At 67.9% G+C, this 57,671-nt stretch carries 51 protein-coding genes, 1 other RNA gene and 2 pseudogenes; 39 read left to right on the top strand and 15 right to left on the bottom strand.

All coding sequences use genetic code 11. From position 1 onward, the window contains the following. Positions 1 to 371 precede the first annotated feature (371 nt). Together BIV23_RS29135 and BIV23_RS29130 are read right to left on the bottom strand one after the other, a co-directional pair. Positions 372 to 2,168, bottom strand: coding sequence for an acyl-CoA dehydrogenase family protein (locus BIV23_RS29135; protein ID WP_245790688.1), 1,797 nt, complete (start codon positions 2,166 to 2,168; stop codon positions 372 to 374). A gap of 280 nt (positions 2,169 to 2,448) precedes the next feature. Further along, positions 2,449 to 3,108, bottom strand: a complete 660-nt coding sequence (locus tag BIV23_RS29130; RefSeq protein WP_071383962.1) for a recombinase family protein — start codon at positions 3,106 to 3,108, stop codon at positions 2,449 to 2,451. 235 nt (positions 3,109 to 3,343) lie between these two features. Here BIV23_RS29130 and BIV23_RS29125 point away from each other — a divergent pair, with 235 nt between their 5' ends. From BIV23_RS29125 to BIV23_RS29110, 4 genes are all read left to right on the top strand, one after another. Further along, a complete protein-coding gene (locus BIV23_RS29125) occupies positions 3,344 to 4,090 on the top strand; it encodes a hypothetical protein (RefSeq protein WP_143079133.1) in 747 nt (248 codons plus the stop codon). Then, on the top strand, positions 4,087 to 4,425 hold the full coding sequence (locus BIV23_RS29120; protein ID WP_071383960.1) for a winged helix-turn-helix domain-containing protein: 339 nt from the start codon (positions 4,087 to 4,089) through the stop codon (positions 4,423 to 4,425). Before BIV23_RS29125 ends, BIV23_RS29120 begins: the two co-directional genes overlap by 4 nt. 123 nt (positions 4,426 to 4,548) lie before the next feature. Then, on the top strand, positions 4,549 to 5,727 hold the full coding sequence (locus tag BIV23_RS29115) for an alpha/beta hydrolase family protein (RefSeq protein WP_245790687.1): 1,179 nt from the start codon (positions 4,549 to 4,551) through the stop codon (positions 5,725 to 5,727). A gap of 565 nt (positions 5,728 to 6,292) precedes the next feature. After that, positions 6,293 to 7,294 (top strand): phosphotransferase family protein, encoded by a 1,002-nt coding sequence (locus tag BIV23_RS29110; RefSeq protein ID WP_177240077.1) that lies wholly within the window; start codon positions 6,293 to 6,295, stop codon positions 7,292 to 7,294. Between the two features lie 54 nt (positions 7,295 to 7,348). Here the strand turns inward: BIV23_RS29110 and BIV23_RS29105 are convergent, their stop codons facing one another. Together BIV23_RS29105 and BIV23_RS29100 are read right to left on the bottom strand one after the other, a co-directional pair. Beyond that, the gene (locus tag BIV23_RS29105) at positions 7,349 to 8,182 is read right to left on the bottom strand and encodes an IS5/IS1182 family transposase (protein WP_071383958.1); all 834 of its coding nucleotides are present in this window, start codon (positions 8,180 to 8,182) and stop codon (positions 7,349 to 7,351) included. Positions 8,183 to 8,240: 58 nt separating this feature from the next. Continuing rightward, positions 8,241 to 8,408, bottom strand: coding sequence for a hypothetical protein (locus tag BIV23_RS29100; RefSeq protein ID WP_245790686.1), 168 nt, complete (start codon positions 8,406 to 8,408; stop codon positions 8,241 to 8,243). 75 nt (positions 8,409 to 8,483) lie between these two features. On the opposite strand from BIV23_RS29100, the gene BIV23_RS29095 reads away from it, so the two are divergent. The 6 genes and pseudogenes from BIV23_RS29095 (at position 8,484) to ffh (ending at position 15,104) form a co-directional block, all read left to right on the top strand. Continuing rightward, on the top strand, positions 8,484 to 8,969 hold the full coding sequence (locus tag BIV23_RS29095; RefSeq protein WP_143079132.1) for a hypothetical protein: 486 nt from the start codon (positions 8,484 to 8,486) through the stop codon (positions 8,967 to 8,969). An 80-nt stretch (positions 8,970 to 9,049) separates the two neighbouring features. Next, a pseudogene (locus BIV23_RS29090) lies at positions 9,050 to 10,402 on the top strand (IS1380 family transposase). 223 nt (positions 10,403 to 10,625) lie between these two features. After that, positions 10,626 to 11,168: a hypothetical protein gene (locus BIV23_RS48985; RefSeq protein WP_107471291.1), complete on the top strand. Its 543-nt coding sequence runs from the start codon at positions 10,626 to 10,628 to the stop codon at positions 11,166 to 11,168. 72 nt (positions 11,169 to 11,240) lie between these two features. Further along, positions 11,241 to 12,773: an ISKra4 family transposase gene (locus BIV23_RS29080; protein ID WP_071383954.1), complete on the top strand. Its 1,533-nt coding sequence runs from the start codon at positions 11,241 to 11,243 to the stop codon at positions 12,771 to 12,773. A 66-nt stretch (positions 12,774 to 12,839) separates the two neighbouring features. After that, entirely contained in the window at positions 12,840 to 13,271 is a 432-nt protein-coding gene (locus BIV23_RS29075) for a DUF6283 family protein (protein WP_071383953.1), read from the top strand. 276 nt (positions 13,272 to 13,547) lie between these two features. Then, positions 13,548 to 15,104, top strand: a complete 1,557-nt coding sequence (gene ffh, locus BIV23_RS29070; protein WP_071383952.1) for a signal recognition particle protein — start codon at positions 13,548 to 13,550, stop codon at positions 15,102 to 15,104. Between the two features lie 391 nt (positions 15,105 to 15,495). Here the strand turns inward: ffh and ffs are convergent. Beyond that, an RNA gene (gene ffs, locus BIV23_RS29065) (signal recognition particle sRNA small type) lies at positions 15,496 to 15,590 on the bottom strand. A 625-nt stretch (positions 15,591 to 16,215) separates the two neighbouring features. Here ffs and BIV23_RS29060 point away from each other — a divergent pair. From BIV23_RS29060 to BIV23_RS29025, 10 genes are all read left to right on the top strand, one after another. Next, on the top strand, positions 16,216 to 17,619 hold the full coding sequence (locus BIV23_RS29060; protein WP_071383951.1) for an IS1380 family transposase: 1,404 nt from the start codon (positions 16,216 to 16,218) through the stop codon (positions 17,617 to 17,619). 234 nt (positions 17,620 to 17,853) lie between these two features. Next, a complete protein-coding gene (locus tag BIV23_RS50570; RefSeq protein ID WP_177240076.1) occupies positions 17,854 to 18,024 on the top strand; it encodes a hypothetical protein in 171 nt (56 codons plus the stop codon). A gap of 753 nt (positions 18,025 to 18,777) precedes the next feature. Next, positions 18,778 to 18,927 carry a hypothetical protein gene (locus BIV23_RS50565; RefSeq protein WP_177240075.1) on the top strand — a complete coding sequence of 50 codons (150 nt, stop codon included), beginning with the start codon at positions 18,778 to 18,780 and terminating at the stop codon, positions 18,925 to 18,927. Between the two features lie 126 nt (positions 18,928 to 19,053). After that, complete coding sequence (locus BIV23_RS29055) at positions 19,054 to 21,111, top strand: cysteine peptidase family C39 domain-containing protein (protein ID WP_079173446.1); 2,058 nt, start codon at positions 19,054 to 19,056, stop codon at positions 21,109 to 21,111. A gap of 170 nt (positions 21,112 to 21,281) precedes the next feature. Continuing rightward, positions 21,282 to 22,778 (top strand): ATP-binding cassette domain-containing protein, encoded by a 1,497-nt coding sequence (locus BIV23_RS47000; RefSeq protein WP_177240073.1) that lies wholly within the window; start codon positions 21,282 to 21,284, stop codon positions 22,776 to 22,778. A 41-nt stretch (positions 22,779 to 22,819) separates the two neighbouring features. Next, positions 22,820 to 25,105, top strand: coding sequence for a TOMM precursor leader peptide-binding protein (locus BIV23_RS29045; RefSeq protein WP_071383948.1), 2,286 nt, complete (start codon positions 22,820 to 22,822; stop codon positions 25,103 to 25,105). Next, positions 25,105 to 26,649 (top strand): SagB family peptide dehydrogenase, encoded by a 1,545-nt coding sequence (locus BIV23_RS46995; RefSeq protein WP_079173444.1) that lies wholly within the window; start codon positions 25,105 to 25,107, stop codon positions 26,647 to 26,649. Before BIV23_RS29045 ends, BIV23_RS46995 begins: the two co-directional genes overlap by 1 nt. Beyond that, positions 26,646 to 29,159 (top strand): lantibiotic dehydratase family protein, encoded by a 2,514-nt coding sequence (locus BIV23_RS48980; protein ID WP_071383946.1) that lies wholly within the window; start codon positions 26,646 to 26,648, stop codon positions 29,157 to 29,159. Before BIV23_RS46995 ends, BIV23_RS48980 begins: the two co-directional genes overlap by 4 nt. Beyond that, positions 29,152 to 30,021 (top strand): thiopeptide-type bacteriocin biosynthesis protein, encoded by an 870-nt coding sequence (locus BIV23_RS29030; protein WP_177240072.1) that lies wholly within the window; start codon positions 29,152 to 29,154, stop codon positions 30,019 to 30,021. The genes BIV23_RS48980 and BIV23_RS29030 overlap by 8 nt, the downstream gene beginning before the upstream one ends. Then, complete coding sequence (locus BIV23_RS29025; protein WP_071383944.1) at positions 30,014 to 30,682, top strand: GNAT family N-acetyltransferase; 669 nt, start codon at positions 30,014 to 30,016, stop codon at positions 30,680 to 30,682. The genes BIV23_RS29030 and BIV23_RS29025 overlap by 8 nt, the downstream gene beginning before the upstream one ends. A gap of 440 nt (positions 30,683 to 31,122) precedes the next feature. On the opposite strand, the pseudogene BIV23_RS54065 reads toward BIV23_RS29025, so the two are convergent. Both BIV23_RS54065 and BIV23_RS49750 read right to left on the bottom strand, forming a co-directional pair. After that, positions 31,123 to 31,204, bottom strand: a pseudogene (locus tag BIV23_RS54065) (helix-turn-helix domain-containing protein); the annotation flags it as partial. Between the two features lie 224 nt (positions 31,205 to 31,428). Continuing rightward, positions 31,429 to 32,856 carry a hypothetical protein gene (locus tag BIV23_RS49750; RefSeq protein WP_143079131.1) on the bottom strand — a complete coding sequence of 476 codons (1,428 nt, stop codon included), beginning with the start codon at positions 32,854 to 32,856 and terminating at the stop codon, positions 31,429 to 31,431. Between the two features lie 304 nt (positions 32,857 to 33,160). On the opposite strand from BIV23_RS49750, the gene BIV23_RS29020 reads away from it, so the two are divergent. From BIV23_RS29020 to BIV23_RS29000, 5 genes are all read left to right on the top strand, one after another. Further along, positions 33,161 to 33,628 (top strand): helix-turn-helix domain-containing protein, encoded by a 468-nt coding sequence (locus BIV23_RS29020; protein ID WP_071383943.1) that lies wholly within the window; start codon positions 33,161 to 33,163, stop codon positions 33,626 to 33,628. 455 nt (positions 33,629 to 34,083) lie between these two features. Then, complete coding sequence (locus BIV23_RS29015; RefSeq protein WP_245790685.1) at positions 34,084 to 34,455, top strand: hypothetical protein; 372 nt, start codon at positions 34,084 to 34,086, stop codon at positions 34,453 to 34,455. Then, a complete protein-coding gene (locus BIV23_RS29010) occupies positions 34,452 to 35,633 on the top strand; it encodes an MAB_1171c family putative transporter (RefSeq protein WP_143079130.1) in 1,182 nt (393 codons plus the stop codon). Before BIV23_RS29015 ends, BIV23_RS29010 begins: the two co-directional genes overlap by 4 nt. Beyond that, a complete protein-coding gene (locus BIV23_RS29005) occupies positions 35,630 to 36,838 on the top strand; it encodes an amidohydrolase family protein (RefSeq protein ID WP_107471290.1) in 1,209 nt (402 codons plus the stop codon). Before BIV23_RS29010 ends, BIV23_RS29005 begins: the two co-directional genes overlap by 4 nt. A gap of 534 nt (positions 36,839 to 37,372) precedes the next feature. Beyond that, positions 37,373 to 37,729 (top strand): YciI family protein, encoded by a 357-nt coding sequence (locus tag BIV23_RS29000; RefSeq protein ID WP_071383972.1) that lies wholly within the window; start codon positions 37,373 to 37,375, stop codon positions 37,727 to 37,729. Between the two features lie 40 nt (positions 37,730 to 37,769). Here BIV23_RS29000 and BIV23_RS28995 read toward each other — a convergent pair whose 3' ends face one another. After that, positions 37,770 to 38,648 carry a sigma-70 family RNA polymerase sigma factor gene (locus tag BIV23_RS28995; protein ID WP_071383971.1) on the bottom strand — a complete coding sequence of 293 codons (879 nt, stop codon included), beginning with the start codon at positions 38,646 to 38,648 and terminating at the stop codon, positions 37,770 to 37,772. 442 nt (positions 38,649 to 39,090) lie between these two features. Between BIV23_RS28995 and BIV23_RS28990 the strand changes: the two genes are divergently transcribed. Both BIV23_RS28990 and BIV23_RS28985 read left to right on the top strand, forming a co-directional pair. Next, on the top strand, positions 39,091 to 39,294 hold the full coding sequence (locus BIV23_RS28990; RefSeq protein WP_143079129.1) for a hypothetical protein: 204 nt from the start codon (positions 39,091 to 39,093) through the stop codon (positions 39,292 to 39,294). A 386-nt stretch (positions 39,295 to 39,680) separates the two neighbouring features. After that, the gene (locus BIV23_RS28985; protein WP_245790684.1) at positions 39,681 to 41,564 is read left to right on the top strand and encodes a potassium transporter Kup; all 1,884 of its coding nucleotides are present in this window, start codon (positions 39,681 to 39,683) and stop codon (positions 41,562 to 41,564) included. Here BIV23_RS28985 and BIV23_RS46980 read toward each other — a convergent pair. Together BIV23_RS46980 and BIV23_RS52295 are read right to left on the bottom strand one after the other, a co-directional pair. Further along, positions 41,539 to 42,021, bottom strand: a complete 483-nt coding sequence (locus BIV23_RS46980; protein WP_245790683.1) for a peptide deformylase — start codon at positions 42,019 to 42,021, stop codon at positions 41,539 to 41,541. The two genes, BIV23_RS28985 and BIV23_RS46980, sit on opposite strands and share 26 nt — an antisense overlap. Before the next feature lie 339 nt (positions 42,022 to 42,360). Further along, on the bottom strand, positions 42,361 to 42,759 hold the full coding sequence (locus BIV23_RS52295; RefSeq protein WP_245790689.1) for a helix-turn-helix domain-containing protein: 399 nt from the start codon (positions 42,757 to 42,759) through the stop codon (positions 42,361 to 42,363). A gap of 332 nt (positions 42,760 to 43,091) precedes the next feature. Here BIV23_RS52295 and BIV23_RS28980 point away from each other — a divergent pair, with 332 nt between their 5' ends. Continuing rightward, a complete protein-coding gene (locus BIV23_RS28980; RefSeq protein WP_143079128.1) occupies positions 43,092 to 43,517 on the top strand; it encodes a hypothetical protein in 426 nt (141 codons plus the stop codon). A 6-nt stretch (positions 43,518 to 43,523) separates the two neighbouring features. Next, positions 43,524 to 43,859 (top strand): winged helix-turn-helix domain-containing protein, encoded by a 336-nt coding sequence (locus BIV23_RS28975; protein ID WP_071383937.1) that lies wholly within the window; start codon positions 43,524 to 43,526, stop codon positions 43,857 to 43,859. A 148-nt stretch (positions 43,860 to 44,007) separates the two neighbouring features. Here BIV23_RS28975 and BIV23_RS28970 read toward each other — a convergent pair whose 3' ends face one another. The 5 genes from BIV23_RS28970 to lxmK all read right to left on the bottom strand — a co-directional run bounded on the left by BIV23_RS28970 (position 44,008) and on the right by lxmK (position 46,989). Then, positions 44,008 to 44,196 carry an LxmA leader domain family RiPP gene (locus BIV23_RS28970; RefSeq protein ID WP_071383936.1) on the bottom strand — a complete coding sequence of 63 codons (189 nt, stop codon included), beginning with the start codon at positions 44,194 to 44,196 and terminating at the stop codon, positions 44,008 to 44,010. A 64-nt stretch (positions 44,197 to 44,260) separates the two neighbouring features. Further along, a complete protein-coding gene (locus tag BIV23_RS28965) occupies positions 44,261 to 44,443 on the bottom strand; it encodes an LxmA leader domain family RiPP (protein ID WP_071383935.1) in 183 nt (60 codons plus the stop codon). Between the two features lie 211 nt (positions 44,444 to 44,654). Beyond that, the gene (locus BIV23_RS28960; RefSeq protein ID WP_143079127.1) at positions 44,655 to 44,960 is read right to left on the bottom strand and encodes a helix-turn-helix domain-containing protein; all 306 of its coding nucleotides are present in this window, start codon (positions 44,958 to 44,960) and stop codon (positions 44,655 to 44,657) included. Continuing rightward, positions 44,957 to 45,934 carry a T3SS effector HopA1 family protein gene (locus BIV23_RS28955; protein WP_071383933.1) on the bottom strand — a complete coding sequence of 326 codons (978 nt, stop codon included), beginning with the start codon at positions 45,932 to 45,934 and terminating at the stop codon, positions 44,957 to 44,959. The genes BIV23_RS28960 and BIV23_RS28955 overlap by 4 nt, the downstream gene beginning before the upstream one ends. Further along, positions 45,931 to 46,989: a class V lanthionine synthetase subunit LxmK gene (gene lxmK, locus BIV23_RS28950; RefSeq protein WP_071383970.1), complete on the bottom strand. Its 1,059-nt coding sequence runs from the start codon at positions 46,987 to 46,989 to the stop codon at positions 45,931 to 45,933. The genes BIV23_RS28955 and lxmK overlap by 4 nt, the downstream gene beginning before the upstream one ends. A gap of 284 nt (positions 46,990 to 47,273) precedes the next feature. Between lxmK and BIV23_RS28945 the strand changes: the two genes are divergently transcribed. The 10 genes from BIV23_RS28945 to cysS form a co-directional block, all read left to right on the top strand. Beyond that, the gene (locus BIV23_RS28945; protein WP_071383932.1) at positions 47,274 to 48,548 is read left to right on the top strand and encodes a M16 family metallopeptidase; all 1,275 of its coding nucleotides are present in this window, start codon (positions 47,274 to 47,276) and stop codon (positions 48,546 to 48,548) included. Continuing rightward, entirely contained in the window at positions 48,545 to 49,846 is a 1,302-nt protein-coding gene (locus BIV23_RS28940) for a M16 family metallopeptidase (RefSeq protein ID WP_071383931.1), read from the top strand. Before BIV23_RS28945 ends, BIV23_RS28940 begins: the two co-directional genes overlap by 4 nt. Next, positions 49,839 to 50,708, top strand: a complete 870-nt coding sequence (locus tag BIV23_RS28935) for an ABC transporter ATP-binding protein (RefSeq protein WP_071383930.1) — start codon at positions 49,839 to 49,841, stop codon at positions 50,706 to 50,708. The genes BIV23_RS28940 and BIV23_RS28935 overlap by 8 nt, the downstream gene beginning before the upstream one ends. Then, positions 50,708 to 51,502, top strand: a complete 795-nt coding sequence (locus BIV23_RS28930) for an ABC transporter permease (protein WP_071383929.1) — start codon at positions 50,708 to 50,710, stop codon at positions 51,500 to 51,502. Before BIV23_RS28935 ends, BIV23_RS28930 begins: the two co-directional genes overlap by 1 nt. A gap of 8 nt (positions 51,503 to 51,510) precedes the next feature. Beyond that, positions 51,511 to 52,497, top strand: coding sequence for an LLM class flavin-dependent oxidoreductase (locus BIV23_RS28925; RefSeq protein WP_071383928.1), 987 nt, complete (start codon positions 51,511 to 51,513; stop codon positions 52,495 to 52,497). After that, a complete protein-coding gene (locus tag BIV23_RS28920) occupies positions 52,490 to 53,113 on the top strand; it encodes a flavoprotein (RefSeq protein WP_071383927.1) in 624 nt (207 codons plus the stop codon). The genes BIV23_RS28925 and BIV23_RS28920 overlap by 8 nt, the downstream gene beginning before the upstream one ends. Then, entirely contained in the window at positions 53,110 to 54,054 is a 945-nt protein-coding gene (locus BIV23_RS28915) for a hypothetical protein (RefSeq protein ID WP_071383926.1), read from the top strand. Before BIV23_RS28920 ends, BIV23_RS28915 begins: the two co-directional genes overlap by 4 nt. Positions 54,055 to 54,089: 35 nt before the next feature. Continuing rightward, positions 54,090 to 54,404 carry a BTB/POZ domain-containing protein gene (locus BIV23_RS52290; protein WP_071383925.1) on the top strand — a complete coding sequence of 105 codons (315 nt, stop codon included), beginning with the start codon at positions 54,090 to 54,092 and terminating at the stop codon, positions 54,402 to 54,404. After that, entirely contained in the window at positions 54,401 to 56,146 is a 1,746-nt protein-coding gene (locus BIV23_RS28905; protein ID WP_071383924.1) for an ABC transporter ATP-binding protein, read from the top strand. The genes BIV23_RS52290 and BIV23_RS28905 overlap by 4 nt, the downstream gene beginning before the upstream one ends. Before the next feature lie 268 nt (positions 56,147 to 56,414). Next, positions 56,415 to 57,671: cysteine--tRNA ligase (gene cysS / locus BIV23_RS28900; RefSeq protein ID WP_071383923.1), on the top strand; the 1,257-nt coding region annotated here is incomplete at its 3' end.

Below are 57,671 nucleotides of genomic sequence, written 5' to 3'. Positions count from 1 at the left end.
AGCAGAGTCGGCAAGACCCTGCTCAGCGTACCGGACGAGTACGAGCGCAGCCGTAGCCGTGTGGCCGGACGAAAAACTGGCCGCGATCCGTTCGAACGCCAGTCAGCTCTGGGGCACACGGGTCGTTGCCGTCGCTGCACCCCCGTCTCGACGAGGACCAGCGGGTCAGGATCCTGGCCACCAAGCCGTCCATCCGCCTCAGCCAACCTCGCCTCGGTAGAACGGGGCTTGTGGGCGCTCTGCTCCTGGGGCTTACCGCGCGACCCTGACCGCCTCGTGCCAACGCTCACATCGTCCATCACCGCAGCTGCCAGGCGCTCAGTGCTCCTGTCCCCGGCCACGGCGGCGGTGACCGCAATCGCAGGCCACGGTCACTGCTCCGTGCCGGCAGCCATGATCGGATGGCTGAGGAGCAGCCTCTCCGAAACGGCTTGCCCGTTGGCGAGAACCAGACCGTGAGGCGCGAGCTCGTCGATCACGTCCTCGATCGTGTCCGGCAGCGCCAGCACCTGGCCGCTCTCCAGGCGACCTGCGGCGAGGAGGTCCCCAGAGTGGTCGGCGATGTGACGCAGCGCGAACAACCGGTGGAGGGCGTACAGGAGGCGTCCGGTCTGGCGGCGGGTGGTCTGCCGAGCGGCCGTCAGCAGTCCCTCGGCTGCGAGATAGTGGGCGTGGGCGTCGACCAGTTGGAGCACGGGCAGCACGGTGCGGTCGAGGACGCCGCCCGGGCGGGGGCTACGGCTGCGTACCCGGGCGCGCTCGTGCCATATGCGCTCGGTGTCGGCGAGTAGGTCTTGCAGTGCCTCGGGGCTGTTGAGATCGCTCGGCCCGGGGCGAAGGGGCTTGGGGGTGTAATTACCCAGAAGCATCTCCATGCCAGCCTTTACCCAAATGACCTTATTATCGCCTTCGGCGGTTATGGCGCCCTCACCGGCCGCGAGCTGGCCCGCGATGCCGTTGGCGAGGAACAGGCCCTGGGCGCCGCAGCGCTCGCGGCACTCGGTCATCACCTGGCGACCGCGCCAGGTGATCCAGCCCTTGGTGATGGCTGCGAGCCGCTCGGCGTCGTCGCGGTCGGCCTCCGTGACGGCTTGTTCCCATTTCCGGACGGCGGTGCGGTGCAGGAACGTTGCGGCGTAGCTGGTGGCCAGGGCATCGATAAGGGGGGCATGGTGACTGCGGTGCTGCCACAGCGGGACAGTGCCGCGCCGAGTGCCGCTGGAGGTGTGCCGGCTGTGGGCGTAACGGACGGCGACAGTCAGAGCGTGGCGGGTGGCGCCCAAGTGGTAGGCCTGCATGCACAATTTGCCGACGGTCACCCGGCTCACTGAGGCGAGGAATCGCTTGCGAGCACTGCCGACAGTGCTGGTGTAAACGCCATCGGGCGTCAGGCGGCCATGATCGGCCTGGAGCATCGCCTCGTGCGGCAGACGGACGCCGGCGAAGGTGGTCATGGAGTGGTCGACGGGGGCGCTCGTTGTCTGCGGGAGGCGTTCGATGGTGATGCCCGGCAGGCACTGTCCGGTTTCGTCGTGGAGCGGAACGAGGAAGAGGTGCACACCCTGGTCCTGCGAGCCGGTGATCAGCCGGGCGGCGACCAGGGCTGTCTTGGGGCCGCCGACTGGGCTGGTGTTAGGCATGAACTTTGCGGCCTCTGGCCGTGGTGTGTGCAGGATGAACTCACGGCTGACCGGGTCGTAGGTTGCGGTGGTCTCCATCAGCGCAGCACTGTTGCCGTGGGCCAACTCCGTGCACAGGTAGACGCCGATGCGGTCCATGTCCAGGAAAGGGCGCAGGTCGTGCGCTCCCTTGGCATCCAGCAGGCTGCCTAGGACGAGGTTGTAATGGATGCTGAGGATCGTGCCGAGTCCTGGGTCGACCGGGCCGACCCACTCATGCAGGGCTGTGAGACGCGTTGCGTCTCGCGGGAGGATTTCGGGGCCGTCGCCATCGTTCACTGACTTGTTGACGTGCCGTAGGCGCTCGTACGAGAGCGCCATGCGTTCCTCGGGCGGTAGCTCGCGATGGTGGAATATGGGGTTGCTGAACAGATCACGCCAGGGCGCGTGGACCTGGTCGAACCGGCCCTCGAAGAGGACGCGTGTAAGGTCTGCCGTAATGTCCGTTGCAACTGATTCGTCCTGCCGAGAGCGCTTCTGAATGATCACGCTGCGGACGATAGAGCATGCGGAACAAGCGCTTCAGCATGATCATTCACACGATTGAGGGCGCCGGGAGTGAGGTACGTACCCAGCACTCTGGCTCCGGGCACATACGCTCTCGCCCGATCTGAGCATCGATCCTGGTGGTTGGCGAGGCTAGCGGGTGCCGCGGGGATGACGTGCACGACGATCAAGGAAGTGGCACGTCGCAACTGCCGCTCCTTCTTCGCCTTGAACGGGCCCCGATCTCCTATCTCTGACCCACGGTGCAAAGTAGCCGCGGGGGCTACTTGCCTCCCTCCAGCTGCCGTGGGACGCGGGAGTTCCGCAGCTCCTTGAGGTCGGGGATGTGGTTGTAGAGCGTGCCGACGGAGACGCCCAGGATCTTGGCGATGGTGGTGACGCTGTTCTCTGGGTTGGGCAGCATGTCGCGGGCCGCGCGGATGAGGTCCTCGTTGACGACCGTGGGGCGTCCGCCGACCTTGCCGCGGGCCCGGGCGGCGGCAAGGCCCTCGTGGGTGCCGGCGACGATTAGTTCGCGGATGAACTCGGCGAGCGCGGCGAAGACGTGGAAGATCAGGCGCCCGCCGGGGGTGGTGGTGTCGAGCGCCTCGTGGAGGGACTGGAAGCCGATACCGCGCTCCCGGAGCTCGGCGACCATGTTGACGAGGTCCTGGAGGCTGCGGCCGTAGCGGTCGAGCGAGGGGACGACGAGGGTGTCGCCGGGGGTGAGGAAGGCGTGGCACGCCTTCAGCTCGGGGCGCAGGTCGTTCTTGCCGGACTTCTTGTCGGCGAAGATGCGGCGGCAGCCTGCTGCGTTGAGTGCGTCGATCTGGCGGTCGAGCTTCTGCCCACCGGTCGAGACCCTCGCGTATCCGATCCGGATGTCGGTGAGGACGGCGGGCGAGGGGGTGAGGAGTTCGGACGGCTCCAGGGACGCGTTCATGCCCGGATCTTCTCAAGAAACGGTGTTCACCGGGTTGTTGAAGAGCAGGGTTTCTGAAGGAGTTTTTGAAGGCGTGTCACGCTCGTTCGATCTTGAACGCCGGACCTTCAGAAAACGATGGTTTGTTGAAGCCGGTGTTCGCTTGACGCGCGTCTGCGGGTGTCGGAACGAGGTGGCTTGGCGGCCTCGGGGATGGTCTCTTGTCATAACTGGTTTGTAATGCAAAGCTGACTGCGTGACAGACGCATCGGTCCCCTCGCCGGACACCCTCCAAGAAGTCCTCGCCAGCCTTGGCGACTTGACCCGCCGAGTCCGCTCCGCCCAACGCGGCACCTGGTTCCCCCTCCTGCTGCTCGGCGCGCTCACGCTGGGCGGAATCCTGGTCGGCCGCTTCACCTTCAAGGTCGAGGCCGTTTCCTGCCCGGCGGGCGACGCCGCGGCAAGCAGCGGCTGCACCCTGATCACGCAGGGCTCGCCGGTCTACTGGACGCTCGGTCTCGCTCTCGCCTACGCCGCGACGGCGTTCTTCTACATCCGCCGCTCCCGCAACCGCGGAGTCGGCACCCCGGTCCGGCCGTACATCCTCACCGGGATCGCCCTGGTCGGCCTGGTGGCCGCCACGACGTTCTGGAGTATCCGTCAGGGGATGGTTCAGCCCGGCGACACGGTCGATCTCTGGGGCCTGCATCTCGACCCCGCCTCCGGGGTGACGATGTTCCTCGAACGGCTCACCGGACCGGCCGCAGCGGTGGGGCTGCCGCTGCTCGTGCTGTCCTGGGTGGAACGCAGCCGCGCCCTGCTGCTGCTCACCGTGGTGTACCTGGCCATCGAGCTGGTGCCGCTCACCGACGGCTGGGCGGGGATTCCCGTCACCTCGCCCTGGTCCGCCCTGCCCCGCTTCGGCGTCCCCGGCTTGCTGCTCCTGCTCGGCGCCCTCGGTTTCGGCCTCGCCGAGCTGCCCGGCAAGCGCACCCGCTCATGAGCGAGCAGAGCGACCAGCACCCCGTCACCGGCCTGGACGACGTCGTCCACCAGCGCGTTCGCCTCGGCATTCTCACCGTCGCCCACCAGGCTCGCCGTGTCGAGTTCGGCTTCCTGCGCACGGCGCTCGGACTCACCGCCGGAAATCTCAGCCAGCACCTGGCCGTCCTGGAGAAGGCCGGGCTGATCCACATCGAGAAAGGCTACGAGGGTAAACGCGCCCGCACCTGGCTCTCCCTCACCCCCGCCGGCGACCGCGCCCTCCAGGACGAGGTCACCCAGCTCAAGCGACTCATCCACCAGATCGAACAAGGCAGCTCGGCTCCGAAGTCCTAGCGCGGACCCCTGGGACCCGTGTCCGCCGCGACCGGCTCGCACGGGAGCAGCAGCATGCCGCACACCATCCAAGAAACCTGGGGAGGACATGTGACCACGCCGTCGGTCACCAACAAAACGAACATGACGCGCCGCCGTATGCTCCAAGCCGCGCTGGCCGCTGGGGTCGTGGCCGGCGTGCCGCTCGGCGTCGCACGCCCCGCGTGGGCGGATCCGACCACCACCTCTGGCCCGGTACAGCTCAAACTGCCCACGCCCACCGGACCGCACCCGGTGGGCACGGCATCACTGCACCTCGTCGACACCTCACGCCCGGATCCCGTGGCCGGCCCCGGGCATCACCGCGAACTGATGGCTGGCGTCTGGTACCCCGCCCGTGACGTCCACCGCTATCCGCTCGCGCCCTGGGCGTCCCCCGCCGTGCTGCGGGCACTGCTCGCGAACGCAGGGCTCCCGGCCGATGCCGCGACGGCGCCGCTCACAGCCGGCCACGAGGGCGCCCCGGTGCTGCGAACGGGCCGACGCCTGCCCGTCATCGTGTTCTCGCACGGCGCGCACGATCACCGTGCGGACACCACCATCGTGGCGCAGGAACTCGCCGGCCACGGGTATGTGGTGTTCACGGTGGACCACACCTACGACGCGTTCAGCGAATTCCCCGACGGCCGGCTCACCGTCCCGGCACAGGGCCCGCCATTCCTGGGGGCACGGGACTTCGCCACGGACATCCGGTTCGTGCTCAACCGCATCGAGGACCTCGCCGCCGGGCGCAACCCCGACGCCGATCAGCGGTCGCTGCCGGAAGGTCTGCTCGACGCCCTCGACCCGCATCGCATTGGCATGTTCGGCTGGTCAAAGGGTGCGACAGCGACCGCCCTCGTCATGAGCCAGGACCAGCGCGTCCGAGCCGGGCTGAGCCTCGACGGCCCGATGCAACCGACGGTCACCACCGACCTCGATCGGCCGTTCATGCTGATGACCGCCGCGTACCCCCGGGCCACGCAGCCGAGCGTTGCCGAGTTCTGGTCGCACCTGCGGGGATGGCGGCTCAACGTTCAGGCCGAAGGTGCGGTCCACTACTCATACGGCGACTACCAGGTACTGATCCCGCAGCTGGCAAAGGCCGTCGGGATGAGCGACGAGGAGCTTCGCAGCTGGATCGGCACCCTCGATCCGGCCCGGGCGGTACGGATCCAGCAGGCGTACCCGCTCGCCTTCTTCGACCTGCACCTACGGCACCGCCGGGGGCACCTGCTCGACGGCCCCAGCGCGGCCTTCCCAGAGGTGAAGTTCCTTCCGTGAAGCGGAGCCGCTGTGGTCTCCAACAGCCTCGCGCAGGCCAGGCGGTGGCGGGACTCGTGGACGGTGGGCTGCCGGTTCATCAGGCGGCTTAGGCGCGCTCAGCACTGCTGAGGAACAGGCCAGTTCCTACGGAGGCGTTCATCGCTTCGCTGTCCGTCCCCGGTCGTCGACATCCGCCGGCGACCGGGGACGTGGCACTTGGGCGGGCGGCAGGTCGAGGCGCTTGTTCATGTCCAGGCGGAAGGTGCCGTACGGGTTGGGGCCTGACCCCAAGGCCGGGTAGTTAAGGAACTTGCAGGTCACGCAAGGGAGTCGGAAGGCTCTGGCATGACGGCAGCCGTGTAGATGCCTCGGCTGGGTTTTCTGAAGCTGCGCCATCTTGAAGTGGCTGGTGAGGGGTCTGGCGTGGCGCTATTCCGGGGTGCTCATGCTCGTCGGGGGCGGCAGTCTGGAGTGTAGATCGCCTGTCAGTAGGTGCTATTGCAGCTGGTCGTGTCGGAAAGCCGTTCCACCCCGCGGGGAAGATCGCGTAGTGTGCCCCGGTCGTTGAACCGGAAGGCGGGTGATGGACATGGCACCTCAGGTGGTGACACATGATCAGTTGACGAGGGCGGCGCGGGCCGCCGTGGGCGGCGGACGGTGGCTGGAGGCGGTCGAGCGGCTCGCCGGCGGCACCACGAAGGGCGTATACCGCCTGACGATGGACGACGCCACGACGGCGATCGCCTACGTGTGGGAGGAATCGGAACACTACTGGCCTGCGACCGAGAGCGACGGCGACCTGGCCGATCCGTTTTCACCCGGGGTCGGCCTAGACCTCTTCGCGGCCAGCCACGCCCGGTTGAGCACCCTCGGCCTACGGGTCCCCGGTATCTATCTCGTCGACCGTGACCGCACCCACTACCCGGCCGACCTCGCGATCGTGGAGGACTTCCGCGGCGGGAATCTGATGGACCTGTTCAACCGCGATCCGCGCGCCGCCGCGCCGACGATGTCACGCCTGGCCGATGCCCTGGCGGTGATGCGAGGCCATCGAGCGACGTCGTTCGGCAAGGTTGCCCACATCGATGCAGGGGGGACGTCCCGGGCGGCGTCGTGCCAGGAGGCCGCTCTCGACTTCGCGTTGCGCTGCCTCGCCGAGGCGGCGTCCCGCGACCGCAGGATCGCCGACGCCCAGGGCAGGCTGGAGGCGCGGCTGCGCGGACTCGCCGCGATGGTGCGACCGCGCGCCGAATACTCCCTCGTCCACGGCGAGCTGGGCCTGGACCATGTGCTGGTGGACAGCGGTGGCAACCCCGTCGTGATCGACATCGAGGAGATGCTGTACTTCGACGTCGAGTGGGAACACGTGTTCTTGCAGCTACGCCACTCCGATAGCCAGTACCGGCCGCTGGCGGTGGAGAGCCTCGACGCGGACCGGCTGGCGCTCTACAAGCTCACCCAGCACCTGTCACTGACGGCGGGCCCGCTCCGGCTGCTCGACGGGGACTTCCCGGATCGGGCATTCATGCAGGGAATCGCCGAGCACCACTTGAACGAGGCGCTGGCTCTGGTCTCGGCTGCCTGAAGCACAGCGCCGTGGGCCGAGCAAGTCGGCAGCCCTCACCAAGACAGCTCCTCCTCAGCGGTGAACTTCGAGGTTCGTCAGGACGAGCAGGGCGCGCAGCAGGCAGGTGGCGCGGGCGGGGTCGGTGCGGAGCTTGGTGAGGATCCTCCAGTTTTTCAGGTGAGCGAAGCCGTGCTCTACGGGCGCGCGTCCGGCGGCGAGGACCCGGTTGGCCTCCTTCTCCGCGGGGGTCAGCCTGCGGGCGCGGGTGGCCTTGAAGCCGGTGACGACCACGGGGTCGTCCGGGTCGTCGTCTAGGCCGAGGAAGCCGAGGTCGGCCAGGGCGCCGAGGCTGGCGGCCCGCAGGTGGGCCAGGATGTGGTCGCGGCGGGCGGCGGTGATGTCGTGGGTGCGGCCGGGCCGGGCGGCGGAGATCCAGACGAGGCGGCCCCGCTCGTCGGTCAGGGCCAGGACGTGTAGGCCGTGGCGATGATGCTTACCGGAATAGTTCGGGCGGTTGTTCCGGCCGGTGCGGCGCTGGGTGGGGATGAGGGTGCCGTCGAGCAGGACGACCTCCCCGCCCCGCTGTGCGATCGTCTTCAGGGTGCGGTCCAGCCGCGCGGCTCGGGCGGCCAGCAGCGCGAGCAGCTCGTCCCGCCAGCGTCGGACGGTGGTGGCGGAGACGTTGTTGCCGCCGGCCATGTCGGCCAGGCGCTGGTCGTGCCGCAGCAGGGCCAGGACGATCACCGCGATCCTCCCGGGCGGCAGCGCCCGCCACCGGGACCGTATTGCCTTCAAGTGACGTCGCAGCAGGTCGGCGAGGTGGTCGACGGTGTGCGTGGACAGCGGCAGGCGGCACTGGTAGACCAGGGACACGGTGTCCCCGGCGTGCTCTTTGGTTTTCGTCACACAATTCCAACGGCCGTCGGGGGCACCCAAGTTACGTCCCAGCCGCCGAGCGGCGCGGTCACGGGCGGACGGTGAACTTCCCGTCAGGCCGTTTGTGCAGCCAGCCGCGGTCGGCCAGCTTCGTCAGCTTCCCGCGCAGCGGCTCCAGCTTCCCTCGCACCCCGACCTCCAGGCCCAGCGCCTCGCCGATCTGCCGGGTTGCGACCGGGCCTGCGGCCTGTCGCACGGCGGCGAGGATGCGGAGGTACTCCGGTGGTGTCGGGGTACGGGGCCAGCCAACCTCGTACGCCGACACTGGATCATGAGCCGGTACTTCGGCCGCTTCAATCCTGCACGTCAGGACAATTGGGTGTTCGGTGACCGCGACAGCGGCGCCTACCTGGTCCGGTTCGCCTGGACGAAAATCATCCGGCATCAGCTGGTCAAGGGCGGGGCGTCCCCGGATGGCCCTGCTCTGGCCGACTACTGGGCCGACCGCCGTCGCAAGGGCGCTCCACTGCCGCTGGACGGGGCCACCATGCGTCTACTGAAGTCGCAGACGGGCCGCTGCCATCGGTGCGGGCAACTGCTCCTGCACGCAGACCGGTCCCCGCAGTCCCCAAGGGAGTGGGAGCAATGGCTCCGCACCACCCGGAAAGCGATCAAGACCCAACACATCGCTTACCAGGGGACGAAGACGCCGGACGGGGTTCAACTCCGCCTCACCCACGCCTCGTGCCGTCAACGCCCATCCATGGACGGCCACGAGGAAACCCTGCACACCGGAGAGCCTTTGAGGCTTGCTTGAGCCGTATGCGCGGATGACGTGCACGTACGGTTCTGAGGGGGCCGGGGTCCAGCAATGGACTCCGGCTACCCGACAAGCGTATCGGGTCGTATCCGTGTGTCCGCGTTGAGGGCGGCGGTCGTGCAGTGGTCAGCCAGGCCGGTGGCGTGCTGCTGGTCGAGACGGTCCGCAAGACCGGGCTGGACCAGGCGATATCGGCGGCTCTGACGCCGTGGCGGAAGCAACGGGCGGTGCATGATCCGGGGAAGATCCTGCTGGATGTGGTCCTCGCGGTCGCGCTCGGCGGGGACTGCCTGGCCGATGTCGGGATGCTGCGAGCGGAGCCGGGCGTGTTCGGGCCGGTGGCCTCCGATCCGACGGTTTCCCGCCTGGTCGACACTCTGGCCGGGGCCGGACCGAGGGCCCTGGGGGGCGGTCCGGGCCGCGCGAGCCCAAGTCCGCCAACATGTCTGGAAGTTGGCTGGTTCCTCGGCGCCGGATGCCGACGGGCAGGTGACCGTGGACCTGGACGGGGTGCTTGTGGTGGCGCATTCCGGGAAGCAGGACGCCGCTGCGACCTGGAAGAAGACCTTCGGGCACCATCCGCTGATGGGCTTCGTCGACCACGGCCGGGGCGGGAGCGGCGAGCCGGTCGCGGGCCTGCTGCGACCCGGCAACGCGGGCAGCAACACCGCCGCCGACCACATCACCACGGCCCAGCTACCCAAACACCATCGACGTGCCCGGCGGACACTCATCCGTCCCGACTCTGGCGGTGGCACCAATGGGTTCGTGGCCTGGCTTTCCGCCCGCGGCCGGTGGCTGTCGTACTCGGTCGGCATGACCATCACCGATGCCGTCCACCAGGCCGTCCTGAAGGTCCCCGCGTCCGCGTGGACACCGGCCGTCGAGCCGGACGGCGAGGTCCGCGACGGTGCCTGGGTGGCCGAACTCGACGCCGGCAGCGACTGTCTGAAGGGCTGGCCCAAGGGAATGCGGCTGATCGTCCGCAAAGAACGCCCGCACCCGGGCGCCCAGTTGCGCTTCACCGACGCCGACGGGCTGCGTTTGACCTGCTTCGCCACCAACACCACCGGCCAGAAGACCGCCCGGCTGGAGCTGCGGCACCGCCAGCGGGCCCGCGCCGAGGACCGCATCCGCGCCGCCCGCGCCACTGGCCTGCGCAACCTGCCTTTGCACGAGCGCAGAACCAGATCTGGCTGGAGATCGTCCAGATCGCCCTGGACCTGCTCGCCTGGATGCCGATGCTCGCCCTGACCGGCACCGCCCGGCTCTGGGAGCCCCGACGCCTGCGACTCCGCCTGCTCTCCGCCGCCGCCCAGCTGGTCACCACCGCCCGCCGCCGGCACCTCAGGTTCGCCCGCCACTGGCCCTGGACCGACGTGATCACAGAGGCCATCCAGCGACTCGCAGCCCTTCCCAACCCCGGCTGACCAGCACGTTCCCGTCCCTACGAGTAGCACCGCCCCGCCGGAGCCGTGGAACCCGGCGCCCACCCGATGCGACAGTCGGGCCGCCGTCACACCCGAAGAACACCGCCGAACGCAAATGGGTGCGGTTCCGATGAAGTGAAGGCCCAGCTGGGAGAACGAGGGGCGACCGGGGCTGTGTTGGGGCCTGCTGTTCTCTACCGTGGTGGTGGAGGTGGAGTCGCGGATGGGCTCGCTGTTCGAGGAGTTGGAGGCGCGGGAGGCGGCTGCCCTGCACCGGGTGGAGGAGTTGGAGGCCGAGGCCGTGGCCCTGGCCAGGAGGCTGGAGCTGGCCCGGGAGGGGCTGGTGCGACTGCGGATCGCGCGGGAGACGGTCGCCGAGGTGCTCGCGGAGATGCCCCCGGAGGCGAGCGCCGCGACCGCTGGTGCTGAGCGTCCGGCCGAGGCTGAGCCTGTGGCGTCAGCGTATGCGGGGGCCGAGCGGCAGGTTGTCGGGGTGCTGACGGTTCCGCGCTGGCAGCCCGGCATGAAGGCGGACGCCCTGCCGCGGGATTACCGCGACATCGTGGAGGTGGTCGCGGATGCGCCGGGACCGGTCCGCGCGAAGCAGGTGGTGCCCAGGATCGGGCTGCCGGCCGAGGCCGGGAAGATCGAGGGCACGCGGTCGAAGATGAAGCGGCTGGTCGAGCGGGGCTGGCTGGACGAGGACACCCCCGGGCTCTTCACGGTGGCCCGCCGGCGCCTTGCCGGATCGCCCAACTCCCGCTGACGGCAGGGCTCTTCCACACCTACATTCGAAGGTGCCACCCTTGTCGAATGCAGGACGGGAAGAGCCCCGGAGATGCCAACATACGAAACCCATGCCCCCGCTGACCCCTTTGCCCGCTCCCTGACCGCCTTCGAGGCGCTGACAGCCACGCTGTCGGGCAGCGTCGCGCGTGCGTGGACCCACGCCGAGCTCGAGGACCACCTCGAAGCGGTCGGCCGGGACCTGCTGCGCCAACTGCTGCAGGACCACCTCGACCAGCGCGCCCGGATGGAGGAGATGCAGCTCCGCGCCGGGGCGGAAGCGGTGGTGGTCGGCCCGGAGGGAAGAGTGCGGCCGTGGCGGGAGGCGGGTCACGGGCGTCTGCTGGCCACCGTGTTCGGGCTGGTCCGCGTCACGCGGATCGCCCACCGCGGCCCCGGTCTGGGCAACGTCCACCCCGCCGACGCCGCGCTGTCGCTGCCGGCGGGCCGGCACTCTGCGGGACTGCGGCGGCTCGCGGTCCGCGAGGCCGTCCGCGGCTCGTTCGACCAGGCCCACGACGCGATCGAGCGCCGTTGCGGGAACGTGCTCGGGAAACGCCGACTGGAGGAACTCGTGGTCGCCGCCGCGGTCGACGTCGACACCTTCTACCGCACCAGGATCCCGATCCCGTGCAGCCGGGAGATGCCGCTGGTCATCCAGGTGGACGGCAAGGGCGTCGTCATGAGGCCCGAGGCCTTGCGCGAGCCGACCCGCCGGGCGGCCGCGAAGGCCGCGACCGCCCACCGGGGCCGGCTCGCGCCGGGCGAGAAGCCGAACCGGAAGCGGATGGCCACGGTGGCCTGCGTGTTCGACACCCGCCCCGCTCCCAGGCGTCCGCACGACGTGATCCATCCGCCCGGCGGCCGCAGCGGCGAACGCCCCGCCCGCCCCGGCCCCCGGGCGGAGAACAAGTGGTGCACCGCGTCGCTGGTCAGATCGCCCGAGCAGGTCATCGCGGACGCGTTCGACCAGGCGGAGGCGCGCGATCCGCAGCGGCTGCGGCCGTGGGTCGTCCTGGTCGACGGCGCCCGCCACCAGCTCGACCTGATCGAAGCCGTGACCGCCCGCCGCGGCGTCACCGTGCGCGTGCTACTGGACTTCGTCCACGTCGCGGAATACACGTGGGCGGCCGCCCACGCCTTTCACAAGCCCGGCAGCACCGAAGCAGAGGCCTGGGCGGCCGAGCACCTGACCATGATCCTGGCCGGCCACGCCGACGATGCCGTCCACGCGATGACCGCGCAGGCCGAGCGGGAACAGCTTCCCGCCGCCCGGCGCGAGGCCGTCACCGCCTGCTACCGCTATCTGACCGGGCACCTCGACCAGCTCCACTACGACACCGCCCTCGCCAACGGCTGGCCGATCGCCACCGGCGCGGTCGAAGGCGCCTGCCGCCACCTGATCGCCGACCGCCTCGACATCACCGGCGCCCGCTGGGGCCTGGCCGGCGCCGAAGCCGTCCTCCGGCTCCGCACCGTCGTCGCCAACGGCGACCTCGACCCCTACTGGCACCACCATCGTGTCCGCGAGCACGACCGCCTTTACCCCAGGAGCCGCCAGCACGACTTCACCCTCACGAGCTGACGATCCATCCAGAAGGAACCCGGAGGCGGCCGGACCCTGTCTGATCACCAGCGGCATACTGCCTCCATGTCGTCACTGCGCCGCCCGGCACCGCGCCCCTGCGAGAGCTGCCCCTACCGACGCGACGTGCCCTCCGGTGTCTGGGCGCACGACGAGTACGAGAAGCTCCGCCGCTACGACGCCCCGACCGTCGAACAGCCGCCCCGGCTGTTCCAGTGCCATCAGGCCGAGGCCGACAGCGCAGTTGCCCGCATCTGCGCCGGCTGGGCCGGATGCCACGACAGCGCGCACCTGCTGGCGCTGCGGATCGGCATCCTCGAGGGCAGCATCGACGAGAGGACGTACCAGGCCGCCATCGAGTACGAGTCGCCAGTCGCTCTGTTCGCCTCGGGCAACGAGGCCGCCGACCACGGCCAGGCCGCCATCAACGATCCCCACGAAGAAGCCGAACGACTCGTCGCCAAGATCACCCGAACCCGCCAAGACCTCCAGACCTGACCCCGCTTCACGGCTCCGAAGACGAAGGCATAGCGTCCGTCACTTGAGCGGAGCCGCACCCAACGCAAATCGGCCGCCAGCAAGAGCTGACGGCCAATCACGAAAGATCGAGGTTAGGCTGTTGTGGCCGTGGCCGGGGGGTAGCCGCTCTATTGTGGTTATCGGCAGCACCCCCAACGGGTTGCGTGCCGGTCGCAACCGATACGCTAGAGGATCCTGTCTGCGGGACCTAGCGCCGCCACGGCGCGGGGCCCTCGATTCAAGGAACTGCGAGCCTTGTTCGATACTCTCTCCGACCGCTTGGCGAACACCTTCAAGACCCTCCGGGGCAGGGGAAGGCTCTCCGAGGCGGACATCGACGCCACCGCGCGCGAGATCCGCATCGCCCTACTCGAGGCGGACGTGGCGCTCCCCGTCGTGCGGGAGTTCATCAAGAAGATCAAGACCCGTGCTGTCGGCGCCGAGGTCTCCCAGGCGCTGAACCCCGCCCAGCAGGTCATCAAAATCGTCAACGAGGAACTCATCGGCATCCTCGGCGGTGAGACCCGCCGACTGCGCTTCGCCAAGACCCCGCCCACCGTGATCATGCTCGCGGGTCTGCAGGGTGCCGGTAAGACCACCCTCGCGGGCAAGCTCGGCCGCTGGCTCAAGGCTCAGGGCCACTCGCCGCTGCTCGTCGCCTGTGACCTCCAGCGCCCGAACGCCGTCAACCAGCTGAGCGTCGTCGCCGAGCGTGCCGGCGCCGGTATCTTCGCCCCAGAGCCGGGCAACGGCGTGGGCGACCCAGTCCAGGTCGCGAAGGAATCCATCGAGTATGCGAAGTCCAAGGTCTACGACGTCGTCATCGTCGACACCGCAGGACGTCTCGGCATCGACCAGGAGCTGATGCAGCAGGCCGCGGACATCCGCGACGCCATCAGCCCCGACGAGGTCCTATTCGTCGTCGACGCCATGATCGGTCAGGACGCGGTCAACACTGCAGAGGCGTTCCGCGACGGCGTCGGCTTCGACGGTGTCGTGCTCTCCAAGCTCGACGGCGACGCCCGCGGTGGTGCCGCGCTCTCGATCGCGCATGTCACCGGCAAGCAAATCATGTTCGCCTCGAACGGCGAGAAGCTCGATGACTTCGACGCCTTCCACCCGGACCGCATGGCGTCTCGTATCCTCGGCATGGGCGACATGCTCACGCTGATAGAGAAGGCTGAGCAGACCTTTTCGCAGCAAGAGGCCGAGAAGATGGCCTCGAAGCTGGCCTCCAAGAAGGGCCAGGACTTTACCCTCGACGACTTCCTGTCCCAGATGGAGCAGGTCAGGAAGATGGGCTCCATCTCCAAGCTGCTCGGCATGCTCCCCGGCATGAACCAGATCAAGGACCAGATCAACAACCTCGACGAGCGTGACGTCGACCGCACGGCCGCCGTCATCAAGTCGATGACCCCGGCTGAGCGCCAGGACCCGACGATCATCAACGGCTCGCGCCGCGCTCGTATCGCCAAGGGTTCCGGTGTCGAGGTCAGCGCGGTCAAGAACTTGATCGAACGGTTCTTGGACATGCGCAAGATGATGTCCCGCATGGCCCAGGGCGGCGGCATGCCGGGGATGCCTGGGATGCCTGGCATGGGCGGTGGCCCGGGTCGGCAGAAGAGGCAGCCGAAGAAGGCCAAGGGCAAGCAGCGTTCCGGCAACCCGATGAAGCGCAAGCAGCAGGAGGAGGAGGCCGCCCGCCGCTCGGCTGTTGCCGAGGCCGGCGGCGCGCTCGGGCTGCCCGGTGCGGCCCAGCAGGGTGGCAAGGACTTCGAGCTCCCCGAGGAGTTCAAAAAGTTCATGGGCTGAACCCACGGGTGGGTGCTGCCTATCGCGTCGGCGAGCACGGCTGGGCATATTGATCCGCCGTGGTCGCTGACGATGTTGAGGCCCGTCGGCTGGGCTCTCCGGTTGCCGGTCCCACAGTATGCCGCCAGGCGATGTCGCGCCTGGTTGGTTCGGCAGGTGACGACATCGTTGGGTATTCGGCTCTGCGGCGTGTCGGCGTTCCGGACGGCGACCATGCAATACGTCGTATGGCGGCGAGATGCCATCTGGTTGTGCCCGGGAGTGTCTTCCGTATGCCGATGGGTTGTAGGTGTATCGGCTGAAGTCGCCCCCACCTTGCAGGCGGTGGCGCGACTGCCGCTGCAGGAAGCCGCGGGTAAATTCCAGCAGTGGGCAAGAAGATGATGGGCAGTAAAACGCCTCCCACGCACCCACCAGAGCTCACCTACCCTTGCTGCCTTCCGGCCCTGGGGGAGTTCAGTCAGTTAGTGCCGCGTGAGAGGCTGAAGCCAGCATACCTGAGGATACGAGCGGAGCAAAGCTCGCACCTAGCAATCGCTTGACGCTCGCCCCCGGCTCGTTTACACATCGGGAGGCAAACTGCTCTGGTCTACCGTGGAATCGCATCATCGTCGAGAAGATCCAGGCTGCCGAGGACCTCGGCGACCCGGTGGCTGGAGGCCTGTCGCGGTATTCGCCTGCGGACTTCGGTGAGCTTCACGGGCTTTGCCGGGCGGGCGGCCCTCCAGCACCGCCGTCAGGCCGTCCATTGCGCACCAGATGAGCGATGGCGGCCAACCGTTGGCGTCGCCGAGCTGCTTGGCGTGGGTCGCGGCCGACCGCAGCGCGGGGCTGTCCGAGCTGGCTACTGCAGTCTCACGGACCGGAGCGTGTCGGCATTCTTCGCGTGTCCAAGGGCTCCGAGGCCGCACTGATGAGGGCGGTTTGCGAGCCGCGTGTCAACGCGGTGGTCGCCGTCTCTCCGACTTCGTCGGTCTGGTGCAACATTAGCCTCCGCGTTTCACTTGCGGTGGCGTCCGGATCTTGAGCGGGAACGCGAAAGTGCCTTCTGAGCTGGGATGATGAGGCTTGTCTAGGGCTTCTGTCACCACAGCAGGAAGGCACTTTCTGCGTGCACGCTACCGGGTCGCGTCCCAAGCTCGTCGTATCAGCCGACGGTCGCGGGGTGGTCAGTCATGCCGGGTCCCGCCTCCTGGCCGATCTCGCCGATGCCACCGGCCTGACCACGGCCTTCACCGACGCGCTGCGCCAACTACGGCCGCGCGGCACCGGTCACGCCCCCGGCCGGATCGCCGTGGACCTGGCGGTGATGCTGGCCGACGGCGGCGAGGCGATCGCCGACCTGGCCCTGCTGCGCGATCAGGCCGAGGTGTTCGGCCCGGTCGCTTCCAACCCCACCGCATGGCGCCTGCTGGCGGGCATCGATCCGACCGCACTCGGCGCTCTGCGCGCGGCCCGTGCCACCGCCCGCGAGGTCGCCTGGCTGCAAGCCGGCGAGAGGCGGGAGGCGATACCGGCCTCCCGTGCAGGCGGACGCGAACTGCCGGATCTGGTCCTGGACATCGACGCCACCCTGGTCACCTGCCACTCCGAGAAGGAGAACGCGGCGCCGACCTACAAACACGGCTTCGGCTACCACCCGCTGCTGTGCTTCCTCGACAACACCGGCGAGGCCCTGGCCGGCCTGCTGCGGCCTGGCAACGCCGCGGCCAACACCGCCGAGGACCACATCAGCGTGCTCGACGCCGCGCTCGCCCAGCTCCCCGATGTCCACCGCCACGGCACCGACATCCTCATCCGTGCGGACAGCGCCGGATCCGCCAAAGCGTTCCTGGCCCACATCCGCGGCCTCCGCTCGCGCGGGATCCAAGCGTCCTTCTCCGTCGGTTGGTCCATCACCGAACCAGTCCGCCGAGCGATACGCCAGCTGCCCGACCAGGTCTGGCACCCCGCCCTCGAACAGGACGGCACCCTGCGTCAAGGCGCCCACGTCGCCGAACTCACCGGCCTGGTCGACCTGCCGGGCCTGCCCGAGGACACCCGGATCATCGTCCGCCGCGAGCGCCCGCATCCCGGCGCCCAGCTGTCCCTGTTCGATCTCGACGAAGGCATGCGCCACCAGGTCTTCCTCACCGACACCCCCTACGGCGAAGGCTCCTTGCAGCACCTGGAAGTCCGCCACCGCGCTCACGCCCGCGTCGAGGACCGCATCCGCTGCGGCAAGACCACCGGCTTCGGCCGCTTCCCCTCCCGACACTTCCAGGTCAACCAAGCGTGGCTGGAGCTGTCCCTGACCGCCCTCGACCTCCTCGCCTGGACACGCATCCTGCTGCTGGAGGGTGAACTGGCGGCCGCCGAGCCGAAGAAGCTCCGCTACCGTCTGCTGCACGCCGCTGCCCGCATCACCCGCGGCGGGCGCCGCTTGCACCTGCGGATCGCCGTAACCTGGCCCTGGCGAAACGAGCTGACCAGCGCATTCGCCTGCCTGGCGGCGCTGCCACGGCCAGCCACCTGAACCTCGGCACCGTCCCTACACACCCACGACCCGAGGAACCCTGGAGAACCCGACCCGCGCGTCGGGCCTCGACCATGCCCGCCCGGCTGCCAACAACCAGAACCCCCACTTCACGGCCATCACACCAGCTCAGCCTCCCGAAGCGAAACGCGGAGGTTAGGTCCCGGGGCTAGCCGGCAGCATCCGTATCGGTCTTCCTGGACCTGGCAGGGACGGCCGCTGCCCTTCGTCCCGGTGGACGACTCCTGGCAGGCTACAAAGAAAGGTGACGGCCCGGTAGCGATCCGTGGCTGGTACGAACTCAGCGAGCGGACGTTCGCCCGGCACCTGAACGTCGCCGCGATCCCGGTGGGGAAGGCTCTCGCTGACGTACTGTTGATCGCCGGTGGTGACGATGCGTTGTGACCTTCCCTTCGGTATGCCGAGCAGTTGGCCACGCGACGTCGCGCAGTTGGCGTCCCGCTGCACGTGGTTGCCCGTGCCGATGCCGGCTTCCCCGGTGAAGGCCCCGGCGCACCCTCGAAGACCTTTCTGTGCGGGGGGACAGCCCGCGGTGACGCCCTGTCCGGAGAGGCAGCCTGGGCGCCCATCCTCAACCTGCTCTATCCGAGGCAGACCGGGACCTGCTCCAGGTAGCAAGTGGCAATGACTCGGTCATGGTGTCGCTGCCGGGCTGGCTTGCGGGACCCCACCGGATAGATCCGGCCAGATCTTGATCATGCAAGGGGCTCTTGCCCGGTGACTGACCCGCGGTGGCGGGATACACCCCACCACCGTGTCCCCGGCGGGTCAGGGAGGTTGCCAGCCTGCTGGCCGCCTGCGCCTGGAGCCCTAAAGAGGACTACCCGTACGAGTAGTGGGATCGTGCTGCTGGACGGCACGCCCATCTGCACCCGGCGGTGCACCGGTGCGGAGAGCTGTAAGAACTACTCAGACAAGAGCCTTTTACGCCACCTTCCAAGCGTGACCATACAGAAATCGATTGTATGTTCAGTTGCGGGCATGTTAAATTCGCCGAGCCTGATCAAGCGGGGGGAAGGGGTCAGTGAAAGCTGACTCAGACATGGCCGAGTTGGATTCGAGGAATCCAACTCGCAACCGACTCCTCTCTCTTATTAGGGTCGAAATAAAATTTCCGACACACGTAAGGAGAGCGTCATGGAAAACATCCAGGACCTGGCGATCGACGATGTCGAGAGCGTCGACGCGGAGGTGACCATCGAGGAGCTTTCCTCGACCAACGGCGCGGCCACCGTCAGCACCATCCTGTGCAGTGGCGGCACGCTGAGCTCGGCCGGCTGCGTCTGATCCGTCGCTAGCGGCCGGGTGGTGCCAGTCTTCCGACTGCACCACCCGGCCGATGACACGCGCGAGGGAATGGCCGATAGGCCCTGACAGGCTTGGGTGGGATCCGTCAGGGGGAAGGGGGTGAAAGTGCAGCGCGGCCAGAAACAGAGCTCTAAGCGCATCGCGCGCACCCTGCTCACGCCTCAGATGGAGGAAGCGGATTGTGCCTCGGCGTGTCTTGGTGGAATTCTTTCCTATCATGGCCTGCATATTGATTCGCACATTCTCAGAGATGCCTGTGGGACCGGCCGTGACGGCACCAGTGCGGCGGCCATCCTGCGTGCCGCACAGAAATACGGGCTATCCACGCGGGCCATCCGCGTCGCCGCCAAGTCAGACAGCCATCAATCATTTATCGAGACACTTGGCAGACTTGTTTATCCCGCCATAACACTCATCGACGGTGGGCACTTCGTTGTTGTAGAAGGCGTCGAAAGTAATTCGCGGATACTCGTCAACGATCCCGCCCGCGGCCGGCACTCTCAGGATGCGACAGAGTTCCAGCGGCGCTTCAACGGCATCGTGCTCCTCTTCGAGCCCGGCAGTGAGTTCGACCCCAGCGGAGCCCGGCGCTCGCTGCGGCACCAGATGGCGGACCTGTTCACATCTAGCGGGCGGATGGCCGTGGCCGTCGCACTCGTGCTAGGTGTACTCCAAGGGCTCGTCGCGGTGCTCGCTGTCCACGCCCGCGAACTGCGGCTGATAGTGGTGGCTGCTGCCGCGGCCTTCCTGGCATTGTGTTTGCACCTGCTGTATGCACGCCTCAAGGACGGCATCTGCCGGAACTTGACGCACCGCGTACTGGGGCAGCTGGCGAAATTACCCTCCGAGTTTTTCGCACGACGTCGGTCCACCGCGCTCGTGGCCCGCGTGCAATTAGTCGACGCTGTAGCGCTACAGCTTGTCCACCGACTGGTCGCCGCCGCCGTGGCTGCGGTGACCATCGCCGTCGTCCTCATTGGCACGGCGCTAGCCGCTTCTTGGTGGATTGCAGCCCTGTTCGCGGGACAGGTCATCAGCGGATTGATGGTGGCCCGCATAGCGGACCGCTCCGTGCGTGACGAGCATCCCGTCGTTGCCGGACAGTTGGTACGCGACGGGCTCCTCAGCTCTGCGCTGGCCGCGTCGGACACCCTCGCCGCCGAAGGCGGCAGCCGGGACCTTATCAGTGCTTTGGAAAGCTCCCAGCGTCAGCTCCTCTCTTTGCAGCGTGTCCTGTACGACCGAGTGCACAAGAGTCTGCGCCGCGTGGCGGCCTTCGACATGGCTCTGAGCCTCGGCATTTGGCTCGTGGTGCTCTACGTCGTCTCGCATCTCCCCGGGTCGTTGGGCCAGGTGATGCCGCTGGTCCCAGCAGCCGCCTTGCTGGCGCTTCAGCAGGGGGTGTTGACGCGGACCTACGTCGAAGTCAAAAACCTGAGGCCAAAGTTGGCCGTGCTCGATGACATTCTGCGCTCTCCGACGACTTCTCGGTTCGTGACGGGTGAGCTCGGGCCCGGGCTCCCGGAGCAGCAGATCCGGCTGCACAACGTAAGCTTCGGCTACACCGCCGCGCAGCCGGTGGTGGTGCGTCAGGCGAACCTGACGGTATGCCCGGGCAAGATGGTGCATATTGTCGGGGCGTCGGGAAGCGGAAAGAGCACCTTGGCACGGCTGCTGGTCGGCGTGCTTCCGCCATCGTCCGGCACCGTGGAGACCGATGTCCGGCAACTCGCGTACGTCGCACAGGCATCCGCCATCTTTCCGGGGAGCGTCGCCGACAACGTCGCCCTGTGGGACCCATCTATCTCGGCAGAGGATATCGAGGATGCGCTGGGAGCGGTGGGGTTGCGTGAGGCGGTAGCGAAACGCGGAGGCCCTTGGGATGCGCGCGTTGCCGCCGACGGTACGAACTTCAGCGGGGGGCAACGCCAGAGCCTGGCCCTCGCGCGGGCCCTGGCACGGTGCCCGAAGGTCCTGGTGGTGGACAACGCCACCAGCGCAATGGACAGGGACCAAGAACGCAATGTTCTGAACGCGCTCCGGGAGCGTGGTGTCACGACTGTGTGGCTCCGGGCCGACGCCCGACTCGGCGAACTGGCCGACGCAGTGTACGTACTGGAGGGAGGCCGACTCACCCCATGGAACACACCCGCCCTTCCGTAATCCGACATGCACTGCGGTCACCCGTCGCGCGAGCCCAGATCGCCGGTGCGGTGGCTGCGGGTACCGCCCTAGCCCTCCTGCGTCTCCTACCCGCTCTGCTCACTCCGTGGGCACTGCATGCAGACGTCCTTTCCTCGAGCTGGTCTTGGGTACTGGCCTCGCTGGTGTGCGTGGCAGCCATCGCCGCCGTGCACGTGGTGGCTCGGCGGCATGATGCGGCCTGGATGCAGCTCGCGGACCGCCTGCAGCAGCACTGGGAGCGGCGCGTGTGGCACCGTGTAGTGAATCAGTCGCCGTCGGTGATGCGTGCAGTGCCTCCCGCGCGGTTCCTGCTACTGGCGGGTGGCCCGACGCGCTGCCGCCGAGCGCTGGGAGTGGCCTCGCCGGAAACGCTGTTGACGCCGGTATGCATGTGTCTGGCATTGGCTGCATTGGCTGCCGTCACCCCTTGGCTGGGATGGACGCTACTGGCCACGTTTTCGGCATTGGTCGTTTTGGTCACGGCGTTGCAGTGCTTTCGGTATGCCGCCGTTACCCGGGGGGCAAAGTCGGATCACGATACTCGAGCGCTGCTCCAGTCGGCGCTGGCGTCGGTCGATGAGCTGCGAGTCTACGGCCGCATGCCCACTGTGCTCCACAAGTGGCATTGTGGACAAGAACGTCCGCGCGCGCAGCGGATGGTCCTCCGCGCATGCGATGCCTTGCGTGACAGCCTTCTCCACAGCAGCGTCTGGTGGTTCGCCGCTTCAGTAGCCACTGCATCGGCTCTGTGGGGAACAGCCGGGTCGGAAGGTACGGAGCTCCTGGCTGGGGTGCTGGCCATCGGTCCGCTGTCGGCGGGGCTTGCACGATACGGGCAGGCTCTTCCCACGGCCTTGGACGCCCTTGGGCTGCTTGGCCAAGACTGCGCGGCGAGACCAGCCAGCGGCCAGGAGCCAGGGAAGGAGCACTGCCCCGCCCACGGTGAGCTCGTGAGTCTGGACTCCGTCTGGTACAGCTACAGTGATGGCCGCGAGCCCGTAATCCGAGACGTCAGCCTTACCGTCCGACCGGGCGAGTTCATCGCGCTGGTCGGGCCCTGCGGGGCAGGCAAGACCACTCTGCTGCGACTCCTCCTGGGCCTGGAAAACCCCACTGCGGGTAACACCGCGCGCACTTGGGGACATGAGGGCGACGGCCCTCGGATCGCCTACATGGCGCAGGACGAGAGTCCGGGCGCGGCGGACCTTGGGACGCTCCTCGCCGGCACCGGCTATGCCGCCCGAGAGGCGGACATCTGGTCCGCAGCGGAGACAACAGGTCTGGAGGGACTCCTGCGGGCGCTGCCTATGGGATTCAAGACTCCGGCGCTGAACCTCAACGCCCATTTTTCCACAGGGCAGCGGCAGCGCATGCTGCTGACACGGGCCCTCCTCAAAGATCCGCAGCTGCTGGTCTTGGACGAAGCGCTAAGCGTCCTCGATTCTCAGTCGCAGCAGGACATCATCGATGCGCTGGGACACAAGACTATGACGCGCATCGTGGTCACCCATGACGAGCGCATCATCCGCGCCGCGCACCGGGTACTCGCCTTGGATAGTTCCGGCCGACTTATCCACGACGGTCCGTCGGAATTGTACGCCGCTTTGCTTGGCCAAGACAGCCCCTCGACGAGTAGTCGGCGCTGACACTTCAGACCGTTATTCCGCTTCACAGCAAAGAGAGAATCATGCCTCCAGTACTGCATTTCCGCCGGTCGTTGAAGGTCGACGTCCTCGATGGAGACGGCGTGTATCTCACCTCCGACCGCGGCGAAAGCACAGTGCTGAGAGGCCGGCTCATCGAGTCGCTGGGGCCACTGTTGATGGCAGGACACACCGAGGACGACCTCGTGTCCAAACTCGCCAGTTCGTTTCCCGCGCAGAGCGTGGCCCGTGCCCTTCGCCAGCTGGAGGAGGCTGGTTATGTGCGGCGTGCTGAGACGACCGTCACTGCGGAGGAGCTCTCGGCGGGATTCTGGGAGAACTCCGGCGTCGACGCCGCCACCGCTCTATCCCGACTCTCCTCGGGCACGGTACGGATCCAAGCCGCAGGTGCTGCGGCTGTCGAAGGGGTACGCCGTGCCTGGAAGAGCCTGGGGCTGAACCTGACCGAGGGAGTAGCGGACCTGACGATAGTCATCGTCAACGATTACCTGGAACCGGAGCTGTCACAGATCAACGACCAGGCGCTTGCGGACAAGCGCCCCTGGATGCTCGCTAAGCCCGGGGGCAGCGTGGCCTGGTTCGGGCCCTTCTTCCGGCCTGAGGAAGGGGCCTGCTGGGAGTGTCTGGCGCACCGACTGGCCGGTAACCGCATGGTCGAGACATACGTGGCTAAGGCGTCGACCCGCTCGGCTAGTTACACACCGACAGTAAGCCTTCCCGCTACTCGGGGGGCAGCCGAGGCACTGGCTGCACTACACGCGGCCAAGTGGCTGGCCGGCGCGTACACGGTGCCGGAAGGTGAGCACCGGGCGCAGGCTGCGGGGCTGAACCCCGACATGTTGCACACGTTCGACACCGTGACTCTCGCGGCCCAGGAGCAGGTGGTGTTCCGGCGCCCGCAATGCCCCAAGTGCGGCGACGGGAAACTCGTGGCACGGCAGCACCGCTCCCCTGTGAAGTTGGTCAGCAGGCCAAAGGTCACGCTGGTTGACGGCGGGCATCGCAGCAAGGATCCGCAGCGGATGCTCGACCTCCACGGCCATCTGATCAGCCCGGCTCTTGGTCCTGTGACCGGACTGCACAAGCTACCCAGCCTCTGGCCCGGATTCCACGCCTACACAGCGGGACAGAACTTCGCCATTCCCATGTCCCGACCGGGTGACCTCCGAGTGGGATTGCGCAGCCAAAGCTGCGGCAAGGGCATGAGTGACTTGCAGGCGCGGGCCAGCGCCCTGGGCGAGGCCTTGGAGCGGTACTCCGGGGTGCACCAGGGCGACGAGGCGCGGATCACGGCGGCCTACGCGGACCTTGGCGAGGGCGCCATTGCTCCCAATGACCTGGCGCTCTACAGCGACCGGCAGTTCGCCGAACGTGCGGCGTGGAACGAACGTGACGTCCACTTTCACCGCGTCCTGATGCCGCTGGACACCACCGCTCCCATCGACTGGACTCCTGTGTGGTCGTTGACTGCCCAACAACACCGCTACGTGCCCACTGCCTCGCTGTTCTACGGATACCCCGTCGACCGTGAACACCAGTACGCCGCTGCCGACTCCAATGGCAGTGCCGCGGGCACGAGCATCGAGGACGCTACGTTGCAGGGTTTCATGGAGTTGGTGGAGCGCGACAGCGTAGCTCTGTGGTGGTACAACCGCGTGCAGCGGCCCGAGGTGGATCTGGGAAGTTTTGCCGAGCCCTACTTTCAGACGTGGCTATCCCAGTACCGGGCTGTAGGCCGAGACGCTTGGGTTCTGGATCTAACCAGCGACTTCGGCATCCCCGTCATGGCTGCGATATCCCGGCGGATCGACAAGCCCACCGAGGACATTCTGATTGCGTTCGGGGCCCACTTCGATGCCCGGATCGCTGTGGGGCGCGCCCTGACAGAGATGAACCAATTCTTGCCTGCTGTCGTACACGCCCAGGCAGATGGCAGCGGCTACACCTATCCCGACCGGGCCCAGCAGCACTGGTGGCAGACGGCGACGCTTGAGAACCAGCCGTATCTGTGCCCCTCGCCGGCGCCCCGGCGGCAGGCCAGCGACTACACCACCCATGACGGTTGCGATCTCCTGGATGACCTGTGCCGCGCGCAGGAAACCGTTGAAAGGCTCGGCATGGAGATGCTGGTGATCGACCAAACCCGTCCCGATGTCGGACTTCCGGTTGTCAAGGTCATTGTGCCCGGCATGCGTCACTTCTGGCCGCGCTTCGCGCCTGGCAGGCTCTACGACGTCCCTGTCGAGCTCGGCTGGGTGAACGAGCCGACCCGGGAAGACGAACTCAACCCCATCGGGGTGTTCATCTGATGGCACCCTCGGACCTTCTGCGCACCGGAGTCCTCACCAGATGCGAGGGGACCGGCGAGTCCATACGCCCCCGCACCGGCCTGACCGTTGCTGAGGACGGCGACGGACTGCGGCTGGAAAGCCCTTGGGGCCGCTACGCGCTGCGGTCGATGAATTCGGCCTCGCGGGACGTGCTTTCCACCTGGTCCCGATACGGACAAGGTCTGGACAGCGCTCTGACACCGGTCGCCGCCCCGGTACGGGGCCAAGTGCTTGGTACGCTGCACCGGCTGCGGCACTTGGTAACGCGCGCCTTTCACACGCCGTCCGACTGCGGTCAGATGCACGCCGCACTGCAGGCCCTGACCCCCACTGCCTCGTACACGGTGAAAGCTCTCGCGGACGAGGCGGTCGTGCGGCTGGCCGACGCCAGCTATCTCCGCTCCCATCAGGGCGCACTCGTGCTGGAATCACCGTTGACGGCCCACCGTACGACCTTGCGCTCCCCCGCAGCCAGGCAATGGGTGACGTCGCTGACCGAGGGAAATGCGCTGACGGCACTCAGAGCATTCGGGACCGATGCCGGTGTGCTACACAACCTGACCGAACACCTGCTCGCCGCAGGCTTCCTAGTCGCTGAACCGGCGGGAGCGGACGCCCAAGCCTCTGGCAGCAACATGCCCGAGTTGTGGGCGTTTCACGACCTGCTGTTCCACGCCCGATCACGCTTCGGACGCCACGACTATCCCTTCGGTGCGAACTTCGCACACCTGGACACCACCCCTCCAGAGCCAGCCGTAAGGCCCTCCGCAGACGGTGAAGCTCCCATTCCCATGTACCGGCCAGACTGGGACTCCGTACTGGCTCGTGACCCGGCTCTGACCGTCGCGCTCGAAGGCCGTACCTCACGACGAATGGCTGGAGAAGTACCTCTGACTCTTCGCCAACTTGGCGAGTTCCTCTATCGCGTCGGGCGCATCCGGGGCTTCAGCCCGCCGGCCCCCGGCGTGCCCTACGAGACAACCTCGCGCCCTTATCCAGGAGGTGGAGCCGCGTATGAACTTGAGTTGTACGTGACGGTCACACGCTCTTTGGATCTGGAGCCCGGCATCTACCACTATGATCCTCACCGGCACGAACTCACACGTATCAACGGGGAAACACGACTCGTGCACGCTGTCTCACAGGCTGCCTGGACGGCCACCGGCGGGCTGGCCTACCCCGACATGGTGTTCAGCATCACCTCACGCATGAAGCGGCTGTCCTGGAAGTACGACAGCATGGCCTATGCCACGACTCTGAAAAACGTGGGCGTTCTCTATCAGACTATGTACCTGGTAGCGACCGCGATGCGACTGGCTCCCTGCGCGCTGGGCAGCGGCAACGCCGATCTGGTGGCCGAGGCGACGGGCAACGACTACCTGTCCGAGTGTTCCGTGGGCGAGTTCATTCTCAGCAGCGCCGCCTCTGAAGAAGGCGCATCGGCATCGGTCGGTGCCCAGGACGTCAACTCCGCCGAGTGGGTGCGCCGGGCCCGCGCACTGCTGGAGGACACACCGCAATGACCTCGTCCGCCACACCAAACATCGGCACCCTGCCCACAACCGGGGCAACCGTCGCTGTCGCCCACTTTCTCGTCGCGCGCACCTGTGCCCTGCCCGCGTCGCTACTGGAAGACACCAAAGCCCACGACGTCGGCGCATTGATCCGGACCGCCAGCGACCTGCGCACCCGTGCAGCCGCCCTGGCGACGTCGCTGGCTGACCGTCTGCACCACCTGGTGCCCACCGTCGAAGATGCGGCACCGCGCCGCGCCTTGCTGAAAGTCCGGCGCGACGTCTTCAACAGCCGCCGTTCTCCCTCTACTCAGCGCGCCCTCGACATAGCCATGCCGCTCCTTGATCAGCACACGCGGAACTCCGTGAACGCGTGGCTGGACGTCCTCCAACACGCCGACGTCACCGTGGAGGACGCGGGCAAAGCACTGGAGCGCCACAACAGGCACGCTGGCCGCCAATTGGTGCAAGAACTGGCTCGGGAGGACATCGCACCGAGCCTGGCCATGGCCAGCGTGGACTTCTCCCAGCACCTGCTGAACCACTCACCTGACAAGGCCGTCTCCTACCGCAGCCGCCTGGGCCGTACCGCCTTCCACTACGCGGCGCGTGCCACCGTCAAACCCAGCCCTTTCAGCGGACTGACCACCATCGGGTTCCTGGGACCAGAAGACACAGACGGCGGCAGTGCCCGGCAGGACAGCGTATTCACGTCCTCGCGGTCCGCAGCTCTGGAGTTGATGCTGTCCCTGGGGCGCGATACACAGCGATCAGCTTGCATGCCCGTGCGAATCAACGCCGGCATCACCGAGGTCGATGGAGAACTGTGCTTCAGCAGCTCACACTTCACCTGTCTCGACGGATTCTTCACCCGCGGCGACGACGTGGTAGTGATCGAGGACTACCGGAAGGCCATAGCGGCGCTCCCGCGGGATGTACGCCCCTTGCGTGAGATGGGCGACCTACTCGGAGACAACGGCCAGGAATTGGCTCGGCACCTGCTCAACGTCGGCATCCTCCAACCCGTCGCTCCTTGGGAGCCCCATGATCGGAGCCATTTCGGGCCTCTTCTCCAGTGGCTGACCGGTCTAGAGAACGCCCCCGTGCACACTGGTGTAGACCCGATCTCCAACGGGATAGCAAGCCTGGCACAGGTGGAAGAGGAGCTTGGCACCCGCCCGACCGGCGCACAAGAGCGCTTCCGGCTGTTGGAGCGCGCCGCGCACACGACACGGGAGGTGCTTGGTAGCGCTTCGCCAGGCAGCCCGGGCCCGTTGTGGGCTGGCGAAACCTCCCCGTCCCACGAAACAGTCACCGAAGCCCTTCCCACGCTCCCCAACGAAGAACGGGCAGCAATCGAAGACGCGCTGCGCCGTGCAGGCGCCGGCATCGCACCATTCGTGCAGCTGTCCCCCCTCTACAGCGCGATGGTGGACTGTTTCCTTGGCACTTACGGCACCGGAGGGGTCTGTCGCGATGTACTGTCCTTCTTGTACCGGGCCGCCTCTCGGATCAGCCCGACCACGGCGTTCGGTGCCCGGGCCCGCAGCTCAGCGCGGAAGTTGCAAGACAAGCTAGGGCCAAGCGGCAAGGGCACCGTGGCGGCCTGCCACGCAACCCTGTACTTCCAGGTCCCCGCCCAGCCTTCTCTCCCTGACGTGGATGCCGACCGCGTACAGCTGGTCATCAATAATGTGCAGTCTGGCACCGCGGGCGTGCTGGCCCGGTGGACGGACAACAGCCTCTTCGGGCCGAGCCTGGCAGATGCGCTGCGGACTTGGCTCAACGCCCAGCACCCCGGCTGCGAAGTGCTGCAGCTGTCCGCCTTCGCCGACTGGTCGGAAATGCAGCGTCCCGCACTCGCGATGGGCCCCTACCTGGCCTGGCCCTCCGACGTACCGTCTCAGGGCCAGCAGACATCGCTTTCTCATCTGAGCCTGCGACACGACTTAGCGACCGGAACTCTACAGCTGACCAATCGCAGCGGGCAGCCGGTGGCCACACACTACGTGGGCACGGTGCCCCACCTGCTCCTGAAAGGACCGGTCGGCCTGCTCGTCCTACTGTCGAACCCTTGGGTGATCACTGGCCGAGTGGACCGCGAGTACCGCTTTAACGACAGCGTGGCGGGAACAGCGGAGCCCACCGTGCTGCCACGCATCACCGCCGACGGTATCGTCTGGGCGCGCCAGCGGTGGCGCGTGAGACCGGACGATGTTCCCCGCCCGGCTCCGGGGGAGAGGGACATCGACTACCTACTGCGTGTCGACAGCTGGCGCACGCGACTCGGCCTGCCTGACGAGATCTACCTCGCGGAGGTGGCGCGCACAGCGATGGGCCTGCGCCGGAAGAAGCCCCACTGGGTGCACTTTGCGCATCCCTACTCCCTGTGGGCCGCCTTCCCTCACCTGGATCCCCACTGCGTGGAAGTCGACATCTCCGAAGCACTGCCAGCTACCACCGGTTCCCCGGCGAGCCACCGCGTTCGCGAACTCATGGGGCTGGTCACCCTTGTCTGATCTCACCGCCGTCGCGGAGGATTCAGACGCTGTGTTCCACCGCGCGTCTCCTTGGCTCCACTACCGGATACACCTCGGTTCGCGTCTCCTAATCGACGAATTCCTTACCGACCATCTGCCATCAACCCTGGCGGGCATCGCGCGACTTGCGGGCCCCCCGGCCTGGTTCTACCTCCGATTCATCGATGAGTTCGGCATGCATCTACGGCTCAGGGTTCAGGTGCCGCTACGCTGCATTAGCGCCGTCGATGGCCTCATTGACGGCCGTACCCACGCCTTCCTGTCCCGGAAAGCGAATGAACCGACGGCGGGTACCGCTGCTCATCTTGGGTTTAGCCGGTCTGTATACGCACCCGAAACCCGCAAATACCGCGGCGAGGGTGGCGTACAGCACGCCGAGCAGCTCTTCCAGTTGGGCAGCAACACCGCCCTCACGCTCATGCCCTACGCCGCCTCACAACGTCTGCTTGTGACTCGCGCCCATCTCGAGATGCTCACATCCTTGCTGCCCGAGCCGCGTCGGCGCGCCTTCGTCCACCAATACGCCTGGTACTGGAGTCACGGACCGCACGGCAGAGCGCCGGGATATGCAGACCACCTTGACGCCCTACTGGACAGCCGCCCAGCCGCGGCCCGCTCCTGCCCCGAACCAGTACAGGCGACTCTGGCCAGCTACACACAGCAGTGCCAGACCCACCTCGACGAGGCGGTAGCCGCACAACCCCTCACTCCCAAGCCCTACCTGCTGTTCCACCACGTCCACCTCATGCATAACCGACTCGGCGTGACGCCGCTCGAAGAAGCACTGACGGCCCGCGCTCTGTGGCGCGCACTAACCGGCACGAAGGAATCTCATGAATGAACTCGCCTGGCCCCTGGCATCGCTGACCTTGACCACACCTCGGCTCCGTCTGTCTCTTCCCACACCTCAGAAACTCGACCAACTGGCCCAAGTAGCCGCCGACGGCATCCACGGCCCGGAAGTCATGCCCTTCCCCGTGCCTTGGACCGACCTGCCCCCCACGGCCAGGGGCTTTGCCGTGATGCAGCACCACTGGCGATGCCAAGGAACCTGGCAGCCTCTCGACTGGACCCTGGACCTCACCGTGAGCCGCGACGACACTGTCATTGGCGTGCAGTCCCTAGCAGCCAAGAACTTCGCCATTACCAAGGAGGCCACCGACGCCTGCTGGCTCGGACTGCCCTTCCACGGTCAGGGATACGGCACCGAGATGCGCGAGGCCATCCTGCACCTAGCCTTCAGTGAACTGGGTGCACAAGAGGTCTGCTCCAGCGCGTACACGGACAACCCTGCCTCCTACGCCATCGCCAAGAAGCTCGGATACACGGACGACGGGATCGAACGGCATGCGGTCCGCGGCACTCTCCAGACCCTCAGGCGCCTCAGGCTCACCCGCTCCGCATGGGAGGCCCACCGGACCGTCTCAGTCCGCGTCGAAGGACTCCCTGAGCAGTCTCTCCCGCTCTTCGGCCTGCACCAGGAGGCCATCACGGAGCAGTAGGCGGCATCGGATCGGGGCACGGCGGGCGGCGGGAGAGGAATCGCGCCGTCCTGGGGGCACCGTCCGTCACGCAAGGTGGAAGCCCGGGTTAATGGCTTCGCCGCCACGCACGGCCTGGAGCGCATCACACTGGCCGTGACCGGCGCCCGGCTCGGCTAGGTGGGAGCCGCCGCTTCCGTACGCAGCTCGAAGACGCTCGGACACATTGAACTGGGACACTTCTGGTTCTTCCCCGAGGGCGCGGCGAGCCCGCCGTACGTCGTGGAGCACGAACCGAGCGCAACGACGAGTGCCGGGCAACAACGTGCCGACACATGAGCCGGGGAAGCGGCGGCCACCGACTTCAAACGCCCGGGAGGTGTCTCTCCCGGATGGTCGGGGACAGACACCTCCGGTGTGTAGCACACGCGGTATTGCGGGTCGGATGGGCGCGGTGAGCTGCTGCTCGGCCGCCTCAAGGCGCACCCGCTCCCGCTTTTCCTGCTCCTTGGGCATCAGCCCGCCCCCATGCGCGTACCGCATGACGACGTCGTACCGCGACGATCAAGAACCGTCACGGCCACCGGACTCCAGGAGTTCAACCTGAGTAACCGCACGGCCTTGTGACCAGGCACGCCATGCCGCCCGCACTCCCGCGCCGGCGCGATCGGCCCGGCGGTCTCTCCGCGCTCCCCGCTGTGCCGCGTGCACGGCGGGGGCCGGGAGGCTTTGGCGGGGACAGTCAAATGTCCTGGACCCAGCCGCCGTCACAGGGCTCGTCGGAGGCTGCTCACTGTCCCTGCCATGGACTGTCTGCAATCGCGGCAGATGCCATCGGGGTGTGCTGGACCGACCATGGGCCTGTCGCAGCTGTCGCATTCAGGTCGTGACGGCTTGCTCTTGCGGGTGGGGGTAGTCGGCTGGGCGGCTCCATGGCGGTGATCGTTCCGATGTTCGGCGCATCGGGGGCATGACCGGTTGGTGTCGATGATGATTCCGTCTTCGCACCGTGGGTCAGGGCATTCGCGGCCGCATTTGCCGATGGGACATCGGTGGGAGGCTATGAGCCGTACGGCGACGCCGACGGGATGTGCCAGGCCTGCTCCGCCGGTGGAGATGTCGGCGGTCGAGGCGAGGCCCCAGGCGTACCAGCGCCGGTCGGCTCGCGAGATCAGCTCTTCGGCAGTGCGGTGCTGGGCTTCACGCAGGATGGTGTCCCGCATTGTCGCGGGGCGGAACTTCGGGAGCAGGGTGCGTAGTTCTTCGGGAAGCCCGGCTTCGACGGCCTCGACGAGCTGTGTTTGGGCTCGGTTCATCCGTTGGCGGACACCACTGCGGGGTGCCTGTGGCAGTGCTGGCTGTTCGAGTACGCCGTTGGTGTCGTTGCGGCGGGCGTGCTCACTACTTGCTGTATGAGGCCTTCGGCCGTTGGCGACGCTTCGCGCCGCAGGCGCGGGTTCTTGGTGTTGTTCTTCTTGGTCTACTTCAACCCCTTGCGGTGGAGGTGCGAAGCGCCTTGCTGCGGGGGTGCGTACCCCCACAGCAAGGGGTACGGTCCGGCCTGCTGGTTTGATGGAATTCCCAGCTCGCCCCGTACCTCCTGCTGTGGGGGTACGGGAATTCAGGCCGAGGAAGGGGATGGCCGGCGCCAGGGGCGTGCGGCCCTTCCTTGCCAGTGCTCGGGCGTGGGCGGTCTGCTGGCAGTGTTCTTTGAGTGTCTGGCGGGTGGAAGTGAGCCAGGAGTCGAAGGCGGCTTCGCGGGCGTCGCGCTCTTCTGGGGTCTCGTCGGTGGCGGCTCGGTTGAGGGCGTACCAGTCGGCCATGGATCGCGGTCCGCAGTAGCCGGAGGGTGGGGTCTGGTGCACGATGTAGCGGTTGCGGCGTACCAGGCCCGTCGTGGAGCGGATGACCTCGACGGCGCCGATCACTTCCAGCTGCAGCATGTACTTGGTGACGTTCTCGGGCTTCTTCAGCCCCAGGATGCGGGCGAGTGTGAGCAGGCCCGGCCAGACCTCGTTGTCGTCCCGCGAGGCGTTGAGGTGGGCGGACAGGGCCCAGTACAGGGTTCGGGCGTCGGAGTCTGCGCCGGAGAGCAGGACCCAGTCGCCGACCTGGGTGAAGGGGGCACGTCGGCCGAGAGTGACCTCCAGCGTGTGGTCAAGCGCTGTCGGGTCGTCGGGTATGTGTGTGCTCACTGTGTTGCACCTACTGAGTGGGGGGTTTGCCTGGTGCTTGTGTCTGGTCCGCGGCGGCAGGGGAGTCGCCTGCCGCGCTGGTCATCGGTGTAAGCGGGGTGCGCTCGTCGCCGGTGCCGGTTGGTTCCCCGTAGGACAGACTTCTGCCGCCATCGCTCCCCCATTAACATCAGTTCATGACTCTGGTGGATAATAGTCATGAGATCTACTTCATGACCAGCAAACTCGCCGGGGCCCACCCAGAGTTGAGCGTTGTTCAGTACACTTGGCCCCGGACGTCCATAAACTAGCGAGGAGTCGGGTGATGAGCGGCGCGGCCGAGCAAGGCGCTGGCGGTGAAGCGAGCCGCACCCTCGCACAGAAAATCGAGCACCTGTTCGAAACTGCGGCTCCGAACGGCCAGAAGGCGCCGTCTCACGAGGACGTCGCAACTGCCATCAACATCGCTGCAGGGGAGCGGGCGATCAGCGGCACCTACATCTGGCAGCTGCGTACCGGCAGGAAGACGAACCCGACCAAGAAGCACCTCGAGGCGCTGGCCCGCTACTTCGGTGTCAGCCCTGCGTACTTCCTCGACAACGAGCAGGCGCAGCGCATCGACGAGCAACTTGCCCTGCTGCAGGCGCTGAAGCAAAGCGATGTGCGCAACATCGCGCTTCGGGCACATGGCCTTTCCGACTCGAGCCGTCAGACCCTGGCCGGAGTGGTGAGCCATCTGCGGAAGCTGGAAGGGCTGGGAGAGGACCCGGGCTCGCACAACGACGGTGCCTGACCCTCGTTCCGCCCGCCGGGAGCACGAGCGCACAGAGGCTCACCGACCAGCTGATCCGGGCCGCGCTCTTCCACGGGTGGCCTCGGCCGACCGCAGGCCTGATGCGCGCTCCCGCCTGACGGGGGCCTTTGCCGACCCCTGCCAATCCTTCGCTATTGTTCAGCAGCAGACGGTTTCTGAACGATTTTGTGTCGTCCCCTGACCAGGCACTGGCACGATCCGGTCTGTGGTGGCCGACCAGCACGGAAGTCCCCCTACCGCATGAGCCGCCGCCGCACGATGGAAGTTCGACCTCGATCTAGGGGGAACGGTTGAAGGAGCGACAGCTTCGTCGCCGCTGCAAACGGGAGCTCCAGTCCCTCAACGTTCAACCGCCTCTGCAGGTGGAGGTCCTGTGCCGCGCATTGGGCGAGCGCCGGGGCCGGCCGATTCACCTGGTGCCCTACTCCTTGCCCGTGCCAGGCCCGTTCGGGGTCTGGATCGCCACGGGTGCCAGCGACTTCATCGTCTACCAGCGCGAGACGACGAAAGCCCACCAGGACCACATCATCCTGCACGAGGTGGGCCACATCCTCGCCGATCACGACGGTGACGACGGCGACGAGGAGCTGTGGGCCCTGATGATGCCCGACATCGCACCCGAAGCGATCCGCAGGGCACTGCGGCGCACGTCCTACGACCAGGAGCACGAGCGAGAGGCGGAGCTCGTCGCCACCATCATCCTGGAGTGGGCCGCGGTACTGAACCGGGTCGCACCGCCACAGCCAACGGACGCCTCGGTACGGCGGGTCCAGACGGCGCTGGGCGACAGACAGGGGTGGCTGTGATCCTCTCCGCAATCCTGTGGGGGATGATCCTGGCGTTCGTCGCAGCGCTGGGGTGGAAGATCTTTCAGCTGGTCAAGGCTCCCCGTGACGCGGCCTTGCGTGCCGTCACGCTGTGCCTGCTCAGTGCCGCCTGCTCCTTCACGCTGGCCAGGGAGCCCTTCGCCGGCTGGATCGCTTCTGTGGGCGGGCCGGGAGCCCCCCGGCTGGTGCAGAACCTGTTCGTGCTCAGCATGGTGTTCTGGCTGATGTGCTTCTACCTGTACTCGGCCGCCGCCGGCACGGCCGAGGGCACCAGACGCGCCCGCCGAGAGGCACTCCTGCTGGCCCTCGCCGCGATCGGCCTCGTCACGGCCACGGTCGCGGCAGGCATCCACGACCACGGCGCCGGCTTTCGGCGATCCGACCTGAGCGATCCAGCTCTGGTGAGCTTCTACCTCGTCGCGGACGTGTATCTCGTCTACGCCCTGTCCATGGCCCTGCGGTGGACCTGCGCCTACGCCCGGGCCTCACAGCGGCCGGCGGCAACCGGCCTCTGGCTGGCCGCAGCCGGTATCGGCGCCATGGCCGCGTCCTGCACGATCCGCACCGTGCTGACCGTGGTGCGCTCGCAGGGGGGCACCGTGCCCCCGGCCGTCACCTGGGCCTCAAGCGTGATCATCGCGCTCGGGGTCCCGCTGTTCCTCATCGGAGTCAGCTACCCCGGAGTCGCCACCCGCATCGCAGTGGTGCGGGTACGCCGCCAGCACCGCCGGATGTACCGCCGCCTGGGCCCGCTGTGGCAGATGCTGAACGAGGCATACCCCGAGCACACCCTCTACCGGATGCCGACCAAACAGTGGCGCGACCACCTGCTCCCGCTCGGCGTGCACCGGCGCTACTACCGCCGAGTCATCGAGTGCCGTGACGGCCTGGTACGGATCAGTCCCCGCCTGGCGCCGACCACAGTCCTTGCAGAGGACCAGTCGGGGTGGGCCGACGACCTGGCCGACCGGCTCTGCGCCGCCCTGCGCAGCAAGCAGCTCCAGGAGGCGCCGGCCCAGGCCGTCGCCGTCGCGATGCCGCTGACACAAACCCTGGAAGACGACGCCCATCAGCTGGCCCAGCTGTCGGACGCGGTGAGACGACGACGCGTCCGTGCCGGGGCCAAACCATCCGACCGAGAAAGCGAGACGTCGTGACCCAGACACTCATCACCGCAGGACGCATCCTGCTCGGTCCCAGCAGCACACACCTCGACGACGGCGCCGTCCTCATCTCGGGCCACACCATCCTGGCAGCCGGGACACGCAAGGACGTGCTCGCGCACACGGAACCGGACTGCCGGATACTGGAGTTCCCCGATGCCACCGTGCTGCCCGGCCTGATCGACTGCCATGTCCACCTGGCCTTCGACGCAGGCCCGGACCCGGTCACCACGCTGACCGACAGCGACGACATGACCCTGCTCCTGGGCATGGCTGGCCGGGCCCGGCAACTGCTCGACGCCGGCATCACGACCGCCCGCGACCTGGGGGACCGCGGCGGCCTGGCCGTCCGGCTCCGCGAAGCGATCAGCCAGGGCGCCATAACCGGGCCCCGGATCCTGGCCGCCGGTGCGCCACTGACCTCCCGTAACGGGCACTGCTGGTTCCTCGGCGGCGAGGTCGAGGGAGAGGACGAGATCCGGCAGAAGGTGCGCCAGAACGCCGAGGAGGGCGCGGACGTCATCAAGGTGATGGCGACCGGCGGAGGCCTGACCCGCGGCGGCCCGTCGATCTGGCAGCCCCAGTTCACCACCGAAGAACTGTGCGCCGTGGTGGAAGAGGCGCACCGGCTCGGACTGCCGGTGGCCGCTCACGCGCACGGAGTCCAGGGCATCGCCGCCGCGATCAGCGCAGGGGTCGACACGATCGAGCACTGCAGCTGGATGGCCGAGGACGGCACCTCGGACCTGCGCGAGGACCTCCTCGCGCAGATCATCGACAAGCAGATGCACGTCTGCCTCGCCAACCACCCGAACTGGCGGGCCTTCGCCGACCGGGTCGGCCCGGAAAAGGCCGCCGAACTGTTCGCCTCCGCGCGCCGGATGGCGCAGAGCGGGGTCCAGCTCGTGGCGGGGACGGACGCCGGCGTTCCACGGGCGTCCTTCGGCGGACTGGTCTCCAGCATGGAGTTCTTCGAGTACTTGGGCACTCCGCCGGACCGGGTCATCGACATGGCCACCGTCAACGCCGCCTCCGCACTCGGGCTGAGCGATCAGGCGGGCCGCCTTGCCGCGGGGTACCGGGCCGACCTCCTGGTCGTCGACGGCGACCCTCTGGCCGGCCTGGATGCCCTGCGGGCCGTGCGGCTCGTGGTCGCGGATGGCCGCTTCCACATCCCGGACTCCACAGCTCTGTCCTGACGACTCCGCCTCGTAAGGCGAAGCTGTGAGGGCGGTGCTGCTCGCGGTCTGCGCAACCGCTGTGGCCCTGTCCGTTGTGCCAGCAGCACAAGCCGCTCATGGCCCTAACGCAACGGTGCTGAGGCCCCAGCCCGTGGTGATAAGGGACCTTCACCACGGCGCGCCCGGCCCGAACGGTTCAAAGAACATGACGTCCAGCGGATGCAGGTCCCGGCCGGTCAGACCGGGGAAGCCGGATTCGGCGGGGCCGCCGCGCAACCACGTGAGCAGGGTTGCCGTGAAGTCGCCTGGCAGGGGCGGTCCTTGGTCGCAGTGGCGTGGGTTGACGGCTACGCGCCATGTCTCGGGCGGGCCGTCCGCGCAGGGTGTAGCTCGCGCTGAGGGAAGATCACGGTTCAGGCATGACGACGTCGTACCGCAGCGATCAAGAACCGTCACGGGCTGACGGATTCCACGAGTTCAACCTGAGTGGTCACATCGGTGTGGTGCCCGGGCTCATGGGTGTGTGCGAAGGACGCACTCGATGAGGAGGACATGATGCAGTTCGTGTTGGTGATCCACCAGGGCACGTATCCGTTGCCGGGCACTTTGCAGGCGGAGTTGGTGTCGGAGGAGGACAGAAAGGCGGCTTACGCCGACTGGGCGGCGATCGGCAAGATGGAGAACGTGACCGGTGCGCCGCCGATGGGTCTACCCAAGGACGCGATGACCGTCCGCGTTGAGGACGGTTCGGCCGTCACCACCGAGGGTCCGTTCGACAACACCTCGGTGGGCGGGTTTCTGGTGGTTGAGGCCGAGGATCTGGATGCCGCGATCGCGATTGCGTCGCGCGTACCGCAGGCGCGACTGGGTGGCGCGGTCGAAGTACGACCGTCCGCCAGGTACTGGTGAGTTCCTGGCCCGGTGCGCGCGGCGCACCGGGCCAGGCCGCTCACTCGGCCTGGCCGAGGACGCTGGACGCGAGGCTGCGGACGCGGTCGGCGTTGTGGATGACGTCGATCCTGACGATCTTGTCGTCGGTGACGGTGAAGGCCATGACGGAGTACGGTTGTCCGTTCCGGGTGACCAGCGCGCCGACCATGCCGTTGACCAGGACGGGGCGCAGTTCGCCACCGCGGGGCGCACGGGCCTGCTCGGCCACCGCCGCCGCACCGCGGACGACGCTTGGCGGTCGGGTGGCACCGAACTCGGTGCGCTGCACGACATCGGGGTCGAGGACCTGGACGAGGGCGTCGAGATCGGCGGTCCGCGCCGCTGCGTAGAACGCGTCGACCACCTTCCGCTGGCGCGCGAGATCCCGATCGGGCCGGGGGATCTCCGCGCCGCCCACCCGGCGCCGCGCTCGGCTGGCGAGCTTGCGTGCGGCCGTGGGGGTTCGGTCGATGATGTGGGCGATCTCGTCGAAGGGCAGGTCGAACATGTCGTGCAGCACGAACGCCAACCGCTCGGCCGGGGTAAGCCGTTCGAGTACGACAAGCAGCGCCAGGCCCACCGCGTCGGCGAGCAGCGCCTCCTGCTCGGGGTCGGGGTCTCCAGCCCGGACGACCGGGTCGGGCAGGTGCTCGACCAGCGGGTCTTCCCGGCGGCGCCGTCGGGACCGTAGCTGGTGCAAGCACTCCCGCGCGACGACGGTGGTCAGCCATCCGCTGAGGTTGTCGATGTGTTCCTCGTCGGACCGGCTCAGCCGAAGCCAGGCGTCCTGCACCGCGTCGTCGGCCTCCGCCACCGAACCCAGCATCCGATATGCCACCGCACGCAGCCGCGGGCGCTCCCGCTCGAAGTGCTCGGCCAGCCACTCGCTCTTGTTCACCAGTAACACCATCCCATCGTCAAGACTCACCCGGATGAGCCTCCAGAGGCTGCCGATGTGACGGCAGTGACGGAGAACTCATCACCACAGGGCCAGGTAACGAGTCGGGGACAGCTCTCCGGCGTGCTGAGCTGCCAGTTCGCTGATCAGGGCCATCGTTGGATGGCCGCCCCTCCCGGTCGATGAGGAGCGGACGAAAGGGCAGCTCGATGGTCACGTCCGCACCCTAGAGATGCTGCCCGATCGTCTCAAAGGGATTGTGTGCGGTTTCTTCGGAGCCGACGGCCGCGATCAAGAGGTGAGGGCGGGTGCAGCCGGATCGCCGCACCCGGGCCGCCTATCTCGGCCGCACCGTACGCCGCCACGAGCGCCTTGTAGTCACCGGGGAGCGGGGTGCCGAGCCAGCCCTCGACCGCCGCCCAAGATCGACATGATCTGCGCCTTGGCGATCACGAAGCTGCCGCTCCTGTGGGGACACGTGGCGTTGTTCAAGGGAGAGGCCGACTGGTGGGACTTCGCCCACGAGTCCCGCGTAGAGGTCGCCCAGCTGTGTGGCAGCGCCTTCCTGCTCCTCGTAGGCGCCGGCCGCTACTCCCTCGACGCACGCCTGCATCACAGCCTGACCGCCGAGGCCACGCCGCACTGACCTTCACGCCGTCGAGGAGCACTGGAGGGTCGCCGGTGCCCAATCTGCACCCGCAAGGCGATGGACGACATCTTCACGGAAGCGGAGACGGAGCCGCTTTCAAGGAGCGCCATCAAACCCACACCCTGCGCGGTTTGGTTTTTGCAGGGTGCGGATGCCGAAGCCGACACCGATGTCGGGGGCGAGACGCCGTTCGAGGCAAAGGGGCGCCCCCTACCCGAGGTTGCGCCATGGGATAGGTATCGTCCGCTCCGATGCCCTGGCCTGCGGTTCAGCGGCCCGCACGGAGGAGGAACACCATGGCCGGAAGCCGACAGGGACCTGCGTCGGATGACGGATCCCCATCGCAGACGTCAGAAGCTCCTCGGGCGAGCGCGCATGACTCGGTGCGTCTCGCGCTGGTGATCGGTGCCCTCGGCGTGGTCTTCGGCGACATTGGAACGAGCCCGATCTACACCCTCCAGACCGTGTTCAACCCGAGCGACCCGCACCCCGTCCCGGTCAGCACCGAGAACGTCTACGGTGTGGTGTCGCTGGTGTTCTGGTCGGTGGTGATCATCGTCCTGGTCACCTATGTGCTGCTGGCGATGCGCGCTGACAACGAGGGCGAGGGCGGCATCATGGCGCTGATCACCTTGCTGCGCCGATGGAGCTTCCAGCAGGGCGGGCGGGTCGCGGTCGTACTGGCCGCACTGGGCATTTTCGGCGCGTCGCTGTTCTTCGGCGACAGCATGATCACCCCGGCGATCTCGGTGCTGTCCGCGGTCGAGGGGCTCAAGGTCGTCCAGCCGTCGCTGGGCAGCGCGGTCGTGCCGATCACAGCAGTGATCATCGTGGTTCTGTTCGTGGTGCAGCGCAGAGGAACCGCAGCAGTGGGCCGGGTGTTCGGACCGGTCATGATCGTCTGGTTCGTGGCCATCGGCGCCTGCGGCGTCGCTGGCATCGCCGACCACCCGGCCATCCTCAAGGCGCTGTCACCGACGTACGCCGGAAGCTTTCTGCTCGGTCATTTCGGTACCGCCTTCTTCGCTCTGGCCGCGGTCGTGCTCGCGGTCACCGGCGCTGAGGCGCTTTACGCCGACATGGGGCACTTCGGTCGCCGGTCGATCACCCGCGCCTGGCTGTTCCTCGTCTTCCCTGCGTGCATCCTGAGCTACCTCGGCCAGGGCGCCCTGATCCTCGCCAATGCGCACAACATCAGCAGCCCGTTCTTCCTGCTCGTGCCCCACTGGGGTCAGTGGCCGATGGTCGTGCTGGCCACGGCTGCCACCGTCATCGCCTCCCAAGCGGTGATCACCGGCGCGTACTCGGTCACCTCCCAGGCCGCTCAGCTCGGCTACCTGCCGAGGCTGCGCATTGCCCACACCTCCGAATCCACGATCGGCCAGATCTACGTCCCCTGGATCAACTGGCTGTTGATGGTCTCGGTCCTCACTCTGGTCTTCGCCTTCCGCAGCTCCACAGCCCTGGCTTTCGCGTTCGGCATGGCGGTCACTGGCACCATCACCATCACCACCCTGCTGTTCTTCTACGTCGCCCGCGCGAAGTGGCGTACGCCCGCGTGGCTGATCGTCATCGGCGCGACCGTGCTGCTCTTCGTGGACCTCCTGTTCGTGGCGGCCAACCTGACCAAGCTCGTCCACGGCGCGTGGCTGCCGCTGCTGATCGGTCTGACGGCGTTCACCGTCATGACGACCTGGCAGCGTGGCCGCGAACTGGTCACCGCGGAACGGGCACGCGAGGAAGGCCCGCTGCCCGAGTTCGTCGACCGCCTTCGCACGGGAGAGGTATCGACGATCCGGGTCCCCGGTACGGCCGTCTTCCTCAACCGGGGCAAGCAGAGCGCCCCCCTGGCCATGCGGGCCAACGTCACACACAACCATGTGCGGCACGACCACGTCGTGATCCTGTCCATCGAGACCGAGCCCGTGCCCCGCGTCCCGGCCGACCAGCGGCTCTCCGTGGACGACCTCGGCTACACCGACGACGGGATCATCCACGTCACCGCCCGGTTCGGCTACATGGAGACACCGGACGTGCCCGGCACACTGGCGATGCTCGACCCGGCCCAGACCGAAGGGCCGCTGCACCTCGACCAGGCGTCCTACTTCCTGTCGAAGATCGAGCTGCGACGCGGGAAGGCACCGACGATGGCGCCCTGGCGCAAACGGCTGTTCATCGCCACCTCCTACATCACGGCCGACGCCGCCGAGTACTTCGGCCTGCCCCGCGACCGCACGGTGATCATGGGCTCACACATCGAGGTGTAGGTGGGGCGGACGCCAGAGGCAAAGGGGGGAACGGCAGCCGAACCATCGACTGTTCGGCGCCCGGATTCGCCAGCAGGAGCCTACCCGTACGCCCAGGCTCGGCCTGTCTGCCTGTACTTCTCCACCGGGATCGGATCGACCCCGGTGCGCATCCGGGCGGTGTACAGCAGGCCGTCGAGGTGACATCGATTTCGTGGTGGATAAGGCGGGCGAGGCCGCGTTCGTACACCGTGCTTGTGGTCTCGCCGTTCAGAGCGGTGGCCTCCACTGTGATCTTCAGTGGACGGGGGACGAGGCCGCGTACGTCGAAGAAGCTGAGGCAGCCCTCGTGCTGCTCGTCTGTCTCCTCGGAGCGGTCGGTGATCCGGGGGTTCAGGATGACGGCAGGGGCGTCGTCGGGAGGCCGGACGACGGCGGCTGCGCGGGCGATGCCGGACTGCGGGGCGGCGATGCCCATGCCCTTGGCGAAGGGATGGACCTGGCCGATGCCTCCAGCCCGGTGGTGTCCTCACCTCAGGTCGCAAGGGCCTCGATCGACCGCTCGCGGTGCTGCCAGAGCGAGCTTGCGGCCAGGAGAGAGGGGCCAAGAAGACTCGGTGGTGGCGCAGGCGAGGGTCGTCCAGAAGGAAGCAGCTCCCCGGACGGGGGTGGCCGGGGAGCTGCTGGTATTCGGTGTGCTCTGGTTCAGATGGCCGGCGTGGTGTCAGTCGGGCGTGGCCCGTCCTGGCCTGCGCGGGGTGGCCTTCTCGGTGATTTCAGAGCAGCGGTATGCGAAAGCGTTGTTACGGGTCAGGTATCAGGCGGCGCCGAAGCGCATTGCGCTGGCTTGTGTACGTCTGTCGGGGGACTCCAATGATGTGGCAGAACCTCGAAACGCTGAGCCCCCGCGCAGTCCGTATGGCCTCGAGGTCTGTGTAGGGACCGCTCGCGGGTCCAATGCGGAGCGTCCTGCTTTGAGCTGGAGGAATGCTTCGCCCAGCGCTGCCTTGAGTGCGTTGATCTCGTCGAGGAGTTGCTCCTCGCGCTGCGATTTTGCCGACCCGGTTTCGAGGCCGCGTTGTCCTGCGGCGATGAACTGGCGTCGCCAGTTGCCTATCGACTGCTCTGTGACGTTGGCTTCCCGGGCTGCCTGGGACACCGTGGTCTGTCCGGACAGTACGGCGAGAACCACCTGAACCTTCTCATCTGGCGGCATGGCCGGCGGACGAGGCATGGGTGTACTCCCCCTTAGTAGCTCTTTCGACCGGGGGCTGATGCGGCGGGTGCAGCCGTGTGTCGAGCGAGGTTGCGAGGAGGGTGCAGCGCGTCGCTGCACTCCCCCATGCGAGCCCCCGTGCGCTCTCGACCGGCCAACCGCCCTGGTCTGCGTCAGCGCCCCTCTCTGTGAACGATCACATCACATTCGCACGCCAGTTGCACAGCCCATGAGTTCTATAGCTTGCAAAATATTGCCTCCAGCCAATCAGTTGCCTACCTGGAAACTATATGTCACCCTTGCAGCAACGCTTCTGATGGAGGATGAACGCGATGAACACGTACGACGCCCGTGCGGCGCTGGACACGGCCGCTGCCTCGCGAACGGCTGCCCAGGCGCGTCCTGTCGCGGCGTGGCACCCGCCCTTCGTCGGACTCGGCTTCGCCATCGGACTGTCGGCGCTCGGCCTGGCCGATGAGGTGCACTCCTGGCAGTGGGCGATCCGCGCGGTCGCTCTCCTTCTGATCGTCGCGGCCGTCGCGGTGCCTGTGGTGGCCGCGCGCCGCAGCGGCGTCATGGCCTGGTCGGGAGGTGCTGACAAGGCCGACCGCTGGAAGAACAGCGCTCCGATGTCCCTTGTCGCTATTGCCGCGGTGCTCGTCAACGTGGCAGTCGGCGGCCCCTGGTTCCTCATCGTGCTGGGCTGCGGTCTGGGTGCTGTCGCTTGGATCCGCCTGGCCAGCGCACGCAAGGCGTGAGGATCGATGTCAGGGAAACTGCATGAGCAGATCCACCACCCCACGCGTCTGGCCATCGTCGCCTTCCTCTCCGGCTGCATGGAGGCCGAGTTCAAGGCGGTCCAGGAGTACTGCGGCGCGTCAGCCGCTACGCTCTCCAAGCTGGTCACAGCGCTGGAGAGCGCCGGATACGTGCAGGTGCGCAAGGGGTACTTTGGCAGGCGGCCGCGTACCTGGCTGTCTTTGACGCCCGACGGCAGGAAGGCTCTTCAGGAGCACCTCGCCGCACTGAACGCGCTGGTGGACACGAGTGTCGAGCAGGGCCGGCGGCACGAAACGGCCGCCACCGCGCCCGACGCCTAAAACGCCGGTAGGTGCCCGTCCTGTATACGGGCACCTACCGGTTCGCCCGGCGCGCGGGCAAGAAGGCCACATCGGGGAGATGTGACGGGCTTCGATTCCTCAGTTCGCGAAGACATCCGCGAACTGACCGAAGCCGGCGTTGCAGCGGTCAGCAGCCACCGTTGACGGTCTTGGAGATGCTGTAGCCGATGGTCGCGCCGCAGGCCGCGGACGACATGTCGATCGACACCAGGATCGACGGCGTGGTGGCCGGGGCGTCGCCCTCGGCGGTGACGCCGAACTCCTCGGCGGAGGTGTAGGCGGTGTAACCGGCGATGAGCTGGTCGGCAGTGTTCACGTGAACTCCTTCAGAAAGAGCCGCCCGGTGACCGGGCGGAGCTAGCTAGCGGTAGTGAGGTGGGTCAGCAGTTGCCGGAGATCGTCGTGCCGACGACCGTGATGCTGACCTGGACGCACTCGGGCGACGAGACCGTGGTCACGGTGACCGGCGTGGTGGCCGGGGCGTCGCCCTCGGCGGTGACGCCGAACTCCTCGGCGGAGGTGTAGGCGGTGTAACCGGCGATGAGCTGGTCGGCAGTGTTCACGTGAACTCCTTCAGAAAGAGCCGCCCGGTGGCCGGGCGACGAAAGCGATCCAGGGGCCCGGCCGGTATCCGGCCAACCGCCTGGCGGAAAGAAGTTGACCACGCGGGGTGAGGCCGGGCGAGGAAGAAAAGAACCGGTGGCTTGCCCTCATTGGCGCTCCCACCTGGGGTTTTTAACTGCAGAGGAAAAGAATGCGAGCAGGCGGATGGGTTCATTCCGGTTTCTGCGCACGTGCGGTCAGCCGCAGCACCTCGTTGAGCACGGCCAGGTCTTCGAGTGCTTCGTCCAGCGCCGACCGCATCTGCTGCTCCTGGGCGAGGGCCCGTTCCAGGCCCGGGGATGCGGCCGTGCTGCCGGACAACTGGCGGGAGCCGGCGTGGACATAGCACCGGATCCAGGACTCGACGCACGCCTCGGGCACACCCAACGTACGCGCAGCAGCACGCGCCCGTGTCTGTCCCCGCAGCACCCGCAGGACCGTATCCGCCTTGACCTCCTGCGGGATTGCGGTCGTCACGCCGCTGACAGGGCCGGCATCGGGGGCGAGTCGAGGTTGCGCGCCGGATCCAGCGGATCGATGGAGGCGTCGAGGAAGGCACTCGCGACCATCTCTGCCGCTTCCGTCCGGTCCTCGTCCGGAAGCAGGGCGTGCTGGACGAGCGCCTCGGCAAGGATCGCGGTGCGGTGCTCACCGAAGCTCTGTCCCTTGTGGCCGGCCCGGCGGTCGGCGGGCTCCCAGGCCACACCGATACCGGGAGCCACCTCGCGGGCGAAGGGGGAGGTGGACTCTCCCATGCCGTCCAGGCCCTTCAACTGCTCGGCCAGCGCGGGGACGGCGTGCTGGGCACGAGGACCGAGATAGACCACGAATGCGTCCCGCCGGGGGTACAGATGCGGAGAAGAAGAGATCTTGGCCCGGTAGGGCAGGCCGGCCTTTTCCAGATACGTCAGCACGGTGTGCCAGGCGTCAGGAGCTGCTTCGGGACGCGTGAGATGGACGTACAGGCGCAGCATGTCACCGCTGCGTTCCTTGCCCAGGCTGCCGTCGGCCAGGAAGAAGCCGGGGGAGAGACCGGGGCGGGCGGCGGGAAGGGTCACCGTCACAGGTCCGGGCAGCGTTTCGGGAAGCGGCGTGATCACGGCCTCGGGCGGCATCCGTACCCGAAGGCCGTCCAGCTCGACGATCGCCTCGTTGCGCTCCGGGCGATAAGCCTGGAGCAGGGCCTGGGTCCGGGTGCGCTCGTGCGGCATCGCGCCGGCCAGGAGGTGATCCAGGTCCCGGTCGCGGTAGCTGCGGGGCCGGGAGGTCAGCGCCTCGCTGCGGCCCACGTGCAGGGTCTGGTAGAGGCCGGCGGCGAGCTTCTTGGCCACGACGGGAGCGCTGTCGCCTTCGAAGGTGTCCTTGCCCGCTACGGCCTTGAGCCCTCCGGGCTCGACGTGGATGTCAGCGAGGGATGCGGCGATCCGCGGGGCGAGGTGGAAGGTGCTCATGCTGCGGCTCTGCCTTCAAGTCCGAGAGTGGCGGTGAAGTCGCTGGGGGACAGCAGGATGGTGCGGCCGATGCCGGCGGCGGCCCGGTGAGCGGGGGAGAGGCGTACGGCGGCGACAGCATGGGCGATCATCCGGTCGATCATGTGCCACCCGGCAAAGGCGGCCGACCGGGTGGCGAGCCCCGGGACATGCCGAGCGGAGGGCTTGGCGGCGTGCAGGTAGCTGTTCCAGAACGCGGCCATCAGCGGGCGCAGCCGGGCGAGTTCAGTGACACCGTGGGCGAGGATCTCGTCGTGGGTGGCGGTGTGGCCGAAGTCGGCGCCGTCGCTGATGGACTTCGGGATGCCGTGGATGGCCCGGAAGAGCCACTCCCCGATGAAGCCCCCGATGTCGCGGGCGGGGTCGCCGAGGCGGAATTCCTCGAAGTCGGTCATGTACAGCGTGGAGCCGTTCACGAGGAACTGGTCCAGCCGTACGTCGGCATGGATGGGGCAGAGGACGGCGCTGTCCTCGCTGTCGCGCAGGTGGTGGAGGGCGTCGATCACCTGCGGGTCGTTCTGGAGCAGTTGCCAGGTCTCGATCTCGGCGAAGCTGCGTTCGACGAAGTAGTCCAGGGACAGTCCGCGCAGTCCGCCCAGGGGCGGCAGCGGGTGCGGCGAGGTGTCGAGGGCCGCCTGGTCGGCGGGGAGCCGGTGAATGACGGCGAGCGCCTGAGCCGCCTGCCGGCACAGTCCCTCGTCGAAGGCGTCGTCCGCGGCGAGTTCGGTTCCGGTGGTGACGTCAGACAGCAGCTCGAAGGCCACCAGATGGTGTTCGGGGTCGGTGCCCAGCAGCGCCGGGGTGCGCAGGCGGCGCGATGGGCGCTTGGCGGCTAGTTCCTCGAATACGGTGATGCGCTGGAAATTCTGTGCAGCAGTCGTGTCTCCCAGTTTTTTCACGAATACTTGCGCACCCGTGGTGGTCGTGCCGGACCAGTTGTCGTTGCGGCCGACAAACGAGGTCACAGTATCGGCTTCGTAGACGCCGAGACCCAGCCTGCCCAAGAGGGCATCCACTTCCGGGAACCGTTCCAGCGAGACGGGGATGAATTCCACTCTCTCGCCCGTCTTATCCGTATTGCTTTCAGATGGAGATGTCACGATGAGGAGTTTAAGTAGGGGGCGATATGTGAGCAATCCTGAAAGTTACGGTTTATTTTTTCTGAGGCCCCCGACGGAGAGGTCGAGCGTACCTCGCAAGGCTCTCACCTGCATGTTCTCCGTCCCGAGGTGGAGTCCGGGTACGTCCGACAGAAAAGAACTCGTTTCCCGGGCGGCCGTCGAACTCTACAGTGGTTCGCATGCCGAAAACGTCTCCGCAGCGTGCGACCCTGCCCAACGGGCTCCGCGTGGTAGCTCAGTCCGTGCCAGGTGTTCCCGCAGTCGGAGTGGCCGTTCACTATGGCGTCGGATTTCGATCCGAACCCTATGGGCGGTCCGGGTTCGCGCACCTTTTTGAACACATGATGTTCCAGGGGAGTCGGAATGTTGCAAGAGGGGAGCACTTCTCCTTGGTGCAAGGAGCCGGCGGGGTGGTGAACGGAAGCACATACCCGGACTACACGGACTACCACCAAGTGGTGCCGGCCGCCGCTTTGGAACGCGTCCTGTTCCTGGAGGCGGACCGCATGGCATCCCTGGACGTCACCGAGACGAACCTGAACACGCAGCGGAACGTCGTCAAGGAAGAGATCCGGCTCAACGTCGACAACCGCCCCTACGGCGGGTTCCCCTGGACGGTGCTGCCCTCGGTGCTGTACGAGAGGTGGGCCAACGCCCACAACGGCTACGGCGACTTCGTGGACCTGGACAGGGCGACGGTCGCCGAGTGCGCCGATTTCTTCGCCGCCCACTACGTGCCGGGCAACGCCGTTCTCACGCTGTGCGGAGACATCGACCCGCAGCAGGCGATCGATGCCGCTGCCCGGCAGTTCGACGCGGTGCCCAGCCGGCCGGCGCCCACGACCGTGCCGCTGGCCGAGCCGCGGCGTCCCGGACCGCTGCGCGGTACCGTCCATGACCCCTTCGCACCCCGCCCGGCGACCGCTCTCGGTTTCCGGCTGCCCGACCCCTGCACGGAGCTCGATGCCTACGTCGCACACATGGTGCTTTCGACCCTGCTGACCGCCGGTGAACAAGCCCCGCTGAAGCAGGCGCTGGCCGCCATGGCTGTCGACGTCAGCTCCGGCTGCGGCCTGTTCGGCCCCCTGCAGGCACGCGACCCGGACACCTTCATCATCGTCGCCACCCACCCGCCGCAGGTCTCCTCGCAGCAGATCGCACAGAGCGTCGATGCCGCACTCGCCGACATCACGCACGGAAAAGTGGACGAGCACGACGTCGCCAGGGCTGTCGCGATCACCGCCAGCCGCCTCCTCCAGACGCTGGACTCCCTGCTGGCCCGCACCCGCCAAATGGGCGCACGTGAACTGCTCTTCGGCCGGCCCGACCTGGGCGCAACGCTCCCCGACCTGGCGGCCGGCATCACTACATCGCAGGTCATCGCTGCCGCAGCACAGCTGCGCGAGCAGCAGCCCGCCCTGCTGTCCCTGCTGGCCGAAGGAGGCAACCGGTGAACCGCACTCTGCCCCCGCTGGGCGCACCCCCCAAGGTCACCCTGCCGCCCACCACCGACACGACGCTGCCCAACGGGCTGCGTGTCGTGGCCTGCCGGCTGCCCTCGGTCCCCCTGGTCCAGGCCCACCTGGCACTGCCGGTCCACCCCACGGACGAGCACGAACTCGCCGCGCTGGAGGTGCTCACCGCCGCCCTGCCCAACCGCTCCCAGGCCGGCGAACGCCTTGAGCACATCGGCGGGAGCCTGAACTCCTCACGGCGCGGCGCATGGTTGGGCCTCAGCGCCACCTGCCCGGCCTCCCGGCTGCCGCTGCTGGCCGACACCCTGGCCCAGACCCTCACACCCTCCGCACCATCGCCGGCCGGCACCGACGAAGCGCGCGACAAGGTCATCCGGCAGGCACAGCTCGCCGCCGCCCAGCCGGGCCAGGTCTCACAACAGGCCCTGCTGAGGCACCTGTACGGCACCGTGCCTCTGCCTCTGCTTCCGCTGGCCTCGCCCGCCCATCTGCGCGAGATCGCTGCGCAGGAGGTCGCCGCCGTCCACCGCCGGCTGGTGCGTCCGCAGCAGGCGATGCTGGTCGTCGTCGGCGACCTCGACCCCGAAACCGCCGTTCAGATGCTGCAGAGGCGGCTGAGCAGCTGGGAGCCGGGCGCCGGTGACAAGCACACCCGGGCAGCCAACTGCCCCGCTCCGGCCACGCCGGCACTGCAGCACGAGCAGCAGTCCGGCTGGGTGCAGACCCATCTGCGGCTGGCGGCGCCGGGAATCGACCGCGAGCACCCCCAGTTCCCGGCCCTGTCCCTCGCCTCGGTCGCCTTCGGCGGCTACTTCTCCTCCCGGCTGGTGTCCGTCCTGCGCGAACAGCTCGGGCTCGCCTACCGCGTGGAGTCGGCCTTCACCGACCACCTCGACCGCCTGCTGATCGGCATAGAGGCGGACACGGCCACCACCGCCACCGGCCCCGCCCTGCGAAAGCTCCTGCGCGAGCTGGACCGCTTCGCGCACGAGGGACCGACCAGGCAGGAGATTGACGCGGCACTGCGCTACATGACGGGGGTCACCGCCCTGTCCCTGGCCTCCCAGAGCGGCCTGGCCTCCACCCTCCTGTCCCACCTCACCCTCGGCCAGCCCCTGGACTGGCTGGTCACCTTCGCCCGGCGCCTTCAGGACGTCAGCGCAGCCGAGGTGAAGCAGGCGGCCGGCACGTTCTACGCCCCCGCCCGGTTCGGCGGCGTCATCGTCGGCGACCTGAAGAACTTCGAGATGAGCGGCCCAGATGATGGAAATGACTGAGAACACACCGGCCGACGCGGCCGTATCCGTCAGCGACCTGCGCATGTCCTACGGCTCACATGATGTGCTGCACGGCATCGACCTGACGATCCAACGAGGCGAGCTCTTCGCGCTGCTGGGCCCCAACGGAGCCGGCAAGACCACCACCGTGGAGATCCTGGAGGGCTACCGCAAGCGCTCCGCCGGCGAGGTGCGGGTGCTGGGCGCCGATCCCTCAGCGGTCGACGACGCATGGCGCCGCCGGGTGGGCGTGGTGATGCAGTCCTGGCGCGACCACGCCCGCTGGCGAGTGCGGGAACTCATGGTGCACTTCGCCGGCTACTACCCGCACGCCTACGCGCCCCATGAACTGCTGGAGCTGGTGGGCCTTAAGGAGCAGGCGGACCAGGAGCTGGGCAGGCTCTCCGGCGGCCAGCGCCGCCGCGTGGATGTCGCCCTGGGCATCATCGGCCGCCCCGAGCTGCTCTTCCTCGACGAGCCGACGACCGGTTTCGATCCCCAGGCCCGACGCACCTTCCACGAGCTCATCCTGAGCCTGAAGGACGCCGGAATGACGATCCTGCTCACCACGCACGACCTGGAAGAGGCCGAACGGCTCGCGGACCGCACCGCGATCCTGATCCGCGGCCGCCTCGTCGCCTGCGGCACACCGACACAGCTGGCACACAAGGTGCAGGCGTCCGCACAGGTGCGGTGGACCGCCGAAGGCGCCGCCCAGAGCCAGGCCACGCACGACCCCTCCCAACTGGTGTGGGAACTCCATGAGAAATTCGGCGGCCCCATCCCCGACCTCGAGGTGATCCGGCCGTCCCTGGAGGACACCTACCTCGGTCTCGTACGCACCGAAGGAGCGCAAGCGTGATGGAAGCAATCAGCAACGGAATGCGCCGCGGCACGATCGAGCTCCGGCACCTGGTGCGGTCCTCCAAGGACGTCTCCAACTACCTCTTCACCGTCGTCATGTTCGTGCTCATCGCGAACTGGCGCCACCAGCAGGCACAGCTCGTCATCGCCGGCGGCATCGCCTCGCTGTCCGTCCTGACAGCGCTGACCTCGCTCCCGCAGGCCCTGGCCAGCGACAAGATGGACGGAACCCTGCTGCGGGTCCGCGGCCTGCCCAGCGGGCTGCTCGCCTACGTCACCGGGAAGATCCTCTTCATCACGTGCGTAGCCCTCACCTCCTCCCTCCTCCTGCTCTTCCTGGGGGCGGGCATCAACCACAGCGGCCTGCCGGGCACCGTGACCGCCTGGCTCACCCTGATCTGGGTCCTTGTGGCCGGCTTCGCCGCGACGGCACCGCTGGGCCTGCTCATCGGCGCCGTGCTGCCCAACGCACGCGAGGCCCTGGCCATGGTCATGTTCCCCGTCTACGGACTGCTGGCCATCTCCGGCGTCTTCTTCCCGCTGTCGCTGCTGCCCGGCTGGCTGCAGGTGGTGGCCGAATCCTTCCCCCTGAAGTGGATGGCCCAAGGCGTACGAGAGGCTCTCACCTCTGGCGCGCACGGCGGCTGGCAGCTGCCGGCGCTGGGTATCTTCCTCGCCTGGGCGGTCCTGGGCAGCCTCCTGGCCGCATGGCTGCTGCAGCGCACGACGCACCGCGAGTCGGGAAGCTCCCTGGCCCGCCGCCGTGAACTGTCCACCGGTCCCGCGAAGTAGAGGCACACATGTCTTCTCCCACAGTGACCAGCGTGATGTTCCCCGTCCAGGCCGCGGACGTCGGCGCAGCCGTCCCGTTCGCCCGGCTGGTGCAGCAGCGCGGAAGCGGCCGGATGTGGATGGGCCAGTCCCTGCACCTGGAGACCCACCACGTATTCGCTGCCCTCGCCGGGATGGGCCTGCGCATTCCCTTCGGTTCCGGCGTCGTCCTCTCCCCGTTGCAGCACCCCTACCAGGCAGCCGTGTCCGCCCGGTCCGTGGCCGCCCTCTCCGGCCACCCCTACGTGGCCGGCATCGGCCCCGGCAGCAGCGAATTCCAGAGCACCGTCTCCCCGGCCACCCGCAACCGGCCGGTCAGCACCGTGCGGGAGTACGTCAGCACCGTACGGTCGCTGCTGGACGGACAGGCCGCACATTCCACAGCCGGGACGTTCACCACAACCGGAGCGGAGCTCACGGAGTTCCCCCACCCGCAGGTGGAGGTCGGGCTCGGCGTACTGCGCCCCGCCATGGCTCGCGCCGCCGGCCGGGCCGCGGATGTCGCGATCACCTGGCTTGCCCCGCCCGCCTACATCCGGGACACCCTCATTCCGGAGATGACCGCCAGCGCACAGGCCGCCGGCCGGACGCCGCCGCGCGTCGCCTCGGTCGTGCACGCCGCGGTGGCGCGGCCCGGCCGCGACCTCGTTCAGGCCGCGTACACCGCGGTCGGCCCGCACCTGGCCAGCCAGCACTACACCGACATGCTGCGCCAGGGCGGGGTGCCCGCCGACCCAGCCGAGCCGCTCCAGGGCGCCGAGCAACTGGTGAAGTCCGGCGTGTTCGTCTCCGGATCACCGCAGGAAATCGCCGCCCAGCTCGCCGACCTTCACCGCCACGGCGTGCACGAGGTCATCGTCAACGTGGGCGGAGTGTGGCTCACCGAAGGCCCCGGAGCCGCCCTGCGCGACCTCACCGCCATCCTTGCGGCCGTGGACGAGGACACCCATGTCTGAGACCACCGCGCCTCAGCAGGGCACACCGCCGGTCTTCGGCGGCCGCCGCCTCCTCTACATCGCCACCGGCAGCATCGGCACCATGTTCCTGCCCATGTGGCTGCACTGGCTGCGCGAGACGTACCCGCAGCTGGAAGTCCGCTGCGCCCTGACCCGGTCGGCGAACCACTTCGTCGGATCCACCGCCGTAGCCGTGACCGGCGGCCGGCCCCCCATCCAGGACGTGTGGCCCGACAACCCCGAAAGCGCCACGCACGTGGAGCTGTCCCGCTGGCCCGACACCGTCCTGGTGCACCCCTCCACCTTCCACTTCACCGCCCGCTTCGCCCTCGGCCTCGCCGACACCCCTCTGCTCCTGGCGTTGGAATGCACGTCCGTGGCGATCGCCGTCGCCCCGGCTCCGCCGCCAGGCGGCGAGACCTCTCCCGCCTACCGCCGCCACGTGCACCAGCTGTCGGAGCGGCCGAACGTGGTCGTGGTGCCGCCCAAGCCGGGCTTCAGCCTGACCACCGGTGAGCCCAGCACCTCAGCGGCGACACTGCCCACCGCGATCCACGCCTTGGAGAACCTGCGCCGGTCGATGACCGACGCCGAACAGCCGAAGGAAACGGTGTGAGCGCCCCGGCCACGGGCCGGACGCAGCAGGAGTTTGGCACCGGATACCTGCACACCCGGATCAGCGCTCTCTCCCCGGGGCGTTACGCCTGGCAGCGTCGCCCCGGGCCTGACCGGACAGTCCCGCTGCGCCAGCCCACCACCGCTTTCCGGCGGCAGGCCTCGGCCGCGGCCCACGGCACCGTGCGGTTCGCCACTCCCACATCCGCCACCGGCTCCGACGGCGCCCTCACCTACCTGGTGCCCGGCTCCATGACCGCCGCCGGCCTGCTGTCCTGTACCCTCACCGCGCAACAGCGCGACCAGTTGCTGCGCGCCATGAGCGATGCCGGGCACGCGCTGCGCGCTCTCCACCGCCACGCCCACCCCTCTACCGCTCCGGACCCCGCCCCGGGCCCGGCCCGGCTGCTGGCCTGGCTGGATACCGGGACCGGCCCGCGGGCCGCCGCCGCTCTGCACCAGCGGATGACCCACCACCTTGGTGCCTCCCGCTGGGACGAGGCACGCCAGTGGTGCCGAGCTGCTGTGGAGCACCCCGGTGCTGCCGCGGTCACCCTGCACGGCGCTTTCGGTCTCGGACAGATCGTCATGGCCGACTCCCCTGACCAGGGCGCCGTGATCCTTGCCGGTGAGGACACCGCCGGCGGACAGGGCGAGTTCGATGCCGGGTGGCTGCTCGGCGAGCTGGCCGAGTTCCAGATGCTCAGTACCGTCACCAACAAGCCCCAACCTCTGCTGGGCGAGGCCCGCGACCACTTCCTCGCCGCCTACGGCCCGGTCGTGGACGGCACCGCCATGGCACGAGCAGCAGTCCTACGGACCCTCACCCACGTCCACGACTTCGCCGCCTTCGTCGGCTGGCACCCCGAGCTCCTGCTCTATGCCGGTCACATCGCCGACTTGATAGATGATCAGGGGGCCAGCACGCTCCATCCCTGGTAAACGCACCACAAGCCGTTCCTACGTCAGGAGTAGACATGTCTTCCCTCTTCATCCGCCGCGGCAACGTGACCGTCATCCGCGACGTCGACGTCGCCTGCACCCAGATCGAGCAGGCCCTGGCCGACGCCGACCCCGCGCTGGTGCCGGGCCTGCAGCACGCCCTGGACCTTCTTCGTAACCTCCCCTCCTCCGAGGAGGACCTGCAGACGGAATGGGCCCTGGGAGTCCTGGCCGCCGCTGGCGTCGACGCCAAGCACGAGGTGCGCGCCACCAAGGCACTGCGCGACGCCAAGCCGGAACTGTCGCTGGCGACCGCAGTGGAAATAGCCAAGAAGGCAGCAGCCAGGTGACCACCTCTCACGCCGCTTCGCAGCAGGTCCGCATCGGTGCGGACCTGCTGCGGCAGAACCGACTCCAACTCGGTGCAGCCCTGCTGCTCGCCCTCGTCGCCACAGCCGGCACGCTGGCCGTACCGCTGCTCGTAAAAGACATCATCAGCACGTTCGGCCAGAACGAAACGATCACCCGGCCCGTGATCCTCATGGCGGCAGCCGCACTGGGATCCGCCGCAGCCGCGGCAGCCTCCAGCTACCTGCTCTCCCGCATCGGCGAGTTCATGGTCCTGCGGCTGCGCCAGCGCGTCATGGAGCACAGCCTGCGTCTGCCCATGAGCACGGTCCGGGCCCAGGGCGCGGGCAATCTGGTCGCCCGCGTGACCTCCGACGCCATGCTGCTGCGCGCCGTCATCGACATCGGGGTCGTCCAACTGCCATTGGCCGCCCTGACCGTGGTCTTCACCCTCGTCGTCATGGCAGTACTCGACTGGCTGCTGGTCCTGATCACCGTGGGCTCCTTCGCCCTCGCCGGTGCAGCGATCGGCTGGGTACTGATCCGCGTACGCCGCAACATCGTCGAACAGCAGGACGCCGTGGGCGAGCTCGCCCAGCGCTTCACCGCCTACCTCGCGGCCCTGCCCACCATCAAGGCATTCCGGTCCGAGGGACGCTCTGCCAGCCGGCTGGGCGAAAGCGCGCAGCAACTCACCGGCACCTCCCTGGTCGGAGCCCGCCTGCAGATGTGGATCACCCCCGTGATGCAGCTGGGCCAGCAGGTCGCCCTGGTCGGAGTCATCATCGGCGGTGGCGCCCGCATAGCCAGCGGCGATCTGTCCGTCCCCAGCTTCGCGGCCTTCTTGCTCTACCTCCTTCAGCTGGTCTCTCCCGTCACCGTCGTCGCCACCGGTATCGGCCGCCTCCAGGCCGGTCTCGCTGCCCGCACCCGCTTCAACGAGTTCTTCGACCTCGCGCAGGAGACCGCCGGCGCCCAGCCCGGTCTCAGCGCGCCGCAGCCCCGCCCCGGCACGGCCGCCGTCACCTTCGAAGACGTCTCCTTCTCCTACACCGGCGTTCCGGTTCTCGACCGCGTCACCTTCACCGCGCCGCGTACCGGTCTGACCGCCCTTGTCGGCCCGTCCGGCGCAGGAAAGTCGACCTGCCTGACGCTCATCGACCGGTTCATGCACCCCGACGACGGAAAGATCAACATCCTGGGCCACGCGATCACCGACTGGCCGCTGGAAGAGCTGCGCAGCCGCGTCGCCTACGTCGATCAGCAGTTCACTCTGCTGGAGGGGACCGTCCGCGACAACCTCCAGCTCGGCCGCGCCGAGCCAGCCTCCGAAGAGGAGCTGGCCACCGCCCTGGAAGCGGTCGGGCTGCTGCAGGACCTCACCTCCTTGCCCGACGGGCTCGACACCACGCTGGGACGGGAGAACGATCTCTCCGGCGGGCAGCGCCAGCGCCTGGCCCTGGCACGGGCCCTGCTCACGGACGCCGACATCGTGCTGCTGGACGAGCCCACCTCGCAGATGGACAGCATCAACGAGAAGCGGTTCCGGCAAGTCGTCGACGACCTGGCGACCACCCGAGCCGTCATGGTCGTAGCCCACCGACTGTCCACCGTGCAGCATGCCGACCACGTGGTGATGCTGACCAACGGCACCCTCACCGACGCCGGCACCCACCAGACGCTCATGGACCGCTGCTCTCCCTACCGGGACCTAGTCAACAGCCAGCAGATGCAGGCCGCCTGACGGCGCCGGCAGACCGCGCGAGCGGCCTGCCGGTCCGGTCTGACAACTCCTGCCTCAAGACCATCTGCAGCACCCACCGTCGCCGGACCACCATCACCGATCCACCGCACAGCCAAAGGCGGTGCCGCCTCGCCTCGCCACTCGTCGACGAACTGCCGCAGCACCGAACCCTTGCGGACGGCCACGTACGCGTCAGCCTGTGAACCCCTGGCTCTGGCACCCGCCCAAACCGGGCACCGCAGCCAAACGGTCCAAGGAGTCCCCGCACATGCACCGCGACCCGCGAACCACCATTCGCCTGTACGACACCAGCGCCCGGCAGATCCGTGACTTCACCCCGCTCGAGCCGGGTTGTGTCTCGATCTACCTGTGTGGCGCCACCGTGCAGGCACCGCCCCACATCGGGCACATCCGCTCGGGGCTCAACTTCGACATCATGCGCCGCTGGTTCACGTACCGCGGCTATGACGTGACGTTCGTCCGCAACGTCACGGACATCGACGACAAGATCATCGCGAAGTCCCGTGAGCAGGGCCGCCCGTGGTGGTCGATCGGCTACGAGAACGAGCGCGCCTTCGACGACGGCTACACCGCGCTGGGCTGCCTCCCGCCGACCTACGAGCCGCGTGCCACCGGCCACATCACCGAGATGGTCGAGATGATGCAGCGTCTCATCGAGCGCGGGCACGCCTACGCCGCGGACGGCAACGTCTACTTCGACGTGCGTTCCTTCCCGCAGTACCTGGCACTGTCGCGGCAGGAGCTGGACAACCTGCTCCAGCCGTCCGGCGAGGGCGAGACCGGCAAGCGGGATGCGCGCGACTTCGCGATGTGGAAGGCGGCCAAGCCGGGCGAGCCGGTGTGGCCGACGCCGTGGGGCGCGGGCCGTCCGGGCTGGCACCTGGAGTGCTCGGCGATGGCCCACAAGTACCTGGGCGGTGCGTTCGACATCCACGGCGGCGGACTGGACCTGATCTTCCCGCACCACGAGAACGAGATCGCCCAGGCCAGGGCCTACGGTGACGAGTTCGCCCGGTACTGGGTGCACAACGCCTGGGTCACCCTGGCGGGCGACAAGATGTCCAAGTCGCTGGGCAACAGCGTGCTGGTGTCGGAGATGGTCAAGGTGTGGCGGCCGATCGTGCTGCGCTACTACCTGGGCACCCCGCACTACCGCTCGATGATCGAGTACAGCCAGGAGTCGCTGCGCGAGGCCGAGTCGGCGTTCGCGCGGATCGAGGGCTTCGTGCAGCGGGTGGTGGAGCTGGCCGGCAAGAGCGTCGAGCCGGCCGGCGAGGTCCCGCCGGCGTTCGCCGAGGCGATGGACGACGACCTGGGTGTGCCGCAGGCCCTGGCGATCGTGCACACCACGGTCCGGCAGGGCAACAGCGCGCTGGCCGCCGACGACAAGGACGCGGCGGTGGCCCGGCTCGCGGAGGTGCGGGCCATGCTCGGCGTCCTCGGCCTCGACCCGCTCGACGAGCGGTGGGCGGGCGAGTCCGACCGCAGCGAGGACCTGCACGGC

Source organism: Streptomyces monashensis (assembly GCF_001866665.1).
In the GTDB taxonomy this organism is placed as follows: domain Bacteria; phylum Actinomycetota; class Actinomycetes; order Streptomycetales; family Streptomycetaceae; genus Streptomyces; species Streptomyces monashensis.
The sequence above is the reverse complement of the archived record's forward strand: the minus strand, read 5'-3'. Positions and strand labels throughout refer to the sequence as shown.

Coding starts and splice junctions, on each gene's coding strand:
- BIV23_RS29110 (WP_177240077.1), top strand. CDS start 6,293: ATGGACATGGCACCTCAGGTGGTGACACATGATCAGTTGACGAGGGCG.
- BIV23_RS29080 (WP_071383954.1), top strand. CDS start 11,241: ATGCCAACATACGAAACCCATGCCCCCGCTGACCCCTTTGCCCGCTCC.
- BIV23_RS29095 (WP_143079132.1), top strand. CDS start 8,484: ATGAGCCGGTACTTCGGCCGCTTCAATCCTGCACGTCAGGACAATTGG.
- BIV23_RS28925 (WP_071383928.1), top strand. CDS start 51,511: ATGTCTTCTCCCACAGTGACCAGCGTGATGTTCCCCGTCCAGGCCGCG.
- BIV23_RS48985 (WP_107471291.1), top strand. CDS start 10,626: ATGGGCTCGCTGTTCGAGGAGTTGGAGGCGCGGGAGGCGGCTGCCCTG.
- BIV23_RS52295 (WP_245790689.1), bottom strand. CDS start 42,759: ATGCCGCCAGATGAGAAGGTTCAGGTGGTTCTCGCCGTACTGTCCGGA.
- BIV23_RS29025 (WP_071383944.1), top strand. CDS start 30,014: ATGAATGAACTCGCCTGGCCCCTGGCATCGCTGACCTTGACCACACCT.
- BIV23_RS29020 (WP_071383943.1), top strand. CDS start 33,161: ATGAGCGGCGCGGCCGAGCAAGGCGCTGGCGGTGAAGCGAGCCGCACC.
- BIV23_RS29120 (WP_071383960.1), top strand. CDS start 4,087: ATGAGCGAGCAGAGCGACCAGCACCCCGTCACCGGCCTGGACGACGTC.
- BIV23_RS29130 (WP_071383962.1), bottom strand. CDS start 3,108: ATGAACGCGTCCCTGGAGCCGTCCGAACTCCTCACCCCCTCGCCCGCC.
- BIV23_RS29115 (WP_245790687.1), top strand. CDS start 4,549: ATGACGCGCCGCCGTATGCTCCAAGCCGCGCTGGCCGCTGGGGTCGTG.
- BIV23_RS28935 (WP_071383930.1), top strand. CDS start 49,839: ATGACTGAGAACACACCGGCCGACGCGGCCGTATCCGTCAGCGACCTG.
- BIV23_RS29045 (WP_071383948.1), top strand. CDS start 22,820: ATGCCTCCAGTACTGCATTTCCGCCGGTCGTTGAAGGTCGACGTCCTC.
- BIV23_RS29075 (WP_071383953.1), top strand. CDS start 12,840: ATGTCGTCACTGCGCCGCCCGGCACCGCGCCCCTGCGAGAGCTGCCCC.
- BIV23_RS28980 (WP_143079128.1), top strand. CDS start 43,092: ATGAACACGTACGACGCCCGTGCGGCGCTGGACACGGCCGCTGCCTCG.
- BIV23_RS50565 (WP_177240075.1), top strand. CDS start 18,778: ATGGAAAACATCCAGGACCTGGCGATCGACGATGTCGAGAGCGTCGAC.
- BIV23_RS52290 (WP_071383925.1), top strand. CDS start 54,090: ATGTCTTCCCTCTTCATCCGCCGCGGCAACGTGACCGTCATCCGCGAC.
- BIV23_RS28975 (WP_071383937.1), top strand. CDS start 43,524: ATGTCAGGGAAACTGCATGAGCAGATCCACCACCCCACGCGTCTGGCC.
- BIV23_RS28930 (WP_071383929.1), top strand. CDS start 50,708: ATGGAAGCAATCAGCAACGGAATGCGCCGCGGCACGATCGAGCTCCGG.
- BIV23_RS28955 (WP_071383933.1), bottom strand. CDS start 45,934: ATGAGCACCTTCCACCTCGCCCCGCGGATCGCCGCATCCCTCGCTGAC.
- BIV23_RS46980 (WP_245790683.1), bottom strand. CDS start 42,021: ATGGGCATCGCCGCCCCGCAGTCCGGCATCGCCCGCGCAGCCGCCGTC.
- BIV23_RS28920 (WP_071383927.1), top strand. CDS start 52,490: ATGTCTGAGACCACCGCGCCTCAGCAGGGCACACCGCCGGTCTTCGGC.
- BIV23_RS46995 (WP_079173444.1), top strand. CDS start 25,105: ATGGCACCCTCGGACCTTCTGCGCACCGGAGTCCTCACCAGATGCGAG.
- BIV23_RS29000 (WP_071383972.1), top strand. CDS start 37,373: ATGATGCAGTTCGTGTTGGTGATCCACCAGGGCACGTATCCGTTGCCG.
- BIV23_RS48980 (WP_071383946.1), top strand. CDS start 26,646: ATGACCTCGTCCGCCACACCAAACATCGGCACCCTGCCCACAACCGGG.
- BIV23_RS28945 (WP_071383932.1), top strand. CDS start 47,274: ATGCCGAAAACGTCTCCGCAGCGTGCGACCCTGCCCAACGGGCTCCGC.